Consider the following 56,699-nt stretch of genomic DNA (forward strand, 5'->3'; position numbering starts at 1 on the left):
CGCGCAGCTCAATGACACTCGGCTGCTCGACGGCGTGCACGCGGTAGCGGCGCTCGGCTGGATGGCGTACTTCCTCGACGATCAGCGCACCGGCCTCACGCACATCGAACGCGCTATCACCGTCAGCCACCGGCACGGTCGCAGCTTCGTCCTGCCGGAGCTGCACACCGTCCACGCCTACTCCCTCGCCAAGCTCGGCCGCTACGACGACGCGCTCGCCGCTGCCGAGGACGCCCTGGAAACCGCACGGCTGTACGGATATCCGGGCATCGCGCCACTGGCCGGCGCGGCCAAACTCCGCATCCTCCAGGACACCGCGCCCGCCACGGAGGTGCTGCGCTGGTGGCGCACCCTCGACGCCCTCCCCCGGCCCGCCATGCGGTGGTGGTGCGCCACCGTCGACGCGGCCCTCGCCGAAATCGCCGCGCGGCTACCGCATCCGGCCCGGCCCCAGGCCACCGAAGCCATGGCATCCGACCTGCCTACCGCCACAACATCTGTCGCACTCCCACGGGTTGCGACCGCACCGTTGTCGATGGGCCCCGCCGAGCCCGTCGCCGATACTTCCGTGACGCCGGAACCCGTGGACACGGTGTCGCGGGAACATCCGATGCGGGCCGCGGAGCTCGCCGTCGGCGCACTGGCCTGCCTCGCCCACGGCGACCTCGAGGCGGCGGGGGCGCTGGTGGAGCGGGCCCATGAAGTGGCCGAACGGCTCGACCTGCCCGGACAGCGGGCCTCGGCCGCGCGGGCGCGCGCTGGATATCTCTGTGCCCGAGGCGATCTCGAGGCCGCCGCTCAGGCGGCCACGGCGGCGATCGCGCACTACGGTCAGGCCGGGATGCCCGTCTTTCGCGCCCAGGCCATGTTGGTGGCCGCCGAAATCGACGGGAAGCGGGGCGATTTCGCCACCGCGACCGTACGAATCGCCGCCGCCCGAGAGGAATTCGCGGCTGCCGGCGCACACGAGCTGCTCACCGCCGCCACCACCGCACAACGCAAGCTGGCGGGTCATCGCAGTGTGAGTGGCGCAACCATATTGAGCGAACGTGAACGCGAGGTCGCCGAGCTGGCGGCGCGGGGACTCACCAACAAGGACATCGCCGAGAAGCTCTTCTTGAGCCCGCGCACCGTGGAGGACCACCTGGGTCGCATCCTGCGCAAACTGGGACTCACCGGTCGCGGCGGGATCGCGCACAAGCTCACGGAATTGGACCGGCCGGACTGAAGGCAGGTCCGTGACACGGCGAGCCGAGCTCAGCCGGTGATCTCCCACTCGTAGACGGTCAGCTCGGATGCGCCCGTCGTGTGAATCGGGTCGGTGAGAATCAATTCCTGTGCGGCGGCCAGATTCTCCGCGGTGATCACGTACGCGCCGCCGCTGCCGTCGGTGAACTTGCCGGTTTCCACCAGCTGTCCGCGCTCGCGGACCGCCGCCAGCCAGTCCTTGTGCGGGACGACGACGGAATCGTCGAAGCGCGGGGTGCGCATGGCCATGACCAGATATTTGCGCACCCTGCGCTTCTCCTTCGAACTACTTGTCGTCGTCGGCGACGGTCGAGCGGGTGGCCGCGGCGGCGGCCCGCACCTGCGGAGCCACCTGGACCACCTGGCCGAGCACGCCGTTGATGAACGACGGGGAATCGTCGGTGGACAGCTCCTTGGCCAGCTCCACCGCCTCGTCCACCGCCACCACGGGCGGAACGTCGTTGGCGTGGAACAACTCCCACACCGCGACCCGCAGGATGGCGCGGTCCACGGCGGGCAGCCGCGGCAACGTCCAGTCCTGGGACAGGTACGACTCGATGGTGCCGTCCACCCGGTCCAGATCGTCGGCTACGCCTTCGACCAGGACTCGGGTGTAGGGGTTGATCGGCGCGATGGACTCCTCACGCACCGACAGGGAGACCCGCTCGGAGAGCAGATCCGCCGGGTCGATGTCGCGGGCCTCCGCCTCGAACAGCAGATCCACCGCACGCCGACGCGCCTTGTGCCGTGCGCCGAGCTTCTTGAAAGACTTCTTGTCCGATTGATCGGCCACGGAAGACATTATCCGTCGCGTCAGTTGTTGACGCGGCTGATGTAGCTGCCGTCGCGGGTGTCGATGCGCAGCTTGTCGCCCTGGTTGATGAACAGCGGCACCTGCACCTCGGCGCCGGTCTCCACGGTGGCGGGCTTGGTGCCGGCCGAGGAGCGGTCGCCCTGCAGGCCGGGCTCGGTGTGGGTGACGATGACGTCGATCGCGACGGGGAGCTCGACGAACAGCGCCTCACCCTCGTGCATGGCGATCTGGACGGCCATGTTCTCCAGCAGGAAGCCCGCGTTGCGGCCCAGCAGCGCCTCGCCCAGGTGGATCTGGTCGTAGGTGTCGCCGTCCATGAAGATGTAGTCCTCACCATCGTGGTAGAGGTACGTCATGTCGCGACGGTCGACGGTCGCGGTCTCCACCTTGACGCCGGCGTTGAAGGTCTTGTCGACGACCTTGCCCGAGACCACGTTCTTCAGCTTGGTGCGCACGAAGGCGGGACCCTTACCCGGCTTCACATGCTGGAACTCGACGATCTGCTGCAGCTGATTGTCGATCTTCAGCACGAGGCCGTTCTTGAAGTCGCTGGTGTCCGCCACTGTCCTCGGATCTCCTACTAGTCGTTGCAACCGCGCGTCAGTCGACGACGGTCAGGTCTTTGCTGGTGCGGGTGAGCAGCTCCGGGCCCCCCTGGCGAACCACGAGCGTGTCCTCGATCCGGACGCCACCGCGGCCGGGGAAGTACACACCTGGCTCGACGGTCACCGCCACGCCATCCAGCAGTGTACCCGTGCCGGTTTTGGCGATTCCGGGCGCTTCGTGAATCTGCAGGCCGACGCCATGGCCCAGACCGTGCACGAACAGGTCGCCGTGACCGGCCGACTCGATCACCCGGCGCGAGGCGGCGTCGACGGCTTGGGTGGAGACGCCGGGGACCAAGGCCTCCCGACCCGCTTTCTGGGCGGCGCTGACCAGGTCGTACACCTCGCGCTGCCAGTCCGTCGGCTCGCCCAGGACGAAGGTGCGGGTCATGTCGGAGTGGTAGCCGCGCGACACCGCGCCGAAGTCGAGCTTCACGAAATCACCGGCGGCCAGCACCGCGTCGGTCGGACGGTGATGCGGGACAGCCGAATTCGCGCCCGCCGCCACGATGGTCTCGAAGGACACCGCCTCCGCGCCGTGCTCGAACATGAGCCATTCCAGATCGCGGGCCACCTGCCGCTCGGTGCGCCCCGGACGCAGACCACCACGTTCGAGCAGGGCGGCCAGGGCCGCGTCGGCGGCGTCGCACGCCGCGCGCAGGCAGTCCACCTCGTAGTCGTCCTTGACCATGCGCAGCTGCTCGACCAGGCCCGACACCGGGACCAGGTCCAGGCCGGTGCCCAGGGCCGCCAGGCCGCGATGCTGTTCGACGGTGACCACGTGGCTCTCGAAACCGACCCGTCCGGTCTGCCACTCCCCCGCGATCTCCATCACCCGGCGCGCGCACGACCGGTTGATCTCGGCGCGCAGATCCGGCACCTGCACGCCGACCTGGGTGAGGTAGCGGCCGTCGGTGCTGATGATGGTGCGGTCCTCGCTGGAATCCCAGGCGTAGACCAGCAGCGCGGCGTTCGACCCGGTGAAACCGGTCAGGTACCGGATATTGATCAGGTCCGTGACCAGCAGCGCGTCGACACGGTTCTCCACCAGCAGATTCCGCAGGTTGGCCCGGCGCAGCGCGTAGTCGGGTCGCCGGGCCGGATCGTGATCAGCAGACATGCGTCAAAGCTACCGCCGACACGCCGCGACACGGGCCCGCAACACGTGAATGGGGTGGTGAGGGAAACCCCGGTATTCACAACCCAAGCAGTTATCCACATTTCGCGACGGCACGGCCCACGCTGGGCGCGGACGCGAGAACCTCGAAGCATGAATTCGACGGCGATGCTGGTGCTCACGGTGTGGTGCGCGGCCCTGAGCGCCTTCGATGTGCGGGAGCGCCGGCTGCCCGACGCCCTCACCCTGCCCGGGGCGGCGGTGATCTTCGGCTACGGATTCGCCGTGGGCACACCCGCATTGGCGGTGCTGGGCGGGCTGATGCTCGCACTCCCCTACCTGGTCGTGCACCTGTGCTGCCCGGCCGCACTCGGCGCGGGGGACGTGAAGCTCGCGCTGGGCCTGGGCGCGGCGACCGCCCTGGGCGGCGCCCAGACCTGGTCGTGGGCCGCGCTCGCGGCCCCGATGCTGACCGCCTGTGTCGCGGTGGGCACGCTCGTGACGCCCACCCTTGGTACCCGCCTCCCACTCACCCCGGCCCCAGCGTGCCGGCCGGGCGGCAGGAGGCTGTGGTCCCCCGCCGCCGTCGCGAGATCGTTGCGCAGGCGAGCCGGGCAGGGCATCGCAAGGCCGGTGAATCGCGCGATGCTCCGGTGGCGGCGCGAACCACCGCACGCGGTGCCGTCGGCGGCTGTCGGGCGCGGCGGCGGCGCGGCGGGCGAGGTCGCGACACTCGCACACGGGCCCGCCATGTGCGCGGCGAGCGTGGTGGCGTTGCTGGCCGGGCGCTGACATCGGGCTTCGCGCGGGCCGTGTGTCCGGGCACCTCGGTATTCATGAAAGGATGTCACTCGTGTTGCGCTGGATAACTGCCGGAGAATCCCATGGTCCTGCTCTCGTCACCATCCTCGAGGGGATGGTGGCCGGTGTCGAGGTGACCTCCGCCGAGATCGGCGCGCAGCTGGCCCGGCGTCGACTCGGGTACGGGCGTGGCGCGCGGATGAAGTTCGAGGCCGACGTGGTGACCATGGTCGGCGGCGTGCGGCACGGCCGCACCATGGGCGGACCGGTCGCCATCGAGGTGGCGAACTCGGAGTGGCCCAAGTGGACCCAGGTCATGGCCTCGGACCCCGTCGATCAGGCCGAGCTGGCCGAGCTGGCGCGCAATGCGCCGCTGACCCGTCCGCGGCCCGGCCACGCCGACTATTCGGGCATGCTCAAGTACGGCTTCGACGACGCCCGCAATGTGCTGGAGCGCGCCAGCGCCCGGGAGACCGCGGCTCGCGTCGCGGCCGGCACGGTCGCCAAGAACTTCCTGCGTCAGGCGCTCGGGGTCGAGGTCATCTCGCACGTGGTGTCGATCGGCGCGGCCGCCAACACCACCGGTGTGGTGCCGACCGCCGCGGATCTGGACGCCATCGACGAGTCGCCGGTGCGCGCGTTCGACAAGGACGCCGAGGCGGCCATGATCGCCGAGATCGAGGCGGCCAAGAAGGACGGCGACACCCTCGGCGGTGTGGTCGAGGTCGTCATCGAGGGCCTGCCGGTCGGCCTGGGCTCGTTCACCTCCGGTGAGGCGCGCCTCGACTCGCGGCTGGCGGCCGCGCTCATGGGCATTCAGGCCATCAAGGGCGTCGAGGTCGGCGACGGTTTCGAGACCGCGCGCCGGCGCGGCAGCCAGGCCCACGACGAGATGCGCCCGGGACCCGACGGCGTGCTGCGCTCCACCAACCGGGCCGGCGGCCTCGAGGGCGGCATGACCAATGGCGAGGCGCTGCGGGTGCGCGCGGCCATGAAGCCGATCTCGACGGTGCCGCGCGCGCTGTCGACGGTGGACATGACCTCCGGCGAGGAGGCGGTGGCCATTCACCAGCGCTCCGACGTGTGCGCGGTCCCCGCGGCCGGTGTGGTCGCCGAGGCCATGGTGGCGCTGGTGGTGGCGCAGGCGGTGCTGGAGAAGTTCGGCGGCGACTCGCTGCCCGAGACCATCGACAACATCCACGCCTACCTGAAGCGGATCAACGCCCGCCCGCACATTCCGGGCAACGCCGGGCAGTGACCACCGAGGACAGTGCGGCGCCGGGCGAAACCGACCGGCCCGCACCGAATGTCGTCTTGGTCGGCCCGCCGGGCGCGGGCAAATCGACCATCGGGCGCAAGCTGGCCCGTGAGCTCGGCGTGGAGCTGTACGACACCGACGCCGGAATCGAGGAGCGCACCGGGCGCACGATTCCGGAGATCTTCGCCACCGACGGCGAGCCGGAGTTCCGGCGCATCGAGGAAGAGGTCGTCCGCGACGCCGTCCTCGCCGGACACGGCGTGGTGTCGCTGGGCGGCGGCTCGGTGCTCTCGGCGGCGACCCGCGAACTGCTGCGCGACCGCACGGTCATCTACCTGGAGATCAGTGTCGGCGAGGGCCTGCGCCGCACGGGCGCGAGCACCAATCGCCCGCTGCTCAACGGCGACGATCCGGCGAAGAAGTACCGCGAACTCATGAAGACCCGCCGGCCCCTCTACCGCGAGGTGGCGACCGTGCGGGTCCGCACCGACGGCCGCAGCCCCGGCCGGGTCGTCCGCATGATCCTGGCCAAACTCGGCATCGAGCCGGTCGAGCGCCCCGAGGATCCGGCCACCGACACCACGCCCGCCGAGTCGGCGGCGTCCTCCCGCTCCCGCGCGCGCCGCAAACGCCGCCGCGGCGGCAAGGGCCGCGGTGAGAACGCCGTGACGGGACCCGAAACGACCACCGCCACGGCCGATTCCAGCGCTCCCGAGCGCAATGGCCGCGGTCCCGGCGGCCGGTCCGAGGACCCCGCCGACGGATCCGAATCCACGAAACGTGGTCGCCGCAACCGCCGTTCGCGCCGCCGGGGCGGCCGGGCCGCCGAATCCGGTACGCCCGCCGCGGTTTCCACGGCTGCACCGGCCACCGAACCCGGGTCCGCTGTCTCGGAGCGACCGGTCGGCGGACGGCGGCGCCGCGCCGCACGCGCGGCCGGTGCGCCCTCGAACTCCACCGCCGGTGCCCAGAGTTCATCCCAGGCAGCATCGTCGTCGGCGTCCGAGACCACCGCCGCCGCGCGCCCGGACACTCCCGCCGCGCAACCAGGTTCGGACCGGGCCTCCGGCACCGTGGCGGCACCCGGTAGCGGCCGGTCCCGCCGCGCCCGCGCCAGACGGGCACGCGCGCGGGCGCGCGCCGAGCACAGCGCAGATCAATCCGCACAAGCAGAATCGGAGCAGCAAGCATGAGCGAGCCGACTCGCATCGAGGTTCGTACCGCGGACCCGTACCCGGTGATCATCGGGCGGGGCCTGCTCGGGGATCTGGTCGAGGAGGTGACCGGGCGGTCCGCGGTGCGGACCGTCGCGATCTTCTATCAGCCGCCGCTGGCCGAGACCGCCGAGGTGGTGCGCAAGGCCCTCGTGGACAAGGGGATCGACGCGCACCGGGTAGAGATCCCGGACGCCGAGGCCGGTAAGGATCTGCAGGTCGCCGGGTTCTGCTGGGAGGTGCTCGGGCGGATCGGGCTGACCCGCAAGGACCTGATCGTGAGCCTCGGCGGCGGCGCGGCCACCGACCTGGCCGGGTTCGTGGCCGCCACCTGGATGCGCGGCGTCGACATCGTGCACGTCCCGACCACGCTGCTGGCCATGGTGGACGCCGCGGTCGGCGGCAAGACCGGCATCAACACCGAGGCGGGCAAGAACCTGGTCGGCTGCTTCCACGAACCCGCCGCGGTCATGGTGGACCTGGCGACGCTGGAGACGGTGCCGCGCAACGAGATCGTGGCGGGCATGGCCGAGATCATCAAGGCCGGTTTCATCGCCGACCCGGTGATCCTGGAACTGGTCGAACGCGACCCGCAGGCCGCCCTGGACCCGACCGGCGACGTGCTGCCCGAGCTGGTGCGCCGCGCCATCCAGGTCAAGGCCACCGTGGTGGCCGCCGACCTGAAGGAATCGGATCTGCGCGAGATCCTCAACTACGGCCACACCCTGGGCCACGCCATCGAGCGCCGCGAGCGCTACCGGTGGCGGCACGGCGCGGCGGTCTCGGTCGGCCTGGTCTTCGCCGCCGAGCTGGGCCGTCTGGCCGGACGCCTCGACGACGAGACCGCCGACCGGCACAAGGCGATCCTGGAGAGCATCGGCCTGCCCACCACCTACGACGCCGACGCGCTGTCGCAGCTGATGGACGCCATGCAGACCGACAAGAAGACCCGCTCGGGCGTGCTGCGCTTCGTGGTGCTCGACGGCCTGGCCAAGCCGGGCCGGCTGGAGGGCCCGGACCCGAGCCTGCTGGCCGCGGCCTACTCGGCCATCGCCCGCGAGGACGGCCCGACCGGCGGAGCCATCCTGCTGTAGGACACGGCGGTAGTCACGACAACGCCCGTCGCCGGGAATCGGCGGCGGGCATCGTCGTCTCCGGGGCGGTCAGCCGCCCTGCAACCGGATCTCCGAGTCCAGTAGCGCCGCGTACTCGACCAGCGCCAGTTCCTGCGGATCCGAGCCCAGCCGAGCCAGCACCTGGGACCGATCGATCAGCCTCAGGCCCGGTGCGTCGGCGCCTGTGGCTACCTGCGTGCGGCCTTCGGCCAGCACCAGACATGCATCGGGGTCGTCTGCGGCCAACAGTCTCCGCAGATCAAGAGCGGTGACAGTATCCATAGCCTCATTCTGCCCCCACGATGCCATCGCGGATCCGGCAACTCTCCGGCCTCGCGGCGCCGGGGTGAACCGTGCCGAGACTGTCCATACGAAAAACCCCGCGCCACACGGGATGTGGCGCGGGGTCGAGTTCAGCGGGAGCGTCAGGCGTTGACCGGCTCCTGGGTCTGCGCGGCAGGGGCCGACTTCTTGCCCTCGCGGCCGACCAGCCAGCGGCCCAGCACCACGCCGAGCATGCTCGGGATGAAGATCAGCAGCACGATGAACGCGGCGGCCGAGGTGACGTTGAAGACCAGGCCCTGGTCGCCGAGATCGAAGCCCGGGACGAAGTCGAGGATCCAGGCCACCAGCTGGGAGCCCACACCCGCGGCCAGCGCCGCCTTCAGCCAGCGCATGGTGAGATCGGCCCCGTGCTCGGGATCCGGGTTGGCGCGCCGGTCGGCGCGGCCGTCGAGCAGGCCCCACATCACCACGGCGCCGACCAGGACGATCAGAGCCAGGATGCGCATCCACACACCCGCGGTCGGCCAGTAACGCATGCCCACCCCGAGCAGCGTCTCCAGCACAACGGTCAGCGCCCCCAAGCCCACGGCGCGCAACACCCACGCATTCATGTGATCACCTTAACCCGCGCGGCCGTCCGGCCGAACCGAATGAACTGAAACTTGTTACAGAACCATAGCCGACCGGGCCGTCAGCACCCATCCGGGTCCGACACACCGCGGCCGTCGAGCCGAGCCCGCGGGATCATTCCCGCAGCGCCGCCGCCATCTCCGCACGCGGAGCGGGCTTGCCGGTGAACTGCTCGACCTGGCCGTAAGCCTGGTTCAGCAGCATCTCGAGGCCGCTCACCACGGTGTGGCCCGCCCGTTCCACCGCCGCGGCGAGCGGGGTGGGCCACGGGTTGTAGATGGCGTCGAGCACCACCGGCGCCGCGGCCACCGAATCCGCCACAGCCGCCGCCGCTTCCGCGGGCACGGTGCTGACGACGGCGTCGACGTCGGAGCAGACGAACAGCAGTCCCTCGGGATCGAAGCCGAGGATCTCGGCCGACATGCCCAATTGCTCGGCCAGTTCCAGGGTTTCGGCGGCGCGGCCGCGGTCGCGGGCCACGATGGTCACCGTGTGCGCGCCCAGATCGGCCAGAGCGAGCAGCGCGGGCCGGGCGGTGCCGCCCGCGCCGAGCACCAGGGCACGCGAGATCTCCCGCACGCCCGCGCCTTCCAGCGCACCGCGCACGCCGTCCACGTCGGTGCAGTCGGCGCGCCAGCCGGAGTCGGTGCGCACCAGCGTGTTCGCCGATCCGACCAGTTCCGCGCGCTCGGTGCGCTCGTCGGCGTACCCGAGCGCGGCGACCTTGCCAGGCATGGTCACCGACAGGCCCACCCATTCGGGGCCGAGTCCGTCGACCAGCCCGGGCAACTGCTCGCCGGTGCACTCGATGCGCTCGTAGCTCCAGTCCAGGCCCAGCGCCCGGTAGGCGGCCAGATGCAGTTGCGGCGAACGGGAGTGGGCGATCGGGCTGCCGAGCACGGCGGCCCTGCGCTTACCGTCCACTGTCGAGAATTCCACTCTGCCTGGCCTTTTCGATATTGCGCAGGTGCTCGTTGTAGTTCTCGGTGAACAACGTGGTGCCCTGCTTGTCGATGGTGACGAAGTACAGCCACGGGCCGGGCGCGGGATTCTCCATGGCGCGCATGGCCTCCAGCGACGGCGCCGAGATCGGCGTCGCGGGCAGTCCGGGCATGGCGTAGGTGTTCCACGGGGTCTTGTGCGCGCGGTCGGAGTCGGTGGTGGCGACCTCGGTCTTGTCGAGCGCGTAGTTGACGGTGGAGTCGAACTGCAGCGGCTGCTGCACGGCGAGCCGGTTCACGATGACCCGCGCCACCTTCGACATGTCCTGGGGCAGCGCCTCACGCTCCACCAGCGACGCCGCGATGAGCGTGTCGTAGGCGCTCAGGCCGTTCGCCGCACCGGACTGCATGAGCCCGGACGCCTCGTAGCTGCGCGCGCTCGCGGAAACCAGCTGCTTGAGGATGTCCTGCGCGCCCGCGGTGGGATCGAAATCCAGGGTGCCGCCGGCGATCAGGCCCTCGAGCTGGCGGGAGCGGTCCGGCACGGTCTTGACGCGTTCCAGCGCCCACGTCGGAACCCCCAGCGCCATCGGATCACCCGTGGACCCGGCCTGGTCGAGCTGCTCGTACGTGACGCACTTGGCGGCGCTACCGGTGCCGACGCAGCTGGCCTCGGCGATCTTGCGGTAGATGCCGTCCTTGCGGGCGCCGGTGTTGACGTCGCTGGAGTCGTGCAGCTGGCGGCCCTCGGAGATGACCACATTGCCGACCCGGGCGTCCTTGCTGAACAGCGCGGTCACCGCTTCGGCGCCCTTGCTGTGGCTGGGGATGGCGTAGTAGCCGGGCTGGATGGAGTTCATGTTGGTATTGCGCACGGCCGCTTCGTAGAACGCGCCGCTGCTGGCCACCACACCCTTGTCGGCCATGGTGTCCGCGATCTGGGTGGCGGTGTCGCCGGGCTTGATCTGGATGATCGCCAGCGGGCCCTGCGGTCCGGAGAAGTCCTCGGGACCGCTCAGCTTGCCCAGGAACTTCCAGCCCGCGAAGCCGACCGCGCCGACGAACAGGACCGCGAACACGCCCGCGATGACGAACAGGTTGCGGCGACGGCGCTTACGCTCGGCGGCTTTCCGCGACGCCATCCGGGAACGCTTGGGCCGCTGGCCCCGGCCACCGCCCGCTTTCGCACCCGCACGGCCGGGCCGCTCGGTGCGGCCGCCGCGCTCTGCCCGGCCGCGCTCGGTGCGCTGGGGGGCGCTGCGGCGCGGGGGTTCCGGGTCGAGCGGGGGGTTGTCGTCGAACTCCTCAGCCGCGTAGGGCTCGTTCTCGTAGAGCTCGTCCTCGTAGCGCGGGATGACGGTGGTGTCGTCCTCGTAATCGTCCGCCTCGGACCAGTCCAGATCGTCGCGGCGATAACGTCGTTCGGCGTTCTGCCGGTAGCGTTCCTCGGCCCGCGTCCAGCGGTCGGTCATGCGTCCTCACCACGCGGCTTCAATAGGGCACTCCGTTCGTCCAACCATCCTTGCAGGATCGACACGGCGGCGGCCTGATCGATGACATGCCGCTGCCCGCGTGCGCGAACTCCACTGTCTCGCAACGCACGTGCAGCAGACACCGTAGTCAACCGTTCGTCGGAAAGTCGCACCGGCACGGGTGCGATGAGGTTCCGCAAACGCCCCGCGAAGGTGGCCGCCAGCTTAGCCGACGCGCCGCTTTCTCCGCGTAAGGTGCGCGGCAAGCCGACGATCACCTCGACCGCCTCGTACTCCCGCACAATCTCGGCAATTCTGGACAGGTCGGGTGCGAGTGTTCCGGGCGCGACCTTCTTGGCCTTCGGCACGGTTTCGACCGGGGTGGCGAGCAGACCGTCGGGATCGCTGGAGGCGACACCGATCCGGACCGATCCCACGTCGATGCCGATGCGGCGGCCACGCCCCGGATCGGCCTCGACGCTGGGCCGCTCGGACGCGAAGCCGCGCCCGTCCGCGGACACCCCGGACGCCTCGGTGGGCGTCCGGGCAAATCCGGAGGAATCTCCCGAATCAGGCCGCGATGTGGCCGGCTCCGGCCGTGATGTCCCCGGCTCCGGCCGCGATGTGTCGGAGTCGTCCATCTAGCCGGCGAGCTCGGCGACCCGCGACCGCAGGGCGGCCAGACCCGCCTCGATGCCCGACGGATCGGAGCCGGCGCCCTGCGCCATCTCCGGCTTGCCGCCACCGCGGCCCGAGATCGCGGGACCGAAGGCGGACACCAGGTCCCCGGCCTTGATGCCGAGATCCTGGGCGGCCTTGGTGACCGCTGCCACGAACGGCACCTTGCCGTCGGCATTGCCGAGCAGCACCACGATGGCGGGCTCGGAACCGAAGCGGCCCTTGATGTCCTGGACCAGGGTGCGCAGATCGCCCGCGCCCACCCCGGCCGGGGCGGCGGCCGCGACCAGCAGCACCTTGCCGACCCGCTGCGCCTGCTCCACGAAGGTGCCGGCGCTGGACAGCACCGCGGCCATCTTGGTGCGCTCGAGCTCCTTCTCGGCGACCTTGAGCCGCTCGACCAGCTGCTCGACGCGGCCGGGCACCTCTTCCGAGGGCACCTTCAGCGAGGAGGCGAGACCGGCCAGCAGCGCGCGCTCCTTGGCCAGGTACTTGTACGAGTCCAGGCCCACGAAGGCCTCGACGCGGCGCACACCGGAACCGACCGACGACTCACCGAGCACGGTGATCGGGCCGATCTGCGAGGAGTGCGCCACGTGGGTGCCACCGCACAGCTCCATGGAGAACGGTCCGCCGATCTCCACCACGCGCACCTCGTCGCCGTAGTTCTCGCCGAACAGCGCCATGGCGCCCATCTTCTTGGCGGAGGTCAGGTCGGTCACGAAGGTGTTGACCGGGAAGTCGTCGCCGACCGCGCTGTTGGAGACCGCCTCGATGTCGGCCTTCTGCTGCTCGGTCAGCGCGCCCTGCCAGTTGAAGTCGAAACGCAGGTAGCCGGGCTTGTTGAGCGAACCGGCCTGAACGGCGTTGGGGCCCAGCACCTGTCGCAGCGCGGCGTGCACCATGTGGGTGCCGGAGTGGCCCTGGGTGGCGCCGTGCCGCCAGGTCGGGTCGACCTGCGCCAGCACGGTGTCGCCCTCGGTGAGCTGACCGGCCTCGATGGTGGACTTGTGCACCCACACCTTCTTGGCGATCTTCTGCACGTCGTTGACCGTCACCTTGAGCCCGTGCGAGGAGCTCAGCGAGCCGCGGTCGGCGATCTGGCCGCCGGACTCGGCGTAGAGCGGGCTGCGGTCCAGGATCACCTCGACGTCCTGCCCGGCCTCGGCGACCGGTACCCGGACGCCATCCTTGATCAGGGCGAGCACGGTGGCCTCGGTGGCCAGTTCGTCGAAGCCGGTGAACTCGGTCGCGCCGCGGTCCACGAACTCCTTGTAGACGGTGAGGTCGGCGTGCGCGTGCTTGCGCGAGAGCGCGTCCTCCTTGGCCCGCTTGCGCTGCTCGGCCATGAGCGAGCGGAAGCCCTCCTCGTCGACCTGCAGGCCGGCCTCGGCGGCCATCTCCAGGGTCAGGTCGATCGGGAAGCCGTAGGTGTCGTGCAGGGTGAACGCGTCGGTGCCGCTGATCTTCTTGCTGCCGTGGGCCTTCACCTCGTCGACGGTCTCGTCGAAGAGCTTGGTGCCGGTGCTCAGCGTCTTGAGGAACGCGGACTCCTCACCGACGGCGACGTTCTCGATGCGCTTGAAGTCGGTGAGCAGCTCGGGGTAGGACGGCGACATGAGGTCGGCGACGACCTTGATGAACTCGCCCATCACCGGCTTGTCGGCGCCCAGCAGGCGGGCCGAGCGCACGATGCGGCGCAGCAGGCGGCGCAGCACGTAGCCGCGGCCGTCGTTACCGGGGTTGACGCCGTCGCCGATCAGCATGGCGGCGGTGCGGGCGTGGTCGGCGATGACGCGGAAGCGGACGTCGTCGGCGTGCTCGACGCCGTAGGAGCGGCCGGTCAGCTCCTCGGCCTTGTCGATGATCGGGCGCAGCAGGTCGGTCTCGTAGACGTTGTCGACGCCCTGCAGCAGGAACGCGACGCGCTCGACGCCCATGCCGGTGTCGATGTTCTTCTTGGGCAGCGGGCCCAGGATCTCGAAGTCGTCCTTGCCGCGTCCCTCGCCACGCTCGTTCTGCATGAACACGAGGTTCCAGATCTCGAGGTAGCGGTCCTCGTCGGCCTCGGGGCCGCCCTCGACGCCGTACTCGGGGCCGCGGTCGAAGTAGATCTCCGAGCACGGGCCGCAGGGGCCGGGGATGCCCATGGACCAGTAGTTGTCGGCCATGCCGCGGCGCTGGATGCGCTCGTCCGGGACGCCCAGCTCACGCCAGATCTGCTCGGCCTCGTCGTCGTCGAGATAGACGGTGACCCACAGCTTTTCGGGGTCGAAACCGTAACCGCCGTCCTCGACCGGGCCGGTCAGCAGCGACCAGGCCAGTTCCATGGCGCCGCGCTTGAAGTAGGCGCCGAAGGAGAAGTTGCCCGCCATCTGGAAGAAGGTGTTGTGGCGGGTGGTGACGCCGACGTTCTCGATGTCGCCGGTGCGCACGCACTTCTGCACGCTGGTCGCGGTGTCGAAGGGCGGGGTCTGCTGACCGAGGAAGTACGGCACGAACTGGACCATGCCCGCGTTCACGAACAGCAGGTTGGGGTCGGCCAGGATCAGCGAGGCACTGGGTACCTCGGTGTGTCCGGCCTTTACGAAATGCTCCAGGAAGCGCCGTCGAATCTCGTGGGTCTGCACAGGTATCCAGCCTACCGTTCCCAGTCCAGGGAGTTTCCACCCACCACCGGGCGATAGCTACCATCGCCTGGGTGACTGTGATCCCTGACCCATCCCAGCGCTTCCCGCTCCCCCACGCGCACCGGACCGTCTTCCTGAAACCGCACGTCACCTCGCCGAACATCGAGGTCGGCGACTACAGCTACTTCGACGATCCGGTGGCGGCGACGGCCTTCGAGACCGACAACGTGCTGTACGCGTTCGGGCCCGAGAAGTTGATCATCGGCAAATACTGCGCCATCGCGAGCAACACCCGGTTCATCATGGCCGGGGCCAACCACCCCACCGCGGGCGTGTCGACGTTCCCGTTCACGATCTTCGGCGGCACCTGGGCCGAGGAGACCATGGACCTGATCACCTCGATCCCCTCCAAGGGCGACACGGTGGTCGGCAACGACGTGTGGTTCGGCTACAACAGCCTGATCATGCCCGGCGTGCGGATCGGCGACGGCGCGATCATCGCCACCGGCGCGGTCGTCACGGCGGACGTGCCGCCGTACACGATCGTCGGCGGCAATCCGGCGCAGGTGGTCAAGCAGCGCTTCAGCGACGCGGAGGTGTCCATGCTGGTGCGGGCGGCCTGGTGGAACTGGCCGCCCGAACTGATCACCGAACATGTGCGGGCCATCATGGGCGGGACCCCCGCCGATATCTATCGGATCGCCCTCCACAATGACCTGCTCATGGACTGACCTGCGGCGCAGCCGGTTTCGGGACGCGTCGCACGACCGTTTCTGGCAGTCACTGCAATTCGGCGCGAGGCGCACACTGGCCCTGGATGCTATCGGCCCCGGACGATGCGGCGGAGCTTGGTCACGCGCGGGCCGACTTCGCGTTCGTAGCCGTGGTCGGTCGGGTGGTAGTAGTCGGTGCCGACCAGTTCGTCCGGCGGATACTGCTGGCCGAGAACGCCATCCGGGTGATCGTGCGGGTACTTGTAGCCCTGGGCGTTGCCGAGCGCGGCCGCGCCCGCGTAGTGGCCGTCGCGCAGGTGCGGGGGCACCGCGCCCGCCTTGCCCGCGCGCACGTCGGCCATGGCCGCGCCGATGCCCTTGACCACCGACCCCGATTTCGGGGCGGTGGCGATGTGAATCGTGGCCTGGGTCAAGGCCAATTGTGCCTCGGGCATACCGACCAACTGGACCACCTGCGCGGCGGCGACCGCGGTCTGCAACGCGGTGGGGTCGGCCATGCCGACCTCCTCGCTGGCCTGGATCATCAAGCGGCGGGCGATGAATCGCGGATCCTCACCGGCGCTGATCATGCGGGCCAGGTAGTGCAGCGCGGCGTCCACGTCCGAACCGCGCAGCGATTTGATGAACGCGCTGATCACGTCGTAGTGCTGATCACCGGAGCGGTCGTAGCGCACCGCGGCCTTGTCGACGCTGGCCTCCACCAGTTCCACGCCGACGGTGCCGTCGAGGGAGGATTCGGCGGAGGCTTCGAGCGCGGTCAGCGACCGGCGCGCGTCGCCGCCGGCGATGCGCACGATGTGGTCGAGGGCCTCGTCGGTGACCGTGTACTCCCCCGCCAGCCCGCGCGGATCGGTGATGGCGCGGGTCAGCACCTGACGGATCTCGGCCTCGGTCAACGACTGCAGTTGCAGCACCAGCGACCGCGACAGCAGCGGCGACACCACGGAGAACGACGGATTCTCGGTGGTCGCCGCGACCAACAGCACGATCCGGTTCTCCACCGCCGCCAGCAGTGCGTCCTGCTGGGTTTTGGAGAACCGGTGCACCTCGTCGATGAACAGCACGGTCCGCTCGCCGGCGGTGAGCCGCCGCCGCGCCAGATCGATGACCGCGCGCACTTCCTTCACGCCCGCCGACAGCGCCGACAACGCCTCGAACCGGCGGCCGGTGGCCTGCGAGAGCAGCGAGGCGAGGGTGGTCTTGCCGGTGCCGGGCGGACCGTACAGCAGCACCGACGCCGCACCCGATCCCTCGATCAACCGGCGCAGCGGCGAGCCGGGACCGAGCAGATGCTGCTGGCCCACCACCTCGTCGAGGGTGCGCGGACGCATGCGCACGGCCAGCGGCGCGAACCGGTCGTCGCCACTGGGAATGCGCGCCGCGCTCGCCTCGAAGTCGTCGGCTACGGCCTGCGCACCCGGCGCGTCGAAGAGCCCATCACTCACGCCCACGACCCTACCGACCGGCTCCGACACGATCCCCGGCCACAGCACCATCGCGGACCGCGTCCGGCTAAACGGGCGCCGACCGGCAGCCTCCGGTCGCTCCGGACCTCGTGCTCGCGGCCACTGTCATCCAGCCGCGCCGAGCGTCGTGGCGTCCAGCGGCACCGGATGGGGCTCCCTGCTGCTCATGGGGAACGCCGGGTCTCTGCCACTCCCGCACGAACGCCCGCACCTGCGAGCCTGGTTGTGCACAGGGATGCGGGCCGGAATCTCGCCTCGGATTCCGGCCCGCACCCGCCGTGGAGATCGAGCCTCCCCTGCTGGTCGAGGACTATTCTTCCCAGTGCTCCTCGAGGGTGGCCGAGACGTGCTCGGCGAAGTCGCCCAGGGTGTCGTCGCCGGTGCAGCGGGCGTCCTCGGCGAGGGCGGCCCAGCGGTTGATCAGCGCGGCCGACCGCGGGATCGACAGCCCGTGCTCGCGGGCGGCGGCGATGCGGGTGTGGTCGGCGGGCAGGAACCAATAGGTGGACAGCCACACCCAGATGAGCCGGGCCTCGAGGATGCGTTCGGCGAGCACGGCGTCGTCGGCCAGCGCCGGCCAGACCGCCACCACTTCCGACCGCCACGCCTCCACCATCTGGTGGGCGCGTTCGCGGGAGAGCTCGAAATCGCACAGGCAGCCCGGGAACGAGACCAGCGCGTAGGCGATGTCGAGGGTGGCGTCGCGGAACCCGCCCCACTCGTAGTCGAGGAAGCGCGCGCCCTCGTCGTTGAGGATGACATTGTCGGGGCACAGGTCCGAGGGGCTGAAGGCGCGGTAGCGTCCGGCCGAGAACAGGCGGTTGCCGCGCACGATGCGTTCGGCGATCTCGCCGGGCACCTCGATGCCGAGTTCGCGCTGCAGCATGATCGGCACCTCGGCGACCGCGGACTCCGCCTGCTGGGCAATGCCGTCCACCCGGTGCACCACATCGACGCGGCGGAGCAGGGCGACGAAGTCGGCTTCGCGGCCGACGGTCGCGGCGTGCATGCGGCCCAGCGCCTGGGCGAACGCCATGAGCGCGTTGCGCTTGTTGGGCTCGACGCCGGACTGCAGGACCGCGGTGAGCGACAGGTTCTCGCCGAGGTCGCTGAGAATGAGCAGACGGCCGGGCAGACTGTAGCCCAGCAAGTAGGCGCCGGGGCGGTGGTCGCGACCGAGGGCGGTGGTGAATTGGTACGAGACCGCCTCGCGGAGGAATGCGGAATCGATGCTGGCGACGCCCGGCGCCATGCCGCCGGTACGTCGCTCCGACGCCGGACCTGCTACCTGCTTCACAATGAGTGTGCGAGGGAGCGAGAAGGCGTTCTCCGCAACGCGGACACGTAGGACCGTCGTCCTACCACTGCCGCTGAGTTCCATGGGGTCACTCAGCTTTACCGCAGCACCCATTCGCTTTGTGAGCAACTGTTGTGCCGCGGACACGACTTCGGCGGCGCGTTCGGCCAATAGTGCGGTCATCGGAACCCAAGGTACTCCCGCCAGGTCACTTTCAGCGAGCGGTTGCACAACCTTTCGCGCGTCGGACGGCGTGTCTTTGTGAAGGGTTTGCCCACGCGGCGCTGGTTGCTTGACACAACCAGCGGGGTCTAGTTGTCTCTTGGATCAACTGCTGTGCGCCACACCGTAAACCGGGAAATGTGAAAGGCTTGCGACCATGACCGGCACGCCGCCCTCAGCACCGTACGACCCCTCCGGCGACCGTCCCGTCGCCCGGGGCGGCGAACAGTACCCACCGCACTCCGGACACCACCAAAACCCCGATCCCGCACCGGTTTCCGGCGCCGCCGAGCCCGGCCCCGCGCCCGCCCGCCACCAGCTGCCCGGCCTCGCCGGGTACCCGCAGTTCGACGGACCCGGCGCGGCGCACTACGGCAGCGAGCCCGTGGAGCCCCCGCCGGCCCTGACCCCGCAGCCGGGCGCGCCCCAAGGGCCTCCCGGCGTCGGCGGCGGCGTGCCGCAGCAGTTGCCGCCGGGCGCGATGGCGCCCGGCAATCCGCCGCCCCCGGGCGGCTTCCCGCCGGGCTCGACACCACCGCCCGCCGCGGGCCCCGACACCGAGCCCGTCCCGCAGCAGGCCTACAGCCCGCCGCGCGAGCGCCTCGATGTGGGCGGCGCCCTCACCTACGGGTGGGATCGGTTCCGGCTCAATCCCGTTCCGTGGGTGGGCATGGTGATGATCGGCCTGATCGCCTGGCTGCTGGTCATCCTGCTGGTGAGAATCATTGACGTCCAGTCGCTGTCGGCGGTGGTGCTGCTGTTCGCGGTGGCGTCGCTGGTGGTGTGGCTGTTGCAGGCGGCCATGATCCGCGGCGCGCTCTACGAGACCGACGGCACCCCACCCGATTTCCCGGCCTTCTTCGGATTCGTGAACGCCGGCAATGTGCTCATCACCGCCCTCATCGTGTTCGCGGCGTGCTTCCTGGCCTCGATCCTGTGCCTGTTCCCGGCGGTGATCGTCGGGGTACTGTGCATGTTCGCACTGCATTTCGTGATCGATCAGGACCAGAATCCGATCGCCGCGATCCAGTCGAGTGCGCGGCTGGTGATCGCGAACGCCCTGCAGGTGTCCCTGCTGGCGCTGGCGGTGCTGCTGATGACGGTGGTCGGCACGCTGTTCTGCGGGCTGGGCCTGCTGATCGCCGGGCCGGTGACCGCGATCGCCACCACCTACGCCTACCGGACCCTCACCGGGCGGCTGGTCGTGTACTGACCGCCGCCCGACCGAGTCGGCAAACGATGACGCCGCGCTGCCCTGGCAGCGCGGCGTCGTCGTATATCCGTGTCGAGGCTACTTGCCCTCGTCCTTGACCGGGTTGCCGTTCGCGTCCAGCTTGGCGTTGAGGCCCGCTTCCTGACGCTGCTGCGGCGTGATCGGGGTCGGCGCGTCGGTCAGCGGGTCGACGCCGCCGCCCGACTTCGGGAACGCGATGACCTCACGGATCGAGTCCACCCCGGCCAGCAGCGCGGTGATGCGGTCCCAGCCGAAGGCGATGCCGCCCATGGGCGGGGCGCCGTAGGAGAAGGCGTCGAGCAGGAAGCCGAACTTCTCCTGCGCCTCTTCCTCGCCGATGCCCATCACCTGGAACACCCGCTCCTGCACGTCGCGGCGGTGGATACGGACCGAGCCGCCGCCGATCTCGTTGCCGTTGCAGACGATGTCGTAGGCGTAGGCCAGCGCCGACGCCGGATCGGTGTCGAAGGTGGCCATGTGCTCGGGCTTGGGCGAGGTGAACGCGTGGTGCACCGCGGTCCAGGCCGAATAGCCCAGGGCCACATCGCCGCTCGCGGTGGCGTCGGCGGTCGGCTCGAACATCGGGGCGTCCACGATCCAGACGAAGGCCCAGGCGTTCTCGTCGATGAGACCGCACTTGCGGGCGATCTCGCCGCGAGCCGCGCCCAGCAGCGCCCGGCTCGACTTCTGCTCTCCGGCGGCGAAGAAGACACAGTCGCCCGGCTCGGCGCCGACCTGCTTGGCCAGACCCTCGCGCTCGGCGTCGGTCAGGTTCTTGGCGACCGGGCCTCCGAGGGTGCCGTCCTCGTTGAAGGTGATGTAGGCCAGGCCCTTGGCGCCGCGCTGCTTGGCCCACTCCTGCCAGGCGTCGAACTGGCGACGCGGCTGCGAGGCGCCGCCAGGCATGACCACCGCACCGACATAAGGAGCCTGGAACACGCGGAAGGACGTGTCCTGGAAGTACTCCATCATCTCGGTGATCTCGACCTCGAAACGCAGGTCGGGCTTGTCCGAGCCGTAGCGGCGCATGGCCTCGGCGTAGGTCATGTGCGGGATCGGGGTCGGGATGTCGTAGCCGACCAGCTTCCACAGCGCGGTCAGGATGTCCTCGGCGAGCAGGATGACGTCCTCCTGCTCGACGAAGCTCATCTCGATGTCGAGCTGGGTGAACTCCGGCTGACGGTCGGCGCGGAAGTCCTCGTCGCGGTAGCAGCGCGCGATCTGGAAGTAGCGCTCGATGCCGCCGACCATGAGCAGCTGCTTGAACAGCTGCGGCGACTGCGGCAGGGCGTAGAACTTGCCGGGTGCCAGGCGGGCCGGAACCAGGAAGTCGCGCGCGCCCTCCGGAGTGGAGCGGGTCATGGTCGGGGTCTCGACCTCGATGAAGGCGTGCTTGGCCAGCACCTCGCGGGCGGCGGAGTTCACCTTGGAGCGCAGGCGGATCGCGTGCGCCGGGCCCTCGCGGCGCAGATCCAGGTAGCGGTACTTGAGGCGGGCTTCCTCACCCGGCTCGTCATCGAGCTGGAACGGCAGCGGCGCGGCCTCGTTGAGCACCTCGAGCGCGGTCACGTTGACCTCGATCGCGCCCGTCGGCAGGTTCGGGTTCTCGCTGCCTTCGGGACGGTTCTCGACCACGCCGGTGATCTTCACGACGAACTCGTTGCGCAGCTTGTGGGCGGCCTCCGCGGGCTCGCCTTCACGGAAGACGGCCTGGGCCACACCCGAAGCATCGCGCAGATCGATGAAGATCACGCCACCGTGGTCTCGCCGCCGGGCCACCCAGCCGGTGAGGGTGACGGTCTGACCGGCGTGCTCGCTTCGCAGCGAACCAGCCAAGTGGGTGCGCAGCACGGGATTCCTTTCGACGGGACTCGAAGCACCGGTGCGGGTGACCAGGTGCAGACCCATCGTAGAGAGACACGTGGGGCGAGTGGAAACCGATATCCGCTCGCCCGTGTCAGAGTGATACGCATGACCTTCAACGAGGGCCTGCAAATCGACCCGAACCGGGTGAGCGGCGGCGGAGGACCCGGACTGGGCGGCGGCTTGGCTCTCGGCGGAGGCGCGCTGGGCATCATCGCCCTGATCGCGTCCCTGCTGCTCGGCGGCGATCCGGGCAGCATTCTGGGCCAGTTCACCGGCGCGGACTCGAACGCCAAGTCGGGCACGGCCACGACCCCCGACCATTGCAAGACCGGCGCGGACGCCAACAAGTACGTGGACTGCCGGGTCATCGCCACCGTCCAGAGCCTGGACAATGTGTGGGGCACCGAGCTGCCCAAGCAGACCGGCCGCAAATACGTGGCGCCGAAGGTGACGCTGTTCTCCGGCGCGGTGAACACCGCCTGCGGGCGCGCGTCCTCGGCGGTGGGCCCGTTCTACTGCCCCGCCGACCAGACCGCCTACTTCGACACCAGCTTCTTCCAGGAACTGGTCGACCGCTTCGGCTCCAGCGGCGGACCCCTGGCCCAGGAGTACGTGGTCGCCCACGAGTTCGGCCACCACATCCAGAACCAGCTCGGCGACATCAACAAGGCCCAGCGCGACCCCAAGGGCCCGACCTCCGGCGCGGTCCGCACCGAACTGCAGGCCGACTGCTACGCCGGCGTCTGGGCCGCCTACGCCGACAAGCTGCCCGCCCCCGGCGGCGGCCAGCCCTTCCTGAAGCCGCTGACCGACAACGACATTCGCGACGCGCTCTCCGCCGCCTCCGCCGTCGGCGACGACCGCATCCAGAAGGCCTCCACCGGCCGCGTCAACCCCGAAGCCTGGACCCACGGTTCCTCGGTGGAACGCCAGAAGTGGTTCCTCACCGGCTACAAGACCGGCCAGGTCAAGGCCTGCGACACCTACTCCGCCCAGGACCTCGGCAACCCGCCCGCCCTGCGCTGACCCCTTCCGACCCGAGGTCCCCGTCCGTGTCGGCCGCGGGCCTCGCTGTTTTCCCCACCCGATCGCCGCTGACAGCAGCGGCGGCGGGTCGCGCTGGTTGCCGAGCGCGACGAGTTCGAGCAGCGCGCCCAGCACTGTCGCGCTTGGCAACCAGGATCACGTGCACTGTCGGTGCGACCGCCGGTGAGTTGCCGCCGTGCTGCGCTTCACGTGGTGATCCAGCAGAGGACAGTGGCGGTTTCCACGCGATGTCGGATGTGCGCGTCGAGCGGCTCCGCCACAGGCGAATTCGGGCGAATCCCGCGCGCCGTGTCACATCCCGGTGTGCCGTCGGCGTGGCGCTTCGCGCCGGGATGGGTGTGCGGCCACAATCTGCGGGCGGCGGGCGGACGCCCGCCAGGGAGTTCGGAGGGATGCGATGGGAACAGCAGACTTCGGCGCGGGATCGGGCGCCACGGGTCGGCGGCGAGGGTCGCGGGCCGCGCTGACCGCGGCGGTGTGTGCGGTGTTGCTCACGGGCGCGGGCGGATTCGCGGGAGTGCGGCCGGCGGCCGCCGCTCCCCCCGCGCTGTTCACGCTGACCGCTCTGCCCGCGGGCTGGCAGACCCGGACCGATCTGCGGCCCTCCCTCGAGGTGCAGCCGGACGGGCACGCGGTGAAGCGGTCCGATCCGACCGCGCAGCCGGTGAACGGGAAGGTGCCCGCCGATGTGCTGACCGCGGCGGCGACCGAGATGAAGGCGCTGGTCACCGTCGATATGGGGACCCCGGAGGCCACCGACAAGGGCACCTCGATCATCGATTACATGCCTGAGCACCGCGACCAGGATCTGCATCTGATCGTGTACGCGCCCGAGATCACCGACGGCCTCAGTGACGAGCAGAAGGCGTCCCGCAAGCGCTTCGACGATCTGTTCCAGCGCCTGCTGAACGCCTTCACTCCGGCCTGAAACTCAGCCGACCGTCCAGGTTTCGTTGCCGGTGAGCAACTCCTGCAAGGAATCCGGGCTCACCGGTTTGCGTTCGACGGCGGTGCCGAGCTGGGCGCGGACGCCGTCGTCGTAGGTGGGGCGGGTGACGCTGCGGAAGACGCCGGTCACCACGTGGGTCAGGTCCTGGTCGGACAGCCGCGACAGCGCGTAGGCGTATTCGGGCTGGTCGGTGTAGGCGTCGTGCACCACGATGTCGGATTCGGCGAAGCCCTCGGCGCGCGCCGCCTTCAGGCCGAAACCGTCACGGACCACGGCGAATTCATTGTCCGCGCCGAAGCGGATGGGCTGTCCGTGCCGCAGCCGGACCAGATGCGATTCGGCGTTCTCGCGGCGCAGCGCGTCGAAGGAGCCGTCGTTGAAGATCGGGCAGTCCTGCAGGATCTCCACGAACGCGGTGCCGCGGTGCTCGGCGGCGGCCCGCAGCACCTCGGTGAGCCCGGCCCGGTCGGAGTCCAGGGCCCGGGCCGCGAAGGTGGCTTCCGCGCCCAGCGCCACCGACAACGTGTTGAACGGATGGTCGATGGAGCCCATCGGGGTGGACTTGGTGACCTTGCCGGTCTCCGATGTCGGCGAGTACTGGCCCTTGGTGAGGCCGTAGATCCGGTTGTTGAACAACAGGATCGTCATGTTCACATTGCGGCGCAGCGCGTGGATGAGGTGATTGCCGCCGATGGAGAGCGCGTCACCGTCGCCGGTCACCACCCAGACCGACAGGTCGGGCCGGGTGACCGCCATCCCGGTGGCGATGGCCGGGGCGCGGCCGTGGATGGAGTGGATCCCGTACGCCTCCAGGTAGTACGGGAACCGGCTCGAGCAGCCGATCCCGGAGACGAACATGAGGTTCTCGCGCTCGAGGCCCAGCTCGGCCAGGAAGCCGCGCACGGTGGCGAGGATGACGTAGTCGCCGCAGCCCGGGCACCAGCGCACCTCCTGATCGGAGGTGTAGTCCTTGGCCTTCTGCGGGCCCGCCGCCCGCGGCACCCCGGACAGTCCGGTGAGGCCCAGATCGGTTCCCACGAGCAGGTTTTCGAGAATGGTCATGCCTTGCCCCCTGGGGTGCGGTAGGTCGCGCGCGCCCGTGCGGCGAAGGCCTTGTCCTGCTCCATCTCCGCGATGGAGCCGTCCAGGGCCGCGTCGATGACGCCGACCAGTTCCTGTGCTTGGAAGGCGGTGCCGGCCACCTTGGTCCACGGCTGCACGTCGACCAGGTAGCGGGCACGCAGCAGCATGGCCAGCTGGCCGCCGTTCATCTCCGGGCAGACCACGGTGCGGTAGCGGCGCAGCACCTCACCGAGATTGGGCGGGAAGGGATTCAGATGCCGCAGGTGCGCCTGTGCCACCGGCACCCCGCGCCGCCGCGCCCGCCGGCAGGCCTCGCCGATCGGACCGTAGGAGCTGCCCCATCCGATGAGCAGCAGTTCGGCGTGGCCGCCGGGATCGTCCACCGCCAGGTCGGGCACCGCGATGCCGTCGATCTTGGCCTGCCGCAATCGCACCATGAGTTCGTGATTGGCCGGTTCGTAGGAGATATTGCCGCTGCCGTCGGCCTTCTCGAGCCCGCCGATGCGGTGCGCGCGGCCCGCGGTGCCGGGCACGGCCAGCGGCCGGGCCAGGGTCTCGGGATCGCGCGCGTAGGGCTGGAACGAATCGTCCTGCGCGCCCGCGGGTTCGAAGGCCGGGTCGATCAGGGCGAGCTGCTCGACCCGCGGAATCGCCCACGGCTCGGAGCCATTGGCGATGGAACCGTCCGACAGCAGCAGCACCGGTGTCCGGTAGGTGAGGGCGACGCGGGCGGCCTCCACGGCGGCGTCGAAGCAGTCCGCGGGCGATCGCGGCGCGACCACGGGCACCGGGGATTCGCCATTGCGCCCGTAGAGCGCCTGCAGCAGATCGGCCTGTTCGGTCTTGGTGGGCAGACCGGTGGACGGGCCGCCGCGCTGCACGTCGATGATCACCAGCGGCAGTTCGGTCATGACGGCCAGGCCGATGGTCTCGCTCTTGAGCGCCAGCCCGGGACCGGACGTACTGGTCACCCCGAGTGCCCCGCCCAGCGAGGCACCCAGGGCCGCGCCGATTCCGGCGATCTCGTCCTCGGCCTGGAAGGTGGTCACGCCGAAGTTCTTGTGCTTGCTCAGTTCGTGGAGGATGTCCGAGGCCGGGGTGATCGGGTAGGTGCCGAGGAAGACCGGCAGCCCGGACAGCTGCCCGGCGGTGACGATGCCGTAGGCGAGCGCGGTATTGCCGGTGATCTGCCGGTAGGTGCCCGCCGGGAGCGTCGCGGGGGCCACCTCGTAGGTGGTGGCGAACGCCTCGGTGGTTTCGCCGTAATTCCACCCTGCCCGGAATGCGAGGATATTTGCTTCGGCGACGTCGGGGGTGGCGGCGAATTTCTCCCGCATGAACTGTTCGGTGCCGCCGATCGGCCGCCCGTACATCCAGGACAGCAAGCCGAGCGCGAACATATTCTTCGCGCGCTGCCCATCCTTTTTACCCACACCGGTCGGTTCGGTTGCGCCGAGCGTCAAGGACGTCATCGGCACCCGGTGCACCACGAAATCGGTCAAGGTGTCATCGGTGAGCGGATCCCCGGCGTACCCGACCTTGGCCAGGGTGCGTTTGGTGAATTCGTCCGTATTGACGATCACTGTCGCCCCGCGCGCCAAATCCTCCAGATTCGCCTTCAGCGCAGCGGGATTCATCGCCACCAGCACATCGGGCTGGTCACCGGCGGTCAGGATGTCGTAGTCCGCGATCTGGATCTGAAACGACGACACACCAGGGAGCGTGCCCTGGGGTGCGCGGATCTCGGCGGGGAAATTCGGTTGGGTGGCAAGATCATTGCCGAATGCGGCGGCCTCGTGCGTGAACCGGTCACCGGTGAGCTGCATGCCGTCACCGGAGTCGCCCGCGAAGCGGATGACGACCCGTTCCAGTTTCTCCACCGCCAATTTCCCTGGGCCGTCGCCGTTTCCGGCCGTCGCAGAGTCGTCATGCTGCACGGTGTCCTTCGAATGAGCCATGCGCGTGCATCACTTCCTCGTCAGATGTGAGGTACCAACGCCAAACTACTCCGCAATATTCGCGACACACCCGTGAAGCGCAATGGTTTCGATCAAAAGAACCGCCGTCAGGCGAACAACGCCAACTGCGGGTCGGGCGTGTGCGATTCGACGGCGCGAACCTCGGGCTCGGCCGGTCGATCACGGTTCAAACGGTGTTTCTCCAGCAGCGGCTCGATGCGGCCGCGTAGCCACGCAGAATACTCCGGTGTCACCGAAGTTCCCCGACCATACAGTTGCCGGTAGCGGCGCAGCAGCGCCGGGTGGGCCTCGGCCAGCCAGGCCAGGAACCAGCCGCGGGTGGAACCGCGCAGATGCATGGGGAACGCCGTGACCCGGGCCGCCCCGGCCTCGGCGATCGCGGCGAAGAGCGCGTCCAGATGCGCCTGGGAGTCGGTCAGGTACGGAATGACCGGAGCTACCATGACATTCACGGCGAATCCGGCATCCGACAGGGCGCGCACCAGTTCCAGCCGCGCCCGGGGTGACGGTGTGCCGGGCTCGAGCCCGCGATGTAGTTCCTCGTCCAGGATGGCGATGGACACCGCGAGTTCCACCGGCACCTGCCCGGCGGCCTCGACCAGCAGCGGCAGATCCCGCCGCAGCAGGGTGCCCTTGGTGAGGATGGAGAATCCGGTCCCGGATTCGGCGAGCGCGGTGATGATGCCCGGCATCAGCCGGTAGCGGCCCTCGGCGCGCTGATACGGATCGGTATTGGTGCCCAGCGCGACGTGTTCGCGCCGCCAGGACCGTTTGTGCAGTTCACGCCGCAGGATCGGGACGACGTTGGTCTTGACCACGATCTGGGAGTCGAAGTCGGCGCCCGCGTCGAGATCGAGGTACTCGTGGGTGCCGCGGGCGAAACAGTAGCGGCACGCGTGCGAGCACCCGCGCATGGGGTTGATGGTCCAGCTGAACGGGAGGGTGCCGCTGTCGGGCACCCGGTTCAGCGCACTCTTGCAGAGCACCTCGTGGAACGTGATGCCCTCGAACTCGGGTGTCTGTACGCTGCGTACGAAACCCGCACGTTCGAGCCCGGGGAGCGCGCCGTCATCGGCGCCGAGGGTTTGCCTTTGCCAACGCACCACCCCAGTCGAACATGTGTTCTAACGAGTGTCAAGCAATCTTCTGCGTGTCGGCCTCGATCGGCCGCCCGTTGTAGAAGGCGACCAGGTCCCGGATGGTCTGCTCGGCGGGCCGCGGACGGTAGCCGAGTTCCTCGGTGGCCTTGGTGTGCTCGACGATCGGGGCGGCCAGCAGCGCGCCCATGGCCGCCTTGGAGATGCGGTCGCTGCCGAAGGCCTTGGCCACCGGCTCCATGACCGGCATGCAGGCGTTGATCACCTTGGCCGGGATCGCGAAGGCGGGCTTCATCTTCCCGTTGACCTCGGCGGCGGTGCGGGTGGCCTGGAACATGTCGGTGAAGTGGCCACCGAGCAGGTAGTTCTCGCCGGTGCGGCCACGCTCGCCGGCCAGGACCAGGCCGGTGGCGACGTCGCGCACGTCGACCAGGTCGAAGCCGCCGCTGATCATGACCGGCACCCGGCCGCGGGCGGCGTCCCACAGCGTGGTGTTGATGCGCGAGGCGGTGTTGTCGATCGGGCCGTACACGCCGGTCGGGTTGCAGATGACCGCGTCCAGGCCCTTGTCGATGACCGAGCGCAGCTCGATCTCGCCCTGCCACTTGGACCGGTCGTACACCGGCAGATCCGGGTCGATCGATCGCGGCGAGCGCTCGTTGATGACGCCGCCGCAGGAGTACTGGTTGAACGCATGGATGGAGCTGGTGTGCACCATGCGGCGCGCGCCGACCTCGAGCGCGGCCTCGGCGACGACGCGCACACCCTCGGTGTTGACCCGCCAGGCGACATCGTTCTTGTGGGCCAGGGTGATCAGCGCGACCAGGTGGTAGACCACCTCGGCGCCGTCGAGCGCGGACCGCATCGAGACCGGATCCAGCACGTCACCGTTCACCCAGGTCACCCCGGGCTGGGTGGCACCGGCGACCCGGTCGATGGCGGTGACCTCGTGACCGCGATCAGTAAGCAGGCGAAGCAAATTGGTGCCAAGGAACCCGGCAGCGCCGGTGACTGCGACCTTCATGGTCAGAAGAATATAGAACTTGTTCTAATTTGCAAGAACGGTCACATCACGGGCGGGATGCGGACGGCGTCGCGGTCGGGATGCGGGCGGCGTCACGGTGCCGACACGCCCGGTGGCGCCGCGCGGCGGCACACATCCCTCGGCGTGGGCGCGAACGCCACGCCGGACTGGACTCTCGACGGTATATATTCGGCCTTCGCATGTCCACGACGCTTGGGGGAGCTGATATGGCCGATCTTTCGGTCGACACCGTCGCGGTCCGCGCCTTCGCGGCGGTCCAGGACGGCGTGGCCGCCGACATCGCCGCCCAGGGCGGTCTGGACACCGTCACCCACGTCGCCGCCATGACCTCGGTCTTCGGGCTCATCGGCGCGGACTTCCTGGCCGGTTACGCCGTCGCCGAACTCCTGCACGACCGCGACATCACCGCCCTCGCCGGCCGCTTCGCCGAGCTCGGACGGGCCGCGTTCGGTTCGGCGGCCACCTACGAGCGCATCGACGCCGACTGCGCGGGCGGGCTCGGCGCGGTCGCCGGGCAGATCGGCGACCGGGTATGAGGCCGTTCGAATCCGGCGTCATCGGAGCCGCCCCTGCCGGTCCGGACTCCGGCGTGCTGGGAGCACTTTGCGTGGACGTCGTCGCACCCGGCCCGATTCCGGATTTGCCGGTGGGTGTGCTGCCCGCCGATGTGCCGTCGTTCGAACCGCCAACGTTCGTGCTCGCGTGCAAGGAGGGCGACCAGGGCGGCTCGCCGGTCGCCGGTGTACCCGGCCCGATCCCCGGCGGTGGGTCCGAGCCGAGAACCCTCGGCGGCGTGATCGCACCTGCCCTCGATGGCGCGTACGGCGTGATGGCGGGTGCGCAGGCCGCCCTGGGTTCAGCGCAGGACGTTCTCGGCTCGGCGGGGACCGCGCTCGGTGGTGTGCAGGCCGCGGTCGACGGGGTGCCCGCCGCGCTCGATGCCGCGCAGGCAGCGTTCACGCGGGCCGCCACGGATCTGGTCGCGCCCCTGCCGCCGCTGCCCGCTGATCCGGTCGGCGATCTGATGATGGGCTTGGCGCTGCCCGCGATTCCGGGACTGGACGCGCTGTTCGCACCGTTCCTGCAACTGCTGCGAGCGTTCGGCACCGGCGTGCCGGGCCGGCTGAGTCCGACCACACTGCTCAGCACCGGGTCGAAGGCCATCGAGTCCGCGATGCTGGTTGGCAGCGGCGCGCTGCGGACGGTCGAATCCCTGTGGCAGGGAGAGGCTTCCCAGAGCGCTCAGGCGTCGGGCAGGCGGGCCGGGGATCACGGTCTGGAGACCGCCAAGCGTGGGTTCGCCCTGTCGGCGATCACCGATCAGGCCGCTGCCGTCGTTCGGCGCGGCAATATCCAGCTCAGCGCCATCGCGCAGGCTTTCGCCACGGAGGCCACCGCGCTGGCCCCGCTGATCCTGACCCCGCTCGGCCAGACCACCCTGATCGCTTCGGCCACCCGGCATCTCGGGGAGGCCGTGACGGTCGTGAACACCGCGCACGGCGAACTGTCGGTCTGCACCGCACAGGTGCAGGGGCTGATCGGGCAGCTGGTCGGGCTGGGCGGCGGCCCGGATCCGGCCACGGTCGCTCAGGCCCTGGTCCAGAATGTGGGCCGGCCGCTCCTGGAGCAGGCCGAGGACTTGCTCGAAAGCGGTTTGCCGGCAGCGACTTCCACGCCCGACGATCCGTCCCGATCGAATTCTCCGGGCGAGCTTCCGGATACTTCCGCGACCGGTGTCGGCGGAGGTGGTGGCCTCGGACACGGCGGCGGCGCGGGCGGTCTCGGCGTCGGCATGCCGTCGGCTCCCGGCGGGCCGGGCTCGTCGGTGCCTGGTGGAAGGATCACCAATCCCGCGAATCAGGTCGGCGTGGGCGCGGGCGGCGTGCCCGGTCCGGGTCTACCCGCCGGCTCGGGCTTCCTGGGCTCCCCCGCCGTGGCCGGTGCGGGCAAGGGCGGTGCGGGCGACGCACCGCACGGCCGGGCGGTGCAACCGCACCGAAGTCCCACGGCCGAGAGCGAACTCACCGGCAATCTGGGCATCGTCGCCCCGGGAGTCCTCGGCGATGCCGAGGATCCGGCCGACGCCGAGCTCGATCAGCTCTGAGACAACCCGATCACTGACAACCCGATCACTCCGGAAAAGGGTGATGCCGCGGTGATCTGGACGGGTACCCAGACCACCGCGGCATCGGTGGAGACCGAAAGCGGATGTACACCCCGCGGGCTCGGCCACCGTTTCAGGGCGCGCCGGCGCACGCCGCGGTGGGTTACACCGCGGTCGGGCGCGCCTGCGCGTCGACTCCGCCGTCGATGACGAACTGGGAACCGTGGATGAATCCGGCCTGCGGACCCATCAGGTAGGCGATGAGCGAGGCGATCTCCTCGGCGCGGCCGTTGCGGCCGATCGGGGAGACGAAGTTGCGGATGGCGTCGCCGTAGCGCGGGTCGTCGAGCCCGGCCTGCAGCAGCGGGGTGTCGACGCTGCCGGGGGCGACGGTGTTGAGGCGGACGCCGGCGGCGCCCCACTCGACAGCGCGCTCGCGCACGGCCACGGTGACGGCGTTCTTGGAGGCGGCGTAGGCGTAGCTGCCCGCGTAGTCCCCGGCCTGGGCGAAGGCCTCGGCCTCGGTGCCCGAGGCGATCGGGTTGTCCTCCCACTTGATGTGGGTGGAGGCGACGGACGAAACCACCACGGCCGCAGGGTTTTCGCCCTTGGTGAGGGCGGGCAGCAGCGCGTCGAGCAGGGCGACGGTGGCCCGGTAGTTGATCTCCACCACCAGGTTGGGATCGGGCACCTGGGGGCCGACGCCGGCGCAGAGGATCAGGCCGTCGAGGCTGCCGCCCGAGCGCTCGAGCACCGCTTCGACCGCGGCGTTGCGGGCGTCGGCGTCGGTGAGGTCCACGGTGATGTCCGCGTTGCGCAGGTCGATGCCGATGATGTCGTGCCCGGCGGCACGCAGGGCGGCGGCGGTGGCCGCGCCGATGCCGGAACCGGAGCCGGTGATGGCGATGGTCATGGGGCGATTAGAACAAGAGGCAGAACAATCCAGCAAGCCCCGGTCGCGGATCATCTCGGCTAGCGGGACAGCGGCGGCGGGGCGTCCGGCGGGTGGATTGACTGTCCGGATCGCCCCGGAACTGATGCCTTTTGGCGAGGGTGGCGCTAGCATCAGTCGCAAAACTAGAATCAGTTCTAGTTTTTTTTGGCACTTGCTCACTGTCGAGAGGACGATCGATGCGCTTCACCTACGCGGAGGCGATGACCAACCCGGATTACTACATCCCCCTCGCTCAGGCTGCCGAAGCCGCCGGGTTCCACAGCATCACCGTGGCCGACAGCATCGCCTACCCGGCCGAGTCGGATTCGAAGTATCCCTACACCGCGGACGGCAATCGCGAGTTCCTCGACGGGAAGCCGTTCATCGAGACCTTCGTGCTGTCGGCGGCCATCGCGGCGGCCACCACCACGCTGCGCCAGACCCCGTTCGTGCTCAAGCTGCCGATCCGCCCGCCGGTGCTGGTGGCCAAGCAGGCCAGCTCGCTGGCCCGGCTGAGCAACAACCGCTTCGCGCTCGGCGTGGGCATCAGCCCGTGGCCGGAGGACTTCCAGATCATGGGCGTCCCGTTCGAGAAGCGCGGCAAGCGCATCGACGAGTGCATCGAGATCGTGCGCGGTCTGTCGACCGGTGAGTACTTCGAGTACCACGGCGAGTTCTACGACATCCCGAAGATCAAGCTCACCCCCGCCCCCACCGAGCCGCTGCCGATCCTGCTCGGCGGCCACAGCGACGCCGCGCTGCGCCGCGCGGTCCGCCTGTGTGACGGCTGGATGCACGCCGGCGGCAATGCCGAGGAGCTGGACAAGTACCTGGCCCGGATCGACGAGCTGCGCGCCGAGCGGGACCACAAGGGCGACTTCGAGATCCACGCGGTCTCCTACGACGGCTACACCCCCGACGGGGTGAAGCGCTGCGAGGAGAAGGGCATCACCGACCTGATCGTCGGTTTCCGCAACTCCTACGCCAAGGAGCAGGACACCGAGACCTTGGAAGAGAAGATCACCAAGATCAAGTGGTACGGCGACAACGTGATCGCCAAGCTGAGCTGAACTCTCCCGCTGAGCGGGGGCTGATCACGCCTTCTTCGCGAAGCCCAGGTCGATCACGGCGTCGCGTTCGCCGACCAGTTCCGCGACGCTGTGATCGATTCGGGTGCGGGCGAATTCGCCGATCTCCAGGTCCGGCACGATGGTGTACTCGCCGTCGGCGCAGGTCACCGGGAACGAGCTGATCAGTCCCTCGGGCACGCCGTAGGAGCCGTCCGAGGGCACCGCCATCGAGGTCCAGTCGCCGGGAGCGGTGCCCAGCACCCAGTCGTGGATGTGGTCGATGGCGGCGCTGGCCGCGCTCGCCGCCGAGGACGCGCCGCGCGCGGCGATGATGGCGGTGCCGCGCTGCTGGACGGTGGGCACGAATTCGCCGGTCACCCAGGCGGGATCGTCGATCACGGTGAGCGCGTCGCGGCCGCCGACGGTGGCGTGCGCCAGGTCGGGGTACTGGGTCGCGGAGTGGTTGCCCCACACGGTGATCCGCGCGATGTCGGCGGCCGCGGCCCCGGTCTTCGCGGCCACCTGCGCGATCGCGCGATTGTGGTCGAGGCGGGTGAGGGCGGTGAACCGTTCGGCGGGAACGTCGGGGGCATTGTTCATGGCGATGTAGGCGTTGGTGTTGGCCGGGTTCCCGACCACCAGCACCCGGACGTCATCGGCGGCGTTGGCATTGATGGCCGCGCCCTGATCGGTGAAGATCGGGCCATTGGCGGCGAGCAGGTCCGCGCGTTCCATTCCCGCGCTGCGCGGCCGCGACCCCACCAGAACGGCGATGTTCGCGCCCTCGAATCCGAGCCACGGGTCGTCGGCGATATCGATTCCGGCCAGCAGCGGGAACGCGCCGTCCTCGAGTTCCATCGCGACGCCTTCGAGCGACCCGACGGCGGCGGGAATCTCGAGCAGCCGCAGGCGCACCGGCGTGGACTCCCCGAGCAGGGCTCCGGAGGCGATGCGGAAGAGCATGCCGTAGGCGATCTGCCCGGCGGCTCCGGTCACGGTGACGGTCACTGGCGCAACGTTGCTCACGGCGATCTCCTCGCGATAGCGGCTGATCTCTCTTCGACCCTATCGACGCTCACCGCGCGTGAGGCGCGGCCGTGAGCAACGGAACACCGGCCGCGAGCTCACATCACAGGCCGCTACCAGGCCCCGGCCGCCGTCGGAGTGCGCGACCGGCGATCACCGCCGGGTGTACCGCGGCGTCCATCCGCGACGGCGGCCCACCCCGACCCGAGGGCCGCGGCAGCGTGCGCCGTCGTGCCGCGGGGTTGGTCGGTGATCGATGTCCGGTCCGCGTCGCCTCAGCGGGCGAGGTCGGCGATATCGGAGTCGGCGAGGACGATCGGCCCGGCCTCGTCGCGGGCCCGCACCAGCTGGACCGCACGGTAGAGCGGGCGTTGCTCGGCATTGGCGTCGCGGGCCTCGGCGCGCAGTTGCTGGACCAGCAGCCCGGAGATGGCCAGGGCGGCGGCGAGCGGGCATCCGGCCAGGGCGTCGGCGAGTTTGCGCAGGCCCAGAATGTGGAGTTCGCGGCCGCTGCCGGAGTCGCTGTAGATCGCCAGCGGCACGACCTGGACATCGGGGCCCGCGGTCGCGCGCAGCACGATGCGGCTGATCTTGCCGGGGTGGACGACGATCTCCACGGCCGTGGCCGCGGCCAGGTCCAGGTGGCGTTCGCCGCGCCAGGTGCGGGCGTGGATGACACTGCCGGACACGGTGATCCGGCGGCGTTGCACGGCCATGGCGTACAAGGCGGTCGGTGCGCCCAGGACCAGACCCGCCGCCAGCGCGGTCGGCCAGTGCACGAACAGCGCCATCAGCAGGCCGACCCCGATGCCGATGCCGAGCGCGGCGAGGGTGAGTTTGCGCAGCGCGGGGGCCAGCAGTTCGGGGGCGATCAGGTCGAGGCCGACCTCGCCGGATCCCGGCGTCGATTCATGAGTCACAGCGGTGCATTCGTCCAGGTCTGTAGGGTTCGCGCGGTCCGCCGGCGGGCACCGGCCCGTGCGGCGTGCGCGGGTATGTCAGCTGGCCTCTACCTCATACCCCGATTCGCGCACCCGTACGCGGATTCGGCGGAGGTTCGCCGGGCCGTAACAATGCCGCACCGCCAGGTAACAACGATGCCGCGCTGCCCGGTGGCACTGCCGCGCCCGGCGCCGAGAGCGCTCGTGTCGCAGCCAGGCCAGCCGGTCGACGACATCCTTGGTGGTTCACAGCCGCTGATCGCGACCCGGACCGGCCGTGGGGCCACGCCCGCCACGGCCACCGCGGGCGCGGCAGCGGTTGTCACGTCGCGCGGCGGCGGAGCAGGTGCCGTCGTGCGGCGGGAGCGGGCGGCGGGACCCAGCGCATCTCGGTACTGCCGGGTCCCGCCTACGCGATCAATCCTGTTCGCCCGCAAGAGCGGCGGCGACCTGGGCGACGGCCTCGTCCAGCGGGATCTGCCGCTGTTCGCCACTGCCGAGGTCCTTGAGCCCGATCTCGCCGTCGGCGACCTCGCGGTCGCCCAGGACCAGCGCGAGCCGGGCGCCGGACTTGTCGGCGGCCTTCATCGCGCCCTTCATGCCGCGCCCGCCGTAGGCGAGGTCGGTGCGGATTCCGGCCTGGCGCAGGTCGGCGGCCAGCACCACCAGGCGCTGCTTGGCGACGTCGCCGAGCGGGATGCCGAAGACCTGCACGCGCGGGGTGTGGACGGCGGTCTTGCCCTCGGCCTCGAGCGCGAGCACGGTGCGGTCGACGCCGATGCCGTAGCCGATACCCGACAGTGCCTGCCCGCCGAGTTCGGCCATCAGTCCGTCGTAGCGGCCGCCGCCGCCGATGCCGGATTGCGCGCCGAGCCCGTCGTGCACGAATTCGAAGGTGGTCTTGGTGTAGTAGTCGAGGCCGCGCACCATGCGCGGGTTGACCACGTACGGCACGCCGAGCGCGTCGAGGTAACCGAGCACCTGCTCGAAGTGGGTCTTGGCGGATTCGGACAGGTGGTCGATCATGAGCGGCGCGTCCGCGGTCATCTCCTTGACCTCGGGACGCTTGTCGTCGAGCACGCGCAGCGGGTTGATCAGCGCCCGGCGGCGCGTCTCCTCGTCGAGCGGGAGCTTCATGAGGAATTCCTGCAGCAGGTCCCGGTACTGCGGGCGGCAGGTCTCGTCGCCGAGCGAGGTGATCTCGAGCCGGAAGCCCTCGAGGCCCAGGTTGCGGAACCCGGCGTCGGCGATGGCGATCACCTCGGCGTCCAGGGCCGGGTCGTCGATTCCGATGGCCTCCACGCCGACCTGCTGCAACTGCCGGTAGCGGCCCTTCTGCGGGCGCTCGTAGCGGAAGAAGGGCCCGGCGTAGCAGAGCTTGACCGGCAGTGGGCCGCGGTCGAGGCCGTTCTGGATGACCGCACGCATGACGCCCGCGGTGCCCTCGGGGCGCAGGGTGAAGCTATCGCCGTTGCGGTCGGCGAAGGTCCACATCTCCTTGGAGACGACGTCGGTCGACTCCCCCACACCGCGCGCGAACAGGGCGGTCTCCTCGAAAACCGGCAGCTCGACATGCCCGTATCCGGCCAGTCGCGCGGTCTCCACCAGTCCGTCACGGACGGCGGCGAACTCCGCGGAGGTGGGGGGCAGATAGTCGGGGACCCCCCTCGGGGCACTGAAGCTGCTGGTCTTGGTCACGATTGTCAAGTTTCCACCACGGCCGCGCGACAAGTCCAACCGGTTACCGGCCCGGCCCTCATATGTAGGTTTTTCTCAGCGAATGCAGGTAATGTCTGCCGCGGCCGCTGGGCTGACGGGCTCGTTTGTGCTGACGGCCCAAGTCTGTACAGACATCAGATACCGACCGTTCACGGAGGGACAGTTAGTGCCGAGCAATGAACAGCGACGCGCTGCGGCGAAACGGAAGCTGGAGCGTCAACTCGAGAACCGGGCCCAGCGCGCGCGCAAGCGCAAGCAGCTCACCATCGCGGCGTCGGCGCTGGGCGTCGTGGTCGCCGTGGCGGCCGGTGTCGGCATCTACTTCCTGACCAAGGGCGATGACAACAGCAGCAACAGTGCGAAGGCGTCCGAGACGCCCGACGCCTCGCTGACCGCCGCTCCCCCGCCGGCCGCGAAGGCCAAGCCGGCCTCGGTGAGCTGTGAGTACCGTCCGTCGCAGAAGCCCGCCGACAAGCAGGTGAGCGCGCCGGGCACGGCCAACATCACCACCGCCGGTCAGGTGAAGGCCACCATGGACACCAATCAGGGCCCCATCTCCATGACCCTGAATCCCGGCGAATCCCCCTGCACGGTCAACAGTTTCGAGTCGCTGGCCAAGCAGAAGTACTTCGACGCGACCAGCTGCCACCGCATGACCACCGGTAAGGGTCTGCAGGTGCTGCAGTGCGGCGACCCGTCCGGCACCGGAATGGGCGGCCCCGGTTACGAATTCGACAACGAGTACCCGACTGACCAGTACGCGGCGACCGATCAGGCCGCGCAGTTCCCGGTCGAGTACAAGCGCGGTGTGCTGGCCATGGCCAATGCCGGCCCGGGCACCAACGGCAGCCAGTTCTTCCTGGTCTACGGCGATTCCCAACTGCCGCCGCAGTACACGATCTTCGGCACGGTCGACGAGGCCGGGCTGGCCACCCTCGACAAGATCGCCAAGGGCGGCGTCGCGGGCGGCGGTCAGGACGGCAAGCCGGCCATGGATGTGAACATCCAGTCGGTCCAAATCAACTGACCAGCATGGTATTTCGGCCCCGGCGCGAATCGCGCCGGGGCCGTTGCTTTTCCGGCGAAAGTCTCGGGAAGGTCCCGTTGAACCTCTCGCGTAAGGCTTCCCTAACCAAAGAAAATCCTGAGTTTTCCCTCACCTGCCGGAATTGTGCGATATATGCTGGATCGCGACGCGCGCGTACGGCGGTTTCAGAGTTTTCGCTGGTAATCTCGTAGAACGGAGTACCAAGGCGAAGTAAAGCCCACGGGCAATCCCCACTCGGGCCGCCTCTTTGCCCCATGTTCTCCGGGTGTCCGCGTTTGCAGGCGGGACGACCTATGCGCAACCACCGTTCGTGTAGCGATGTCCGTGACGAAGCACCATCATCCATAGTGATCCAACTGCAGCATCGGGGAGCAGGCAATGGCCGAGGAACTCGACGACATCGGCCGCGAGACGGCGGCGATGATGAGGCAAATGTTGCAGCTCGCGACACTTGTCGCGCTGCGCACCCGGGAACGTGGCCAGAAGGAAGCGGAAGCGCGTGTCAGGGTCACCGAGGCCCGCCAGAAGGAAGGCCGTGAGCGCCGGTTGCGTGAGGCGGCCGATGCCAAGGCCCGCGATCCGCGTAACCGTGAACTCTCGCGAATCCTGGAGCGCCCCACGCTCGAACGCGGCGGCGTCTCCCTCGAGAAGGATCGCTTCTCGGCGGCGACCGAGGCCTCCCGCATGGCCGCGCAGCAGGCCGGTCGCGGTGGCGCCCGGTACGACTCGGTGGAGCGGCGAACCGCTCTGGCCCAGCATCTTTCGCGCATGGGCATCTCGCCGGAACTGCAATCGGTGCGCATGCTGATGGAAGTCGGTCAGGCGCAGTCCGCTCAGGACGCCGTGCGGATCCGCGAGCAGGAGGCGGCTCAGCGTCGCGTCCGCGAGCAGGAAGCCCACGAGCGGGAGCGCGAACGCGCCCGCTCACGCGAACGAGTCTGAGTACCAGTCGTTTCGGCTGTTGTGATGTGTACCGTGGCGGATCGCCTTGCGATCCGCCACGATCCGTTTCCGGGGCCTAGAGCGGGAACTCGCCCATGGTGGGATTGCTGAACAGGCCCTGCTGCGGCGACTTCAACGGCAGCGGCGTCAGCATGTCCTTGTGCCCGTTGCGCACACTGCAGTATTTGAACGGGCCCTTGGGGTCGAACAGCTTCGCCATGTGCGGGTCGGCGTGGTCGAGGAACCACACGCTCAGTCCGGTCTTGCCGTCGTGGCGGAAGTGTTCCCACGCCCGCCACATGGCATCCAGTCGCGCGACCGCCTCGGCGTGCTTCCACCATTCCGGACACCACACGGTGTCGCTGATGTCGGTCACCTGCCGGCGGTACACCAGACTCAGGTAGTTCTCGACGAACTCGACCACGCTCTGGTAGACCATGCGCTGCGGCTCGTCGGGACGACGGCCGCGGGAGTCGTCGAAGGGGAAATTGTCGGGGTGCTGCTCGTCGCTCACAGCGGTCGGACCTCCTTGGGAGCCGCGACATCCGGGATTGTCTCTTTGATCAGCGCGGGACTGGTCAGATCATCGATGGTGGTCTTCTTCGTCGGTGACGGGTCGTGCGCCTCGATGGAACGCTCCACCGCGGCCGCGTCGGCGCCCTCCCACCACGGGACGGTGCGCAACAGCACCGCCGGTGTGCCGGAGGAGAACAGGATCGCGCGCCCGCGCGGCAGGGTGGCCAGGGCGTGCGCGTTGAAGGTGCGCGAGGAGCTCAGCGAACGCGAATAGCTCTTGCCGCCCTTGGATTCCGACACCGACTGCGCGATCGAGTCGTAGTCGCCGATGGCCTCAGAGCGCTGTTGCAGGAAGGCCATGTCGTCGATGCCGCTGCCGATCACCTTGATATTGGCCGCGCCCCAGAGCGCTTCCATGCCGTCGGGTCCCCAGCAGCGCGCGCCCTGGGCCCAGGACTGCAGCACCGTCATCACCACGATGCCGCGAGATCCGAAGTGGCTGTACTGCTTCGGCAGATCCTTCCAGCGCACCACGTTCGCGGCCTCGTCGAGCGCGGCCAGCAGCGGCACCGGCAGGCGGCCGCCGGGCGAGCGGGACGCCTTGTGGGTGGCGACCTCGATGACCGCCGCGGTCAGCGCGCTCACCAGCGGCGCGGCCGAGCCCCGGCCTTCCAGGGACAGGCAGTACAGGGTGCCGTTGCCCTCCAGGAAGGCGAGCTCGTCGAAGGGTTCGCGGCCGCCGTTGGGGATGATCCACGGCTGGATGTGCGGCAGTTTCAGGCAGCGGATCATGGCCTTCGCGCCACCGAAGATGCCGTCGCGGGTACGCACGTCGAGGTTGTACTGCCCGGCCAGGCCCTCGGCCATGTAGTGCTTGGCACTGCGGCGCAGGATTTCCACGGGCGTGGTGTCGAGTGGGTTGTTCACCCATTCCCACGCGCGCAGGATATTGCTGCCCTCCAGGCCCGCGGCCAGGAACAGCGCCGCGAGCAGGTCCTCGGCTTCGGGGTCGAAGTAGGAGTCGGCGCCGCCGCCCGCCGAGGGGCTGCCCTCGGCGTCGGAGAAGTGCCCGGCCAGGCTGACCGCGCGCACCTCGGCGCCGGGGCGGTGCACGTCGACCCAGGCCAGCGGATCCCAGTACCACTGGGGTTCCTGCTGGGCCTGCCAGTCGTGCGAATCCGGGGCCACGCCTTGCGGATCGAAGACGAAGATCGGGGAACCCTTGCCCGCGCGCACATCCCGGGTAGCGTCGACGACGTCACGCTTGTTGGAGGTGACGACCACCGGGCCGATGGCGGCCAGCACCGCCGGGATGACCCGGGAGGTGGTCTTGCCCTGGCGCGGTCCCCAGATGTCGACCTGCAGGTCCTCGTAGGAGCCGTACATCATCTCGCCGTCGGCGACCGACATGCCGATCGGAATGCCCGGCACCAGTGCGTCTCCCGGCCGCATGAGCGATCCGGGGATGACCTTGTCGCCGGTGAGGTGGGTGTGCAGCGGGACGCCCATCTTCCCGGCCTTCTCCCGCACCCCGGCCAGGGTGAGCGCCTTGATCGCGCCGCCGGACCCCATGTGGTCGGCCTTGTCGTCGATGGCCAGGCGGCCCTTCTTCGAGGTCTCGGCGCGGTGGCGCTTGTAGAACACCCAGCCCGCCGTCCCGGCGACCACCAGCACCACGATGACCGTGGCGGCCGTGGGCCAGCGCACCTGGCCCTTGATCAGGTTGACGACGATGGCGATCGGGTTGATCGGCAGGTTCTGGCGCGGGGAGCTGAGCAGATTGCCCAGTTGTACTGCCAGCCACAGGGTTCCGAAGATATAGAAACCCGCGTACACGAGGTGCAGGGTGCGGTCTGGACCCGGATCGGCCGGGTCCTGCACCGGTGTCTTCGCCATCTCTATCCTCCTGGGATGACCTGTGAGTCGTTGCCGCTCAACGGAATTCGTCCAGCAACCAGCTACCGTCGGGGCCACGCACGACGGTGGCGACGACCGTGGCCGGGGGTAGCTTTTCCCGCCTGCCGTCCGGGTGGACGACCGTCTGCTCGATACCGATCTTGTACTGCTGCCGGTTCGGGTCGGCACCCGCGGGCGCCTTCTCGCCGGAGGCGAACGCGAACGCCTCGACGTGCGCGTTCTCCTTGGCCCATTCGGCCCACCGCAGCGTCGGGCGCGGTGTGTCCACAGCGGTGGACGGATTGTCCAAGGTGCGGATCAGGGTGGGGCCCAGCCATTTCCGAGCGCGTCGCAGTGCGTCGCCCTCGGATTCGGTGGCCGGGTACCAGGTGTAGATCTGCTGCAGCGCCGCCACCGCGACCCCGTCGGGGGTGGTGGGGTCGGGCGCGGGCGCGACCTCCAGCAACCGGGTGGTGGTCGTGGGTGCTTGCCCGGCAGGCGGATTCGAGCCGCCGCCGTTCGAGCCGCCGCCGGAACAGGCGGTGGCCAGCATCGTGACGCTCACCACCAGCATCACCACCCCAATCGGACCACCCTTCCAGGCTAGTCTCCGGGTCCGGCGCGCGCGCCATACCAGCCGGTTTCGGTGCTCGGCGTGTCCAGCCCCGTTGCGGCCGTTCGGGTCTTCGTCGCGGCAGCGGCTCATGTGCCGCGCTTGGCGTCGTGGAGGGTTTCCACCAGCGAGCGATTCATCTCCGCGGCCGCGGCCAGCTGTTGTTGCAGCAGCGCCACCTTGCGGCGCAGCGCGACCGCGTCCATGCGCTCGAGGCCGGGGGTCTCGGCGGCGCGCACCCAATTGCGCACCGAATTGGTGTGCACGCCGATCTGTTCGGCCACCACCCGGCACGCCTCGGATTCCGAGCGCAGCTTGCCGGTCAGCGCGATGACCTGTTCGACCGCGGCCTGCCGGACCTCCGGCGACACTCTTCGATACGACCGGTGCGGCATCATGCGACGCTCCCCTCGTCCGAGCCGGACTCCGTGCCCGCGCCGCGCGTGGCGGTGGTCTCGGTGAATTCGCTGAAACGCTGGTTGGTGTCGTGGATTCCGCTCTCCCGCTCGGAGAGCGTGAACTCCATCTGGAACGGGATGCCGGGGCGGCGGTCCTCGCCGATCTTGAGCAGGAACTTGCCGGTGCCGGGCGCGGGCGGGCGTTGCTGGCCCGGCTTGAGCGCCTCACCGGTGAGCGCCTGCGGCGCGGACCAGCTGGTCACCATGTCCTCCTCGGCGGAGGTGAACGGCACGGTGGAGTCCAGCCGTGCGATCTCCTCGGCCGGCAGCGCGCCGAAGATCTTGGCGCGGGCCCGTTCCAGGAAGCCGAGCGCCTTGGCGATGGCGGCCTCGGAACCCAGCGCCTGCAGGTCCTTGATGGTGTGGCTGATCATGATCAGCGAGGTGGCGATGCCGCGCTGCAGACGGGTGAGCTCGTCGACGCGGTCGACCATGAAGTCGCCCAGGCCCAGCACCTGCCACAGCTCGTCCATCACGACCTGGAAGTAGCGTTGCGGGCCCAGGTCGGCGTCGGCCAGCACGTGCGCCGCCTCCACCGAGGCGAAACCGTCGGCCCAGCAGGCCAGCATGACCGCGGCCTTGAGCTTCTTGTCGCCGGTGGGGATGTGGGAGACGTCGATGCAGACCGCGGTCGCGCCGGTGTCGATGGGAGTCGTGGTCTGGCCGTTGAAGATCGCGCCGAACGGGCCCTGGGTCAGTGCGCGCAGGGAGCGACGCAGTTCCTTGATGGCGTCCGCGTACTCCTCGATATCGTCCGCGCCCGCGTCCAGGCGCAGTTCGTCGCCGCCGGCGACCACCACATCCAGGAGATCCTCCATGATCGGCGGATTCTCGGGGGTGAAGGTACTGCCGTCGCGGTAGAGGATGCGCAGACCGGTCGAGATCAGGGTCTCCTCGAAGTCGCGCACGCGCTCGCCGCGCACCAGCTCCACCAAACCGGCGACCAGGGTGACCTGGCGGGCCCGCATCTCCTGCATGACCTGCGTCTGGAGTTCGGGAAAGTCGTCGAGCCGCGGCACGATCGAGCCCAGCACGCCCGCGGCGAGCGGGTTCAGCTTGCCGTGCCCGTAGCCCAGATCGATGACCTGACCGCCGACCAGCTCCACCAGCTTGCGGTAGTCGGGCTTGACGTCGGCCAGCACCAGCGGCGTGATGCCCTGCGCGACACCGCCGAGCACGATCCGGCGCACCAGCGAGGACTTGCCGAAACCGTTGAGGCCCAGGACGAACAGGCTGGGCGCGGTGATGAAACTGCCGCGCATGAACCAGTTCATCGGGTCGAAGCAGACCGGAGCGCCGGTGTGCAGGTGCGAGCCCAGCGGGGTGCCGATGAGCGGCGCGCCCGCGCCGACCGACCACGGCCACAGGCCCGCGACCTGCGCGGTGGTGGCGCGATACTCGACGGGACGGCCGACCACGTTCATCCGCCCGCCGCCCGCGCCGATGTACCCGCGATCGGTGAGTTGCGCGGTGGTCCGGTCGAATTCGTCGAAGCTGCCGTACTCGATGCGCTCGGCCCGCGCCGCGAAGTTGCGCCGCCGCAGGTCGTCGGTGTGCAGCCGGAAGGTGGCCCAGGCCGCCTTGATCCCGTTGCCCTCCCGCGCGGTCACCTCCAGCTTGGCCCGCTGGGTGTCGTCGAGCAGCTTGGGTCCGGACTGCTTCTTCTTGGCCGCCGCCTTGCGCGCCGCGGCCCGCTTGGCCGCCGCCTCCCGCTCGGCCTGATCGAGGTCCTTGTCCCGCTTGTTCTTCCGGAGTCCGCCGCGCCCGCGCTCCTCCGCGGTGGACCGCTCGGGGCGGCCATTGCGCGTGGGCCGGTTGCGCGCCGGCCGCTCCCCCGCGTCGCTCTCGGGCCGCGCCGATCGCGTTCGCCCGGGAGTTCCGGTGCGGCCGCCCAGATGCACCCGATCCGCGTCGGTCGCCCGGCCGCGTCCTTCGGACCCGCTGCCGCGCCGCGCATCCCGCTCGCCGTCACCGCGCCGCGCGTCCCGGTCGCCGGTGGCGCGCCGCTCGCGCGGGAGGCCACCTTCGCCGCGGCGGTGGCCGTCGGCGCCGCGGTGAGCTTCGGCTGTGCGGTGTCCGTCGGCGTTGCGGCGGTCACGTCCGGGATCTCCGTCGGCACGCCGACGTTCACGCCCGAGTTCGCCTTCCACGCCGCGACGTTCACGGCCGGGGTGTCCCTCGCCCTCACGTCGGTCACGGCCGCTGTGCCCGTCGCCGTCGCGCCGTCCACGCGCGGAGTCACCCGCGGCGCTCCGGTGGTCACGCCCGTCACCGCCGTCGGCAGCGCGCCGGGAGCGCCGGGGATCTTCGTCGCCGGGACGTTCACGCTGTGGACGCTCGCCGGTCTCCGCGCGGCGCGCGGTGCCGCGGCCGGACTCGACCTCACGAGTCCGCTTGCGCTCCATGCGATCCCCCTCGGTTCGTTCCGGCCCGCGTGCCCGCCCGCGCTCCGCGGCCACGGAGCCCGCGCCGCCTTGCACCGCGGCACCCGGATCCGGCGCGTCGCGCACCGCGAGCTCGCGCCCACGGGAAGCAGCGTCACGCGAGGACGTCCCGGACGCGCGGCTGTCATCGAGGGCCGCACTCGAATCGGTGTTCTCGCCACCGGGTTCGAGGGCGGGCAGAGCCGGAAGCCGCCGCTTCGGCGACGTACCGCTCCGTACTACGGCGATGTCATCGCGACCGGTCGGTTCGACCGCTCCGGCAGCCTCCTGCGTGCCACGGGTCACCGTTGCCGTCCGGGATTCCCCCGGGCCCGGCCGACCTGCCTCCGCGCGCACGCCGCCCGGCTCGAACTCACCGCGGCCCGCCGACACACCCGTTTCCCCGGCGCGATCGCCGAGACCGGGTGCGGGAATGACCGATTCGGCACGATCGGCCGACGCCCGGCCGCTGGTCGAGTGGGACTCCGAGTCCCCGGGCCCCCGGCCGGGGACTCCGGGCTCCGAGCCCCGGACCGGATCGTCCTGTCGTGCACCGAGAGCCGCGTTGTCCCAGGCCCCGGTGTCGGCGCGGCGCGCCTCGCCGGCGTCTCCGTCGGCACCGGACCGCGCCGCGGTGTCCGCGAATTCCGCCGAGTAGTCGATCGGAGTGTCGCGGCGGAGCATGCGGCGGTCCGGGAGGGTGCCGCGGCGGGGGCGGTGCTCGTCGCGCATGACGCGGGAGCCGGTGGGCGGGTAGGGGTCCGCGTCGTCGTAAGCATCGGCGGGCGCCTGCTCCCGCCGCGAGCCGCGACGCGCAGGGGGTGGCGCGGCGTCGCGTTCGCGGACGGGCGGGTCGAGGTCACGTGACATGGTGGGTTACCCCGCGAGTGCTTTCGGGATGGTGGCGTGTTCGGGGAGGATCACCCCGCAGCCGAGGGAGGCCGCGAAGGCCGCGGCCTGATAGCGGTAGCAGCGGCGGATCTTCAAGCGGGCCTGGGTGGACAGGTCCCGGGTGATGGACTCGATGCGGGGCAGGTCGCCGCGCAGCGGTTCGGTGATGGTGACCAGCGCGCCGAATCGGGTGACGCCGTGGCCGCGGGCCTGCTCCTCGCGGGCCTGCTGGGTGGCGCCGACCCGCAGGGTGGCGGCGGCGGACACGACGCCGCGCTCGGATTGCTGTGCGACGAGGGCGTTCTTGTAGTCGTCGTCCACGATCTGGGCGGCGTCACCGGCCGAGTGCGGGCGGTAGACGATGGTGATGCGCTTGCGCGGCACCTCCGGATTCGGCGCGAGCAGCCGCTGCAGCACGCGTTCGTCGACCGCGCCCTCGGGAGCGGTGTCCATCTCCCAGGTGACCGAGCGGCCGCCGTCGTGGATGAAATGGTCCCAGCGCTCCTCATGCGAGACCGGTCCGGCGTCGGCCCAATCCAGGCCGTGCCCACCGGGTTCGCCCGCGGCCACCTCGAGGTCGGCCTGCGCGGCCGGGTCGTAGCTGCGGCGGATGAAGGAGATGATGTCGTCGGCGGCCATGGGCTGGCAGCGCACGCCCGCCTCGGCCAGCGCCGCGCAGATGCCGGGCAGGCGGCGGCCGATCTCGACCGCCTCCTCCGCGGGATTCTTGCGCCGCTCCGCGGTGGTCGCCTTGAAGGTGATGGCCACCCGCGGCAGCAATTGCACCCGTTCCTGCGGCAGTTCGGTGGCCAGCTCGTACATGACCTGCTGGGCCAGATCGGGGGCCTCGGGCCGGGTGATGGCGGAAACCTCGGTGAGCAAACGGTTTCCGGTCTCGGGCACGGTGTCGATGACCGGCACCACCGCCACGATGTCGGAGGTCTGGCCCAGCGAGGCCAGGAAGGTGCCCCACGCGCCGACCCAGCGGTCGATGACCGGCTGGTCGACGGCCTCGTGGCCCTGCGGCCAGGCCCGCAGCACGACCGTGTACTGGGCGAACTGCGGTAGGTGGATCATGCCGAAGCTGTAGCCGCCCGCGTCGATGCCTTCGTACAGGCGCGACGGGGCCATCAGCCCGGGCAGCCGGGTGACGCCGCCCGGGATCCGCGAGAAGCGGCCGCCCCGGTACACGTGCTCGCCCTTGGACCGGCCGCGCAACCAATGGAACATCATCAATCCGTTCTCGTAGCCGGAGCGGCCCCCCGTCCGCCACACCAGTGGAACCATCACGACCGTGCCGATGCCCGCCACCACGGCGGCCGGTTGCGGACCGGCCACCAGCGCCGTCAGCAGCGCCGTGATGACGACGGCGAATCCGACCACGGTCTCGCCCCAGCGCAGGCCGAAAAGGCCGGCGCTGCGGGGCTTCTGCCACAGTCCGTACGAGCGCCGCTCGTAGGTGTCGGTCATCGTCATCGCGGGATGGTGCTCCTGCCGAGGTCGGGTGCACGGTTGGCCCAGCGGTCACCGGCGACGTCGCCCGCGGTCGATTCGGCCTTGCCCAGCGAGGCGGTCGCCGCCCGGGCCTGCGCGACCCGGCTCGCCACCGCGGACGCGCCTGACGGTACTGCGCCGCCGCCCCCTTGGGCCGCAGGACTCGCGGCCGCGCCGCCACCGGCGGGACGCGGCGGCGGGGTCGGGCGCGGCGCGCCGCCGCCTGGGCCGCCGCCGGGACCGGGCCGGGGCCGTCCGCCCCGGCCGCCGCCGACATATCCGGCCGCGCCCGGACCCGCGACCCCGCGCGGGGCCACCGCGCGCGAGCCGACCGCGCCGAGCGCCGCGATACCGACCAGGGTGCCGGTGGTGGCGGCCAGACCCGAACCGCCGGAACCGACGATGGCCACCTCGCCCGCGGTCGCCAGGCGCATGAGCGCGGGCAGCACGAACGCCACGGTGCCCAGCAGCACGATGGCGACCAGCATGCGCTGGGCCTCGTCGGCGTCGGGCAGGTTCGCCGTGCCGGTGCGGTCGTCGGTGACGCCCGCGGTGGTGAAGGCGATCATGTAGACGATCGCGGCCACCGGCTTGTACAGCATGAACGCGATGATCCAGCGAATCAGCTTGTTGTACGACGACATTCCGATGCCGGTGCCCGAACCCGCGGCGGCCAGCGGCAGCACGCCCGCCGCGACCACCAGCATGCCCTGGCGCACGATGGCCAGCACGATCTGCGCGAGCGCCCCGAGCAGACCGACGATGGCGATGATCAGCACCAGACCCGGCGAGAACGCCTGCAGCTTGGAGGTTTTCACCATCAGCTCGGCCATGTTCTTGGCATTGCCGTTGGTGGAATCGTTGATCACCCACTCGGAGAACTTGTCCGAGGCTTGGGTGGCGGCCACGATCACCGCGCCCAGCATCCAGGAGCTGAACACCACGCGGGCGAACATCCAGAACGAGTCCGTGGCCTGGTCGACCGCGGCGCCGCGTCTGGCTCGCGCCAGTTTCAGGCCGGTGAGTATCACCGAGGTCATCAAGAACAGGATCTGGACTTGATAGGTGTAGTCGTTGATCTTGGTGAATAGCGTTCCGGCGTCGCTGACTCTCTCGTTCGGGATTTTCATCCAGAACGTGAGCGCCAGGATCAGCGCCTCACCGAGACCACTCATCAGCGAGTCCACGACCTTGCCGAAGGTGGAGTCCCACGCCTTGTCGCGCACGGTGTTGGCCACCTCGTTCGGGTGGGTGGCGACATTGCCGGCCTTGCACGCGGCCGAGGCCGCGTCGCCGAGCGAGATGCCGGGCACGCCCAGTCCGTCGAGGGAGTCGTGTAATTCGTTGCAGGCCTGGTCGAAACCGTAGGTCTGGCCGTAGGCCACCGTCGGGGTCGCGATCATGACGGTGAATACGACCGCGAGAATCGTGACTAGCCGCCTCAGCATGTGGTCCACCTCTCGATGGGTCGCGATGCCATATCTTCTTCTGTCACCTGTGGAGCTGTTGTCGTCACCAACGGGTCCACCCCGCCAGCGAATCCACGTACTCGGTCTGCGAAGTCCGCGACGTGGAGGGCTTGAGCCGCCAGTCTCCGGCGTCCCAGACCATGATCAGGCGCACCGCCGCCCACAACTGCCGGCCGTCGACGACGGGCCCGCGCGCGGCCAGCCGCACGATGGCCATGTCGTCGGCGTAGTTCTCGACCTGGAAGCCGTCGGGGGCGACCAGGTAGCGGGTCACCTTCTCGGGCTGCTGTTTCGGCAGCCGCTGATCGGCCAGCGCCTGGTCGTAGGCGGTGAGCTGTTCGGCGGGCACACGGACCTGCCGCACGTACAGCTCCCGGTCCGCGGGCCGGGCGTTGAGCCGGTAGGTGATCTGCGCCGCCGCCAGGGCCGCGCCCTGCGGGGTGTGCGAATAACCCACGGCCAGGCCGTTTTCCAGGCGAGCCGGGCCGTCGGAGGTGGAGAAGGGGACCGACGCCCCGTACACCCGCTGCCAGCCGTGCGGATCGGTGATGCCCAGCGGGGCCGCGGTCAGCCAGTCGGTGTCGGTGGCCTTGCGCTGTTTGCCGGGTACCTGCGGCAGGGGCTGGCCCGCCGTGTTGTTGGGGATGTCGATGCGGCGGCCGAACAGATCCACCTCGGGTGAGGCGAATCCGGTGGCGCCGGTGTCCGAGGTCGCCGGCGTCGCGCCGGGGTCGGGTTTGGCGCTGGGCTTGGCGTCGCCGTGCCCGAAATAGACCACCAGACCGGCGATCAGGATGACCGCCACCAGGGCGGCCGAGGCGATCACGCCGAACGAGACGCCGTCGCGCTCGGGCGACTCCTTCTCGCTCATCGCAGTGCCTCCACGGTGTCGTTGACAAGAGCATGTGTGCGGGTGGTCAATTCAGCCGACCGGCCCCTCAGGTCGGCAGCAGGGCCAGCGCGATGCCGCTGGCCGAGGTCGCCATGATCGCGCCCAGCAGGCTCATCACCACCCCGTGCGTCGCCTCGTTGGCCGCCAGGTCGCCGCGGAACGCGTACCACAGCCGGCCCGCGGCCAGGATCATCCAGGCCAGGCAGAACAGCAGGACGCACCACAGCAGCCAGTCGATGAGCTGCATCATCGGCCGGAGCACATCGGCCGGCATCTGTTTGTAGGCCAGCACGGCCACCGCGTCCGCGCGGGTGGAGAGCGCGGCATGCAGGGCCTGCGGCACCAGCGCGGCGGGCATTAGGTGATCACTGCGTTCATGATCGTGCCCGCGCTGGTCGCGACGATGCCTCCGATCATCGCGCCGGCCACCATCTTCGGGGACTCCAAACCGCCTCCCGTCCACTTCTCCCAGGCGAACCGGCCACCGGCGTAGGTGATGCCCAGGATTCCCGACAAAAGTACGAACCAGGTGAAGTACCGAACCAGTTTCAGCAACTTGTCCGACGCGGGCGGCGCCTCGGGGGTCGGGTTACCGACCTGGGCGAGGATCTGACCGTACGCGTCATGTACGGCGAGGAGCATGCTCATTGTCTGTCCTTCTCCAAAAGCGAACTGCTAGTAACAATCTCGCCGATCACCGGCCCCGCCGTCCAACCGGAGGCGGCGCCTACTTCGGAAATCTTTCCAGCACAATGCAATCCAAGGGTGTTCATGATCACTCCCCCCGGTCCGTGAACACGTCACGGGGGGAGTCGAGCGCGTCCTGGGCGGCGGCCACGATGCCCGCGCCCAGGTCCCGCACAGCCTGCGTAACCTCTTCCAACGGATCGGGTTTGCGCTTGCGCTGCACCGGCGGCGGGTCGCCGGGCGACCAGACGGGCAACTGGTCGGCTTCGACCAGCGTCCACTCCTCGTGCCAGGGCAGCTGCCACACCTGACCGGCCAGCGAACCGACCACGTCGCGGTAGCGGCGGATCTCGGCGGGCATCCGGCCCGGGCGCGCGGCCACGGTGATCAGCCCCAGCACCTCACACGGACCGGCCAGTCCGGCGTGATGCTGGCGCAGCAGGTCGTGGGCGCGGGTGAGCCCGGCGATGGTCTCGCGGGCCACCAGCACCACGAACGGGGACTCCCGTTCGAAGACGCCGGGCCAGCGCCGGTACGAATCCGCCGCCGGCGCAAGCACATGCGCGAGCGTGGTCGCGCCCGCGCCGCCGTGCACGCCGAGCAGCCACACCAGCGGCGCCCGGCCGCCACCGGGTACGGGTCGGTCCCACAGGGGTGCGCGGCGGGCTTCCGGCGGTGGCACCACACCGGCCGCGAAAGCGGCCCCTGAATCGATGTTCCGGTCGGCGGATCGGCGTTCCTTCATGGCTGCGGTCATGATGCCACTCCAGCAAGCAGGCGGCGATACGCGCGGCGTGTCTCGGCGGCCAGCTCGCTGTGCCGCACCAGCTCCCCCCGCGCGAGGTGTGCGTCATAGGGTATCTCGACGACCTCGTTCACCCAACCGTCCAGATGCTCGCGCAAATGTTCAGCGATTCGAGAATCGCTGCCCGGCAACTGATGTGAGACGACGATCGTGGTGTCGCCGACAATTCCGTCGCCGGGGCCCTCGCCCTGCCCGCCGAACTGATCGTCGAGCCACTCCAGGGTGACGCGCAGCCGGTTGGCGGCGTCCACGCGCGCCGGAATCGCCAGCACCAGTGCGATATCGGCGTCTTCGAGCAGCGGGCGCAGGTGCCGGCTGGCGATCGGATTGCCGCCGTCGTAAACCGGGGTGTACCCGGACTCCCCGAGGGCGCGGGCGACGGTCAGGTAGGTGGCGCGGCGGCGCAGCGGCGCGGGATCGCGCCACAGCAACCCGATTCCGGATGTCGCCCGCGAGAGGCACTCCTTGAGCGGCGCGGGCTCGTCGTCGCCGCGGCCGTAGAGCCAGGCCTGCAGGCTGATCGGGCTCAGATGCTCGTCAGCGCCCCGCAGCGCTAGGTCGCTGCCCGCGAAAGTGCCGTCCACGGCCACGGTTCGGTCACCGGCGGCGCCCAGCTCCCCCGCGATGCCGAGCGCGGTGGTCGTCGTCCCGGCACCACCGCAGCCTCCCACCACCAGAATCGGGCGCGGGGCGGGTCCGGACTCGCCGGAATCGCCACGGCGCTTGCGCAAGCGCACCACCGGAGTCTTGGAACGCGCGGCACGACCCGACGATTCGCCCACTTCGGGCACATCGTCGAGCCAGCGGCTCCAGTCCTGATCCATTGTCTCCGCTCTCTTCTTATCCGGCCGGAACGCCCGCGGTGGGTCCATGGTCGCCGATGATCGCGGGGGCCGTCATCTCGTTGTACGCCGCCGCGACCGCGATCGGGTGAGAACCGGCCCCGGCGCCGGGTTCGCCGAGGGATTGCGCCGAGCCGCCATGGGAATCCAGCACATACAGGGCAACCCCACCGACGATGGCCAGCAAAACAATGGCAACGATCAGGAAGGCGAGCGTGAGCAGCCGCCGATCCGGGAGGCGTTGGGCGAGTGCGGGTTCGGGGACCTCGAAGGTCTCGCGCCACTGCGCGGTGGTGTCGATCGCCGGGATGGCGGGTTCGCCACTGTCCGTGGGGAATTCGATCACGGTGTTCCCGCGGTAGCGCGGCGGCGTGTAGGGGTCGGTCTCGCCGGTCCCGGTCATCCAGTCCGACCAGGTGCCGTCGAAGCGATTGTGCCGCAGCACCGATTCGGGGACCGGCGGCAGTTCGACCTCGGGCTCGGTGTCGTGAATGTAGTGCGGGAAGCGGGCCGGGCCGGCGCTCTCGTCGAAGGCGGGCGTCTCGGGGGCCGCGTCGCGAGCGGGCGGTTCGGGGGTGGCCGGGTCGAGGGCCGGGTACCAGCGCGACTGTTTTTTGTACGACTTCAACATTCCCGCTGGGGGCACGTCGCTCGGCATCGTCTGACCCTCTCGGCGGTCGGTCGTGGCTGACGGTGTGTTGTCGTCGGTGATCGGTGGTACCGGGTGCGTCCGCCGGCACCACGTCGCCACCGGCTCCGCGTCCGAACGGTCCCGATCGGAAATTCTCTCGCATGAACAGGATTCCAACGACTCGACGCGCCGGACGACACACCGTTCAATCCGCGCGTGCGCGCGAGTAGCAGGGTTCGTACGGTCTCGTGAACGCCACGCCGACGGGGCGGTCTTCCCTGCGATCCGAGCGGAATCTACATTAACAAGACCAAGAATTTTGGAGGTTTTGTGAAGACAGCAGATATCGTCGCGGTTGTGACCGGCGGCGCGTCGGGACTGGGCATGGCCACCGTGCGGGAACTGCACTCGGCCGGCGCGAAGGTCGTTATCCTCGACCTTCCCTCGTCCGACGGCAAGGCTTTCGCCGAGGAACTCGGTGAGCGCGCGGTGTTCTCCCCCGGCGACGTCACCAGCGAGGCGGACGTGAGCGCCGCGCTGGATGCCACTCAGGCGCTCGGCACCCTGCGAATCGCGGTGAACTGCGCGGGAATCGGCAATGCCGTCAAGACGGTCGGCAAGCAGGGCGCGTTCCCGCTGGAGGCCTTCTCCAAGATCATCAACGTTAACCTGATCGGCACGTTCAACGTGATCCGCCTGGCCGCCGAGCGCATGTCCGCGGTCGAGGAGGCCGACGGCGAGCGCGGCGTCATCGTCAACACCGCCTCGGTCGCGGCGTACGACGGCCAGATCGGCCAGGCCGCCTACTCCGCCTCCAAGGGCGGCATCGTCGGCCTGACCCTGCCGGTCGCCCGCGACCTGGCCTCGTACAAGATCCGCGTCATGACCATCGCGCCGGGCCTGTTCCACACCCCGCTGTTCGCGACCCTGCCGCAGCAGGCCATCGACGCGCTCGGCGCGCAGGTGCCGCACCCCTCGCGCCTGGGCGACCCGGCCGAGTACGCCGCCCTGGTCCGCCACATCGTGGAGAACCCGATGCTCAACGGCGAGGTCATCCGCCTCGACGGCGCGATCCGCATGGCCCCGCGCTAATCAGCGGGCAGCGGCGCCCGGCGCGCCGCGAACACGCCAACGGCACCGGCGCGAGCACACGCTTGCCCGGTGCCGTTCGCGTTCCGGATCAGGAGCAGGCCGCCGGCTCCATCTCCCAGGGCGCCTGCGGGAGCACCGCACCGGTCTCCAGCAGCGATTTGAGGTTGGCCAGGACCGCGGGCCAACCGCTCGAAATGCCTTGCAGCATTTCCTGGTTCGGCAGGTTCTCGTGGGTGACGGTGAGCCGCACGATGTCCTGGTGCGGCTCGATCGAGAAGGTCACCACCGACGGCGAGCGCTCCTCCTGCGGGGAGTCCTCGAAGGTGACCACCAGGCGGTTGGGCTGGTCGGCCTCGAGTACCTTGCCGACGACGTCGAGCTTGTCCGAGCCGTCGACGCGGCGGTGCTCCCAGCGCGAACCCTCCTGCCAGTCGGACACATTCGCGTGTCCCCAGTACTGGGCGGTCAGGTCGGCGTCGGTCAGGGCCTTCCACACCTGCTCGGCGCTGGCCCGGATGTAGGTGACGTAGACGTAGTTCGGCACGGTGGTGGTCATGGCGTACTCCTCTGCCTGGTCTTTGATGGCGCGCAGGACGTCCAGCCGGGGTCGGTCGAACACGGAGATCCAACGCTGTTCGATGTCGTGAATCGGGGTCGGATTGATGTAGTGCACCCGTTCGCGGCCGCGGCGCAGCACGGTGACCAGCCCCGCCCGCTCGAGAATGTCGAGGTGCTGGGTCACCGATTGCCGGGCCATCGCGACCCGTTCGCACAGTTCCCGCAGCGTCTGACCGTTGTGTTCACGCAGCCGGTCGAGCAGCTGCCGCCGAGTGGCGTCGGCCAGGGCCTTGAAGACCGTGTCCATGTCGGGTTCGGGTTGCACGGCTCAAATTATGCAGGCATTTACCTGCATAAGTCAACGGGGGTGCCGCACGCGCCGGAGCGCACCCCCGATTTCGTGGGAATTTCGTTCTCGGGCATGACAATCCGCGTCCGAGCGGTCAAGATGGTCAACGGCCTTCAGCCGAACCGACATCGTTGTCTCTTCAGCGCCTCCTGCCGTGGCGCGGACAGGAGTGCCCGTGGCGACCACGCCGCAGCCCTCACACCCCGTGCCCGCGGGCCAGGATCCCGCATCCCCGGTGCGCCCGGCATCGTCAGTGCGCCCCGCGTCCTCGGTGATCGTGGAGACGATCCCCCCGGCCCGCATCGGGACCCGGCTCGTGCACCCCGTCCTGCGCACCACGCTCCAGCAGTTCCTGCGCGCCGGAGCCTGGGTCGCCGACCTGGGACCGCGTCCGGCCAACCTGATCTTCCGGGTGACCCGGCTGTCCGAGCAGCCCGCCCGGGTCATGGGCACCCCGCGCGGCACCCGCCGCGAAACCCTGCGCTTCGAGCACTTCGAGGCCGAATGGCTGTGGAGCGCACCGGTTCCCGATCCGCGCGTGGACCGCGACGCCGCCATCCTCTACCTGCACGGCGGCGCGTTCATCGCGGGCGGCCTGCACAGCTATCGCCGCCACACCGCGCGCCTGGCCGCGCTGAGCGAGTTGCCGGTGCTGACCGTCGACTACCGCCAGCTGCCCGACGCGCACCCCAACGAGAGCCTCGCCGACGCGCTCACCGGGTACCGGCATCTGCTCGACGAGGGCTTCCCGCCGGAGAAGATCATCGTGGCCGGCGATTCCGCGGGCGGCGGACTGGCATTGCGGCTGGCGCTCACGCTGCGTGAGCGGGAGCTGCCATTGCCGGTGGCGCTGTCGGTCACCTCGCCGTGGGCCGATTTCGACTCGACCGCCCGTCTCGCGCACCCCAACAGCCGCGACGACGCGGTGCTACCCGCGCTCGGACCGGACATGGTGGTGCGCCGCGGTATCGCGGTGGACGGGGAGCTGGATCCGGCGTGGTCGGTGGTGAATCACGACTTCACCGGTCTGCCACCGATTTTCCTGCAGGTCGGGTCCCGGGAGATGCTGCTGACCGACGCGCTCGCGGTGGCGCGCCGGGCCGAGGCGGCCGGGGTGTCGCTGCGCCTGCAGATCCGGCCCAGCGCGCCGCACACCCTCATCCACCTGGGCGCGGATCTGCTCGCCGACGGCCGCGACGCCGCCCGCGACGCGGCCGAGTTCCATCGTGCGATGATCGATCCGGGTCGCGTCGGCCGCAGCGCGGCCTGACCGCGAGTATCAGCGGCGGCCCGAACCCGCGATCCGAGAGGCTCCGATGTCCCAGCCTGACAGCGCTTCCCGCCCCGCGGTCCTGGTCACCGGCGCGGCCGCCGGGATCGGCCGCGCCATCGCCGCCCGCTTCGCGCGGGAGGGCTGGACGGTCGGTCTCTATGACATCGACGCCGACACCGTGGCCCGTACCGCCGCGGAGATCGGCGGGCACACGATCACCGGCGCGTTCGACGTCACCGATGCGGCGGGCTGGGATCGGGCGCTCAAGGAATTCGCCGGGGCGACCGGTCGTCTCGATCTGCTGGTCAACAACGCGGGCATCCTGGTGTCGGGGGCGTTCGGCGATATCGACGTGGACCGCCAGCACCGTGTGGTGGACGTCAATGTGAAGGGCGTCCTCAACGGGTGCCACACCGCGCTCCCCTATCTGCGCCGGACGCCGGGCAGCCGGGTGATCAACCTGGCGTCGGCGTCGGCGCTCTACGGACAGCCCGGGCTGGCCGTGTACGGAGCGACCAAGGCCGCGGTCCGCAGTCTCACCGAGGCCCTCGACCTGGAGTGGCGGCAGTACGGGATCACGGTCAGCGATCTGCTGCCGCTGTTCGTGGCGACCGACATGATGACCGAGGTGAGCCGCGGCTCGAAATCCGCGGCCACCCTCGGGGTGCGGCTGACCCCGCAGGATGTAGCGGACGCGGTGTGGCGGACCGCGTCCGGCCGCGGACGGCTGCGCGGCCCGCACGTGCTGGTCGGACTACAAACCAAACTGACTGGTCTGGCGATGCGGTTGTCCCCGCCGTCCGTGACGCGCGCGATCGTCGGCTGGATCAGCAAGGCCGATTCGCTGCACTAGCCGCGGGTTCACAGGGCGCCAGGTCGCCCACGACGAAGATGATCAGGCCCACTGTCAAGGTCAGCGCACCCGCCAGACCGAGTGGCATGGGCCGTGCCTTCCCGGCGAATTCGTCCTCGACCCCGGTCAGCCAGTTGATGGCAGCCGACCTTGGTGCGGGTCAGCCGGTGGCGGTTCTTCCGCTCGCCGCGGTCCGCGCGGCCAGGGCGAATCGCAGTTCGCTGCGGCGGGCGACGGACAGTTTGCGGTACACCCGGGTGAGGTGCTGCTCGACCGTGCTGGTGGTGATGTCGAGGGTTTCGGCGATATCGCGATTGCGATTCCCGCTCGCGGCCAGTTCGGCCAC

53 protein-coding genes and 1 pseudogene (2 of these 54 only partly in view) are annotated in these 56,699 nt (G+C 69.8%); 17 read left to right on the plus strand and 37 right to left on the minus strand.

The genetic code is table 11. From position 1 onward, the window contains the following. On the plus strand, positions 1-1,228 hold the end of the coding sequence (locus ACFYTS_RS31770) for an AAA family ATPase (RefSeq protein ID WP_387309144.1). 1,703 nt of this gene lie to the left of the window's left edge; the window shows 1,228 of its 2,931 coding nt (coding positions 1,704-2,931); its start codon lies beyond the left edge, outside the window; it ends in the stop codon at positions 1,226-1,228. 29 nt (positions 1,229-1,257) lie between these two features. On the opposite strand, the gene ACFYTS_RS31775 is transcribed toward ACFYTS_RS31770, so the two are convergent. The 4 genes from ACFYTS_RS31775 to ACFYTS_RS31790 are packed head-to-tail and all read right to left on the minus strand — an operon-like array spanning position 1,258 to position 3,787. After that, positions 1,258-1,515, minus strand: coding sequence for a YciI family protein (locus ACFYTS_RS31775; RefSeq protein ID WP_357286073.1), 258 nt, complete (start codon positions 1,513-1,515; stop codon positions 1,258-1,260). A 19-nt stretch (positions 1,516-1,534) separates the two neighbouring features. Continuing rightward, complete coding sequence (gene nusB / locus ACFYTS_RS31780) at positions 1,535-2,041, minus strand: transcription antitermination factor NusB (RefSeq protein ID WP_357286071.1); 507 nt, start codon at positions 2,039-2,041, stop codon at positions 1,535-1,537. Positions 2,042-2,061: 20 nt separating this feature from the next. Then, positions 2,062-2,625, minus strand: a complete 564-nt coding sequence (efp, locus tag ACFYTS_RS31785; protein WP_357286068.1) for an elongation factor P — start codon at positions 2,623-2,625, stop codon at positions 2,062-2,064. Between the two features lie 37 nt (positions 2,626-2,662). Then, complete coding sequence (locus ACFYTS_RS31790; protein ID WP_357286065.1) at positions 2,663-3,787, minus strand: Xaa-Pro peptidase family protein; 1,125 nt, start codon at positions 3,785-3,787, stop codon at positions 2,663-2,665. A 150-nt stretch (positions 3,788-3,937) separates the two neighbouring features. Between ACFYTS_RS31790 and ACFYTS_RS31795 the strand changes: the two genes are divergently transcribed. From ACFYTS_RS31795 to aroB, 4 genes and pseudogenes are all read left to right on the plus strand, one after another. Continuing rightward, the gene (locus tag ACFYTS_RS31795; RefSeq protein ID WP_387309145.1) at positions 3,938-4,576 is read left to right on the plus strand and encodes a prepilin peptidase; all 639 of its coding nucleotides are present in this window, start codon (positions 3,938-3,940) and stop codon (positions 4,574-4,576) included. Positions 4,577-4,628: 52 nt separating this feature from the next. Next, on the plus strand, positions 4,629-5,843 hold the full coding sequence (aroC, locus tag ACFYTS_RS31800) for a chorismate synthase (RefSeq protein WP_357286058.1): 1,215 nt from the start codon (positions 4,629-4,631) through the stop codon (positions 5,841-5,843). Next, positions 5,840-6,379, plus strand: a pseudogene (locus ACFYTS_RS31805) (shikimate kinase); the annotation flags it as partial. The gene aroC and the pseudogene ACFYTS_RS31805, both read left to right, overlap by 4 nt. Positions 6,380-7,032: 653 nt before the next feature. Beyond that, positions 7,033-8,151, plus strand: coding sequence for a 3-dehydroquinate synthase (aroB, locus tag ACFYTS_RS31810; protein ID WP_357286055.1), 1,119 nt, complete (start codon positions 7,033-7,035; stop codon positions 8,149-8,151). Between the two features lie 69 nt (positions 8,152-8,220). On the opposite strand, the gene ACFYTS_RS31815 is transcribed toward aroB, so the two are convergent. The 6 genes from ACFYTS_RS31815 to alaS form a co-directional block, all read right to left on the minus strand. Then, the gene (locus ACFYTS_RS31815; protein WP_357286052.1) at positions 8,221-8,454 is read right to left on the minus strand and encodes a hypothetical protein; all 234 of its coding nucleotides are present in this window, start codon (positions 8,452-8,454) and stop codon (positions 8,221-8,223) included. 143 nt (positions 8,455-8,597) lie between these two features. Further along, complete coding sequence (locus ACFYTS_RS31820; RefSeq protein WP_357286049.1) at positions 8,598-9,068, minus strand: B-4DMT family transporter; 471 nt, start codon at positions 9,066-9,068, stop codon at positions 8,598-8,600. A gap of 133 nt (positions 9,069-9,201) precedes the next feature. Beyond that, positions 9,202-10,026, minus strand: coding sequence for a shikimate dehydrogenase (locus tag ACFYTS_RS31825; RefSeq protein WP_387309146.1), 825 nt, complete (start codon positions 10,024-10,026; stop codon positions 9,202-9,204). Continuing rightward, complete coding sequence (gene mltG, locus ACFYTS_RS31830) at positions 10,001-11,500, minus strand: endolytic transglycosylase MltG (RefSeq protein ID WP_357286043.1); 1,500 nt, start codon at positions 11,498-11,500, stop codon at positions 10,001-10,003. The genes ACFYTS_RS31825 and mltG overlap by 26 nt, the downstream gene beginning before the upstream one ends. Further along, on the minus strand, positions 11,497-12,021 hold the full coding sequence (ruvX, locus tag ACFYTS_RS31835; RefSeq protein WP_387309147.1) for a Holliday junction resolvase RuvX: 525 nt from the start codon (positions 12,019-12,021) through the stop codon (positions 11,497-11,499). Before ruvX ends, mltG begins: the two co-directional genes overlap by 4 nt. A gap of 120 nt (positions 12,022-12,141) precedes the next feature. Further along, on the minus strand, positions 12,142-14,808 hold the full coding sequence (alaS, locus tag ACFYTS_RS31840) for an alanine--tRNA ligase (protein WP_357286038.1): 2,667 nt from the start codon (positions 14,806-14,808) through the stop codon (positions 12,142-12,144). 77 nt (positions 14,809-14,885) lie between these two features. Here alaS and ACFYTS_RS31845 point away from each other — a divergent pair, with 77 nt between their 5' ends. Further along, positions 14,886-15,539: a CatB-related O-acetyltransferase gene (locus ACFYTS_RS31845; RefSeq protein ID WP_387309194.1), complete on the plus strand. Its 654-nt coding sequence runs from the start codon at positions 14,886-14,888 to the stop codon at positions 15,537-15,539. Between the two features lie 89 nt (positions 15,540-15,628). Here the strand turns inward: ACFYTS_RS31845 and ACFYTS_RS31850 are convergent, their stop codons facing one another. Then, a complete protein-coding gene (locus ACFYTS_RS31850; RefSeq protein WP_387309148.1) occupies positions 15,629-17,038 on the minus strand; it encodes a replication-associated recombination protein A in 1,410 nt (469 codons plus the stop codon). 280 nt (positions 17,039-17,318) lie between these two features. Next, positions 17,319-18,488 carry a kinase gene (locus ACFYTS_RS31855; RefSeq protein ID WP_357286030.1) on the minus strand — a complete coding sequence of 390 codons (1,170 nt, stop codon included), beginning with the start codon at positions 18,486-18,488 and terminating at the stop codon, positions 17,319-17,321. A 196-nt stretch (positions 18,489-18,684) separates the two neighbouring features. Here ACFYTS_RS31855 and ACFYTS_RS31860 point away from each other — a divergent pair, with 196 nt between their 5' ends. Then, positions 18,685-19,740: a hypothetical protein gene (locus tag ACFYTS_RS31860; protein ID WP_387309149.1), complete on the plus strand. Its 1,056-nt coding sequence runs from the start codon at positions 18,685-18,687 to the stop codon at positions 19,738-19,740. Positions 19,741-19,818: 78 nt separating this feature from the next. Here ACFYTS_RS31860 and aspS read toward each other — a convergent pair whose 3' ends face one another. After that, positions 19,819-21,612, minus strand: coding sequence for an aspartate--tRNA ligase (gene aspS / locus ACFYTS_RS31865; RefSeq protein WP_357288089.1), 1,794 nt, complete (start codon positions 21,610-21,612; stop codon positions 19,819-19,821). Positions 21,613-21,732: 120 nt separating this feature from the next. On the opposite strand from aspS, the gene ACFYTS_RS31870 reads away from it, so the two are divergent. Continuing rightward, positions 21,733-22,653 carry a neutral zinc metallopeptidase gene (locus tag ACFYTS_RS31870; RefSeq protein WP_357288092.1) on the plus strand — a complete coding sequence of 307 codons (921 nt, stop codon included), beginning with the start codon at positions 21,733-21,735 and terminating at the stop codon, positions 22,651-22,653. Between the two features lie 418 nt (positions 22,654-23,071). Continuing rightward, positions 23,072-23,602 (plus strand): hypothetical protein, encoded by a 531-nt coding sequence (locus tag ACFYTS_RS31875; protein ID WP_387309150.1) that lies wholly within the window; start codon positions 23,072-23,074, stop codon positions 23,600-23,602. Between the two features lie 3 nt (positions 23,603-23,605). On the opposite strand, the gene ACFYTS_RS31880 is transcribed toward ACFYTS_RS31875, so the two are convergent. From ACFYTS_RS31880 to ACFYTS_RS31895, 4 genes are all read right to left on the minus strand, one after another. Next, entirely contained in the window at positions 23,606-24,685 is a 1,080-nt protein-coding gene (locus tag ACFYTS_RS31880) for a 2-oxoacid:ferredoxin oxidoreductase subunit beta (RefSeq protein ID WP_387309151.1), read from the minus strand. After that, positions 24,682-26,664, minus strand: a complete 1,983-nt coding sequence (locus ACFYTS_RS31885; RefSeq protein ID WP_387309152.1) for a 2-oxoacid:acceptor oxidoreductase subunit alpha — start codon at positions 26,662-26,664, stop codon at positions 24,682-24,684. Before ACFYTS_RS31885 ends, ACFYTS_RS31880 begins: the two co-directional genes overlap by 4 nt. A 107-nt stretch (positions 26,665-26,771) precedes the next feature. Then, positions 26,772-27,788, minus strand: coding sequence for an Rv2578c family radical SAM protein (locus ACFYTS_RS31890; RefSeq protein WP_387309153.1), 1,017 nt, complete (start codon positions 27,786-27,788; stop codon positions 26,772-26,774). Positions 27,789-27,819: 31 nt separating this feature from the next. Next, on the minus strand, positions 27,820-28,806 hold the full coding sequence (locus ACFYTS_RS31895; protein WP_357288105.1) for an NAD-dependent epimerase/dehydratase family protein: 987 nt from the start codon (positions 28,804-28,806) through the stop codon (positions 27,820-27,822). Between the two features lie 227 nt (positions 28,807-29,033). Between ACFYTS_RS31895 and ACFYTS_RS31900 the strand changes: the two genes are divergently transcribed. Together ACFYTS_RS31900 and ACFYTS_RS31905 are read left to right on the plus strand one after the other, a co-directional pair. After that, entirely contained in the window at positions 29,034-29,363 is a 330-nt protein-coding gene (locus ACFYTS_RS31900) for a type VII secretion target (protein WP_387309154.1), read from the plus strand. Next, positions 29,360-30,931 carry a hypothetical protein gene (locus ACFYTS_RS31905; protein ID WP_387309155.1) on the plus strand — a complete coding sequence of 524 codons (1,572 nt, stop codon included), beginning with the start codon at positions 29,360-29,362 and terminating at the stop codon, positions 30,929-30,931. Before ACFYTS_RS31900 ends, ACFYTS_RS31905 begins: the two co-directional genes overlap by 4 nt. A 163-nt stretch (positions 30,932-31,094) precedes the next feature. On the opposite strand, the gene ACFYTS_RS31910 is transcribed toward ACFYTS_RS31905, so the two are convergent. Beyond that, on the minus strand, positions 31,095-31,844 hold the full coding sequence (locus ACFYTS_RS31910; RefSeq protein ID WP_387309156.1) for an SDR family oxidoreductase: 750 nt from the start codon (positions 31,842-31,844) through the stop codon (positions 31,095-31,097). 140 nt (positions 31,845-31,984) lie between these two features. Here ACFYTS_RS31910 and ACFYTS_RS31915 point away from each other — a divergent pair, with 140 nt between their 5' ends. Then, on the plus strand, positions 31,985-32,935 hold the full coding sequence (locus ACFYTS_RS31915) for a TIGR03619 family F420-dependent LLM class oxidoreductase (protein ID WP_387309157.1): 951 nt from the start codon (positions 31,985-31,987) through the stop codon (positions 32,933-32,935). 24 nt (positions 32,936-32,959) lie between these two features. Here the strand turns inward: ACFYTS_RS31915 and ACFYTS_RS31920 are convergent, their stop codons facing one another. The 3 genes from ACFYTS_RS31920 to hisS form a co-directional block, all read right to left on the minus strand. Beyond that, complete coding sequence (locus ACFYTS_RS31920) at positions 32,960-33,961, minus strand: malate dehydrogenase (protein ID WP_387309158.1); 1,002 nt, start codon at positions 33,959-33,961, stop codon at positions 32,960-32,962. Positions 33,962-34,236: 275 nt separating this feature from the next. Continuing rightward, positions 34,237-34,881 (minus strand): hypothetical protein, encoded by a 645-nt coding sequence (locus ACFYTS_RS31925; RefSeq protein WP_357288119.1) that lies wholly within the window; start codon positions 34,879-34,881, stop codon positions 34,237-34,239. Positions 34,882-35,319: 438 nt separating this feature from the next. Further along, entirely contained in the window at positions 35,320-36,600 is a 1,281-nt protein-coding gene (hisS, locus tag ACFYTS_RS31930; protein ID WP_387309159.1) for a histidine--tRNA ligase, read from the minus strand. Between the two features lie 187 nt (positions 36,601-36,787). Between hisS and ACFYTS_RS31935 the strand changes: the two genes are divergently transcribed. Together ACFYTS_RS31935 and ACFYTS_RS31940 are read left to right on the plus strand one after the other, a co-directional pair. After that, on the plus strand, positions 36,788-37,648 hold the full coding sequence (locus tag ACFYTS_RS31935) for a peptidylprolyl isomerase (protein ID WP_387309160.1): 861 nt from the start codon (positions 36,788-36,790) through the stop codon (positions 37,646-37,648). 399 nt (positions 37,649-38,047) lie between these two features. After that, positions 38,048-38,611 (plus strand): hypothetical protein, encoded by a 564-nt coding sequence (locus tag ACFYTS_RS31940; protein WP_357288128.1) that lies wholly within the window; start codon positions 38,048-38,050, stop codon positions 38,609-38,611. 76 nt (positions 38,612-38,687) lie between these two features. On the opposite strand, the gene ACFYTS_RS31945 is transcribed toward ACFYTS_RS31940, so the two are convergent. From ACFYTS_RS31945 to ACFYTS_RS32010, 14 genes are all read right to left on the minus strand, one after another. Beyond that, a complete protein-coding gene (locus tag ACFYTS_RS31945; RefSeq protein ID WP_357288131.1) occupies positions 38,688-39,125 on the minus strand; it encodes a DUF4913 domain-containing protein in 438 nt (145 codons plus the stop codon). Beyond that, positions 39,122-41,023 (minus strand): TraM recognition domain-containing protein, encoded by a 1,902-nt coding sequence (locus ACFYTS_RS31950; RefSeq protein WP_357288133.1) that lies wholly within the window; start codon positions 41,021-41,023, stop codon positions 39,122-39,124. The genes ACFYTS_RS31945 and ACFYTS_RS31950 overlap by 4 nt, the downstream gene beginning before the upstream one ends. A 37-nt stretch (positions 41,024-41,060) precedes the next feature. Next, positions 41,061-41,597, minus strand: a complete 537-nt coding sequence (locus ACFYTS_RS31955) for a hypothetical protein (protein ID WP_357288253.1) — start codon at positions 41,595-41,597, stop codon at positions 41,061-41,063. A 128-nt stretch (positions 41,598-41,725) separates the two neighbouring features. Continuing rightward, the gene (locus ACFYTS_RS31960; protein ID WP_357100470.1) at positions 41,726-42,034 is read right to left on the minus strand and encodes a transposase; all 309 of its coding nucleotides are present in this window, start codon (positions 42,032-42,034) and stop codon (positions 41,726-41,728) included. Further along, positions 42,031-45,387 (minus strand): hypothetical protein, encoded by a 3,357-nt coding sequence (locus ACFYTS_RS31965; RefSeq protein ID WP_387309161.1) that lies wholly within the window; start codon positions 45,385-45,387, stop codon positions 42,031-42,033. The genes ACFYTS_RS31960 and ACFYTS_RS31965 overlap by 4 nt, the downstream gene beginning before the upstream one ends. A gap of 6 nt (positions 45,388-45,393) precedes the next feature. Next, positions 45,394-46,884, minus strand: a complete 1,491-nt coding sequence (locus tag ACFYTS_RS31970; RefSeq protein WP_357083503.1) for an SCO6880 family protein — start codon at positions 46,882-46,884, stop codon at positions 45,394-45,396. Next, complete coding sequence (locus ACFYTS_RS31975; protein ID WP_357288138.1) at positions 46,881-48,350, minus strand: hypothetical protein; 1,470 nt, start codon at positions 48,348-48,350, stop codon at positions 46,881-46,883. Before ACFYTS_RS31975 ends, ACFYTS_RS31970 begins: the two co-directional genes overlap by 4 nt. A gap of 64 nt (positions 48,351-48,414) precedes the next feature. Beyond that, on the minus strand, positions 48,415-49,242 hold the full coding sequence (locus ACFYTS_RS31980) for a hypothetical protein (RefSeq protein WP_357288141.1): 828 nt from the start codon (positions 49,240-49,242) through the stop codon (positions 48,415-48,417). 67 nt (positions 49,243-49,309) lie between these two features. Next, positions 49,310-49,621, minus strand: a complete 312-nt coding sequence (locus ACFYTS_RS31985) for a hypothetical protein (protein ID WP_357083512.1) — start codon at positions 49,619-49,621, stop codon at positions 49,310-49,312. Further along, the gene (locus ACFYTS_RS31990; protein ID WP_213556317.1) at positions 49,621-49,911 is read right to left on the minus strand and encodes a hypothetical protein; all 291 of its coding nucleotides are present in this window, start codon (positions 49,909-49,911) and stop codon (positions 49,621-49,623) included. The genes ACFYTS_RS31985 and ACFYTS_RS31990 overlap by 1 nt, the downstream gene beginning before the upstream one ends. After that, positions 49,908-50,036, minus strand: a complete 129-nt coding sequence (locus ACFYTS_RS31995; protein WP_387309162.1) for a hypothetical protein — start codon at positions 50,034-50,036, stop codon at positions 49,908-49,910. The genes ACFYTS_RS31990 and ACFYTS_RS31995 overlap by 4 nt, the downstream gene beginning before the upstream one ends. Positions 50,037-50,038: 2 nt before the next feature. Beyond that, positions 50,039-50,707, minus strand: coding sequence for a hypothetical protein (locus tag ACFYTS_RS32000; protein ID WP_387309163.1), 669 nt, complete (start codon positions 50,705-50,707; stop codon positions 50,039-50,041). Next, positions 50,704-51,579, minus strand: a complete 876-nt coding sequence (locus ACFYTS_RS32005; protein WP_357288143.1) for a hypothetical protein — start codon at positions 51,577-51,579, stop codon at positions 50,704-50,706. The genes ACFYTS_RS32000 and ACFYTS_RS32005 overlap by 4 nt, the downstream gene beginning before the upstream one ends. A 16-nt stretch (positions 51,580-51,595) precedes the next feature. Then, positions 51,596-52,225, minus strand: coding sequence for a hypothetical protein (locus ACFYTS_RS32010; RefSeq protein ID WP_387309164.1), 630 nt, complete (start codon positions 52,223-52,225; stop codon positions 51,596-51,598). 333 nt (positions 52,226-52,558) lie between these two features. On the opposite strand from ACFYTS_RS32010, the gene ACFYTS_RS32015 reads away from it, so the two are divergent. Further along, on the plus strand, positions 52,559-53,320 hold the full coding sequence (locus ACFYTS_RS32015; RefSeq protein ID WP_387309165.1) for a 3-hydroxyacyl-CoA dehydrogenase: 762 nt from the start codon (positions 52,559-52,561) through the stop codon (positions 53,318-53,320). Between the two features lie 88 nt (positions 53,321-53,408). Here ACFYTS_RS32015 and ACFYTS_RS32020 read toward each other — a convergent pair whose 3' ends face one another. After that, entirely contained in the window at positions 53,409-54,185 is a 777-nt protein-coding gene (locus tag ACFYTS_RS32020) for a metalloregulator ArsR/SmtB family transcription factor (RefSeq protein ID WP_357288259.1), read from the minus strand. A 217-nt stretch (positions 54,186-54,402) separates the two neighbouring features. Between ACFYTS_RS32020 and ACFYTS_RS32025 the strand changes: the two genes are divergently transcribed. Continuing rightward, entirely contained in the window at positions 54,403-55,497 is a 1,095-nt protein-coding gene (locus ACFYTS_RS32025) for an alpha/beta hydrolase (protein WP_357288148.1), read from the plus strand. Positions 55,498-55,543: 46 nt separating this feature from the next. After that, positions 55,544-56,353: an SDR family oxidoreductase gene (locus tag ACFYTS_RS32030; protein ID WP_387309166.1), complete on the plus strand. Its 810-nt coding sequence runs from the start codon at positions 55,544-55,546 to the stop codon at positions 56,351-56,353. 160 nt (positions 56,354-56,513) lie between these two features. Here the strand turns inward: ACFYTS_RS32030 and ACFYTS_RS32035 are convergent, their stop codons facing one another. Further along, positions 56,514-56,699 carry the end of a LuxR C-terminal-related transcriptional regulator gene (locus ACFYTS_RS32035; protein ID WP_387309167.1) on the minus strand. Its footprint extends 2,121 nt past the window's final position, so only the last 186 of its 2,307 coding nucleotides appear in the window; its start codon lies beyond the right edge, outside the window; the stop codon is at positions 56,514-56,516.

The sequence above is a fragment of the Nocardia sp. NPDC004151 genome (assembly GCF_042874235.1).
Lineage (GTDB): Bacteria > Actinomycetota > Actinomycetes > Mycobacteriales > Mycobacteriaceae > Nocardia.

Coding starts and splice junctions, on each gene's coding strand:
- ACFYTS_RS31850 (WP_387309148.1), bottom strand. CDS start 17,038: ATGGTGCTGTGGCCGGGGATCGTGTCGGAGCCGGTCGGTAGGGTCGTG.
- ACFYTS_RS31965 (WP_387309161.1), bottom strand. CDS start 45,387: ATGTCACGTGACCTCGACCCGCCCGTCCGCGAACGCGACGCCGCGCCA.
- ACFYTS_RS31970 (WP_357083503.1), bottom strand. CDS start 46,884: ATGACGATGACCGACACCTACGAGCGGCGCTCGTACGGACTGTGGCAG.
- ACFYTS_RS32030 (WP_387309166.1), top strand. CDS start 55,544: ATGTCCCAGCCTGACAGCGCTTCCCGCCCCGCGGTCCTGGTCACCGGC.
- ACFYTS_RS31940 (WP_357288128.1), top strand. CDS start 38,048: ATGGCCGAGGAACTCGACGACATCGGCCGCGAGACGGCGGCGATGATG.
- ACFYTS_RS31815 (WP_357286052.1), bottom strand. CDS start 8,454: ATGGATACTGTCACCGCTCTTGATCTGCGGAGACTGTTGGCCGCAGAC.
- ACFYTS_RS31820 (WP_357286049.1), bottom strand. CDS start 9,068: ATGAATGCGTGGGTGTTGCGCGCCGTGGGCTTGGGGGCGCTGACCGTT.
- ACFYTS_RS31880 (WP_387309151.1), bottom strand. CDS start 24,685: ATGACCATTCTCGAAAACCTGCTCGTGGGAACCGATCTGGGCCTCACC.
- ACFYTS_RS32000 (WP_387309163.1), bottom strand. CDS start 50,707: ATGACCGCAGCCATGAAGGAACGCCGATCCGCCGACCGGAACATCGAT.
- aroB (WP_357286055.1), top strand. CDS start 7,033: ATGAGCGAGCCGACTCGCATCGAGGTTCGTACCGCGGACCCGTACCCG.
- ACFYTS_RS31995 (WP_387309162.1), bottom strand. CDS start 50,036: ATGAACACCCTTGGATTGCATTGTGCTGGAAAGATTTCCGAAGTAGGC.
- ACFYTS_RS31870 (WP_357288092.1), top strand. CDS start 21,733: ATGACCTTCAACGAGGGCCTGCAAATCGACCCGAACCGGGTGAGCGGC.
- ACFYTS_RS32005 (WP_357288143.1), bottom strand. CDS start 51,579: ATGGATCAGGACTGGAGCCGCTGGCTCGACGATGTGCCCGAAGTGGGC.
- ACFYTS_RS31910 (WP_387309156.1), bottom strand. CDS start 31,844: ATGACCATCGCCATCACCGGCTCCGGTTCCGGCATCGGCGCGGCCACC.
- mltG (WP_357286043.1), bottom strand. CDS start 11,500: ATGACCGACCGCTGGACGCGGGCCGAGGAACGCTACCGGCAGAACGCC.
- ACFYTS_RS31895 (WP_357288105.1), bottom strand. CDS start 28,806: ATGAAGGTCGCAGTCACCGGCGCTGCCGGGTTCCTTGGCACCAATTTG.
- ACFYTS_RS31855 (WP_357286030.1), bottom strand. CDS start 18,488: ATGACCGCACTATTGGCCGAACGCGCCGCCGAAGTCGTGTCCGCGGCA.
- ACFYTS_RS31985 (WP_357083512.1), bottom strand. CDS start 49,621: ATGCCCGCCGCGCTGGTGCCGCAGGCCCTGCATGCCGCGCTCTCCACC.
- ACFYTS_RS31955 (WP_357288253.1), bottom strand. CDS start 41,597: ATGCTGGTGGTGAGCGTCACGATGCTGGCCACCGCCTGTTCCGGCGGC.
- ACFYTS_RS31960 (WP_357100470.1), bottom strand. CDS start 42,034: ATGATGCCGCACCGGTCGTATCGAAGAGTGTCGCCGGAGGTCCGGCAG.
- ACFYTS_RS31950 (WP_357288133.1), bottom strand. CDS start 41,023: ATGGCGAAGACACCGGTGCAGGACCCGGCCGATCCGGGTCCAGACCGC.
- ACFYTS_RS31795 (WP_387309145.1), top strand. CDS start 3,938: ATGAATTCGACGGCGATGCTGGTGCTCACGGTGTGGTGCGCGGCCCTG.
- ACFYTS_RS31885 (WP_387309152.1), bottom strand. CDS start 26,664: ATGGCTCATTCGAAGGACACCGTGCAGCATGACGACTCTGCGACGGCC.
- ACFYTS_RS31990 (WP_213556317.1), bottom strand. CDS start 49,911: ATGAGCATGCTCCTCGCCGTACATGACGCGTACGGTCAGATCCTCGCC.
- ACFYTS_RS31980 (WP_357288141.1), bottom strand. CDS start 49,242: ATGAGCGAGAAGGAGTCGCCCGAGCGCGACGGCGTCTCGTTCGGCGTG.
- ACFYTS_RS32020 (WP_357288259.1), bottom strand. CDS start 54,185: ATGGACACGGTCTTCAAGGCCCTGGCCGACGCCACTCGGCGGCAGCTG.
- ACFYTS_RS31875 (WP_387309150.1), top strand. CDS start 23,072: ATGGGAACAGCAGACTTCGGCGCGGGATCGGGCGCCACGGGTCGGCGG.
- ACFYTS_RS31860 (WP_387309149.1), top strand. CDS start 18,685: ATGACCGGCACGCCGCCCTCAGCACCGTACGACCCCTCCGGCGACCGT.
- ACFYTS_RS31905 (WP_387309155.1), top strand. CDS start 29,360: ATGAGGCCGTTCGAATCCGGCGTCATCGGAGCCGCCCCTGCCGGTCCG.
- ACFYTS_RS31975 (WP_357288138.1), bottom strand. CDS start 48,350: ATGCTGAGGCGGCTAGTCACGATTCTCGCGGTCGTATTCACCGTCATG.
- ACFYTS_RS31790 (WP_357286065.1), bottom strand. CDS start 3,787: ATGTCTGCTGATCACGATCCGGCCCGGCGACCCGACTACGCGCTGCGC.
- aroC (WP_357286058.1), top strand. CDS start 4,629: ATGTCACTCGTGTTGCGCTGGATAACTGCCGGAGAATCCCATGGTCCT.
- ACFYTS_RS31900 (WP_387309154.1), top strand. CDS start 29,034: ATGGCCGATCTTTCGGTCGACACCGTCGCGGTCCGCGCCTTCGCGGCG.